Here is a 57,671-nt window from a genome sequence, read left to right on the forward strand (position 1 = left end):
GCGTGGGGGTGGCGGTGTGGGCGGCGGGGGGCGTGTGGGCCTGGGGGCCGGTGGACATACCAGCGCTGACACCCGGACCCGCGCCTGTCTCCGGACCCGGACCCGCGCCTGTCTCCGGACTCGCGTCCGAGTCCGGACCGGTGAAGATCCCGGCCTCGGCCTCGAGGGCGGCGACGGTGACGGTGGCTTCCGCGCCGGTGCGGATGCCCGCGTCGGAGGTGGCGGTGCTGTCCGCTCCCGCGCTCGCTCCCGCCTCCGTCGTGTCGTCGGTCGTGGTCGTCGGAAGCGGTTCGGCCGATTCGGCCGGTTCGAGGGTCACCGTCATGCCGCCGGGGAGCGTTCCGTCGGCCCTGGTCCTGAGGCCCATGCCGGGAGGGGGTGTCTCGGCGACCTTGGTCCAGAGGTCGGGACCGGTCGCGGGTGCCCCGGCGGGCTCGGCCCGCCGCGTCCGCGTCGGCGTCGGCGTCAGGGACACCCTGGTCCAGCGGCTGGGCCGGGCCGGGGCATCGGCGTCGGGGGCGCGTCCGCCTGCCGGACGGAGCGATTCGGCCTGCTCCTCGGTGAGACGTACGAGCGGCGGGAGCGTGTCGCCCGGCTCCTGACCGGGGTGCGCGTCCTGCCGCCCGGCCCCGGCGGGTGCGGTCCGGCCGGTGAGGCGCGTGACCGTCGACAGCGGCTCCCGGCTCTCGGGCGCGGGGCCCGGACCGACGGCCGGCGCCCCGGTCGGCCGGACCGCACGGACCGTCTCGTCCCGCGCCGCGCGAGGGGTCCCGGTGGGCCGGGGCCGGAGTGCCCGGGGCGGACCGGCCGGTCCGCCGGTCCGCAGGGGCGCCTGCTGGAGGGGGACCGGACGGGGTGCGGGGAGACCGGGGAGACCCTGATCCCCCGTGTCCGCCGGCTCCGCCCCCTCCGGCGCCTCCAGGAGCGCGACCCCGCACGGAACCGCCCCGGTGACGTACGGCAGCCGGAGCACTCCTTCCGCGCTCCACAGCCCGGTGCCGGGCAGCCAGCCCTCGGGCGCCGGACGATGGTGGATCCGGCGCTCGGACGGGCGCCACACCCCGACCCACGTGCCGCCCGGGCCGTCGATGCGCAGGGCGACCGCGCAGGACTCCGGGGTCAGCACCTGGCCGGGCTGGATCGCGAACGGGCTGATCACACAGCCCGTCGCGCTCAGACAGTCCGGGAAGCGGACCGGCAGGGTGCTGCCGAGCACGCCCCAGCCGAGCCGGTCCCGGCCGGGGGACGGCGCGTCGGAGCGGATGAGCAGCAGTCCGCTGTCCGCGTCCGCGAGGAGCAGCCGGTCGTTGCTGTGCTCGGCGATCTGGAGGAGCGGGGACACCTCGCCGCCGCGTTCCAGGTCGACGACGACGGTCTTGGTGCGGCCGTCGTGGACACGGTCCAGCGCGAGCAGCCGTCCCGTGCCGTCCAGCCACACCCCGCCCGAGCAGTGGCCCGGCACCTCGGCCAGGTGCTCCGGGCCGAACGCGCCGCCGGCCACCAGCCACACCGCCGTCGAGCCCCGGCCCACCGCCAGGGCGTACGCGCGCTCCCCGTCCGGACCGGGCGGCAGCAGTCGCAGCACCGTGCCCGCGTCGGGACACTCCACCGCGCCGAGCGGAAGCTCGCCGGTGCCCGGTCCGGTCGGATACAGGAGGGAGAAGGTGTGGCGTCCGTCGTCCGCGCGGTGGATCAGGACCCTGCCGTCGCTGAGCGGCAGCACCTCGGCGCCGGGCGCCTCGGGCTGGGGACCGGGCAGCGGCACGGTGTACGGCTCGGGGCCGTCCAGCGTCCAGCGCTCCGGGTACCAGCGCTCGCCGTCGCGGGTGAGCCGTGCCCCGTAGGCGCCGTCGGCGGTGATCACACAGCCGGGAGGAGCGGCCCACCGGCCCATGGCGTCGCCGTACTCGGCACCGTTCACACGCTCGCTCCGCACCAGGGGTTCTCTCGCACCGGCCGTCATCGTTCGGTCACCTCCGGCGACGAAGGTAGTTTTCGCACGCACAGGCGGGGGAGCGACGGGCTGCTGCTTCACACATAAGGGTGGCCGTGTTCGGATTCGCCTGAGGGAACGGGACGGATGTGCTGAGGATGGCGGGAAGTCGCGCGCCGGGATGGCGGGAAGTCATACGTTCCTAGGACAGGAAGCCCTGCGCCGGGAATGCGGGAAGCCCTGTGCCGGGAACGGGGGGACGTGGTGCGCCGGGAACGGGGGCGGGCCTTAGGCCGGGAACGGGGGGAAGCCCCGGGGCGGGTACGGCGGGAGCCCCGGGCCGGGGACGGCGGGCAGCTGTGATCCGGGAACGGCGGGAAGCCGCGGGCCGGAGCGCCGGGAGTCCCGTGTCGGGGATGGCGGGCAGCGCCGGGCCGGGTACGGCGGGAGCCCCTGTGCCAGGGGTTCTGGGAACCCCGTAACCCCGTACCGACGGCCCCCTGAGGAGGACCGGCGGATCCGCCACCCCGCGGCCCCCGGACGGACTCCTCGCGTTGTCCGTTCGCTCAGCTCCCGGGCGGAGCCCTCGTGTCCTCCGGTCGCTCAGCCCCCCGGGCACGGGACCCTCGCCCGTGACCGGTCGGGGAGGGACGCGGGGCAGGTAGCCTTTTCCCCGTGCCCCGTCTGTCTGAAGTCATCGCCGCGCTCGACGCCCTGTGGCCCCCGGAGCGGGCCGAGGGGTGGGACGCCGTCGGCACCGTCTGCGGCGACCCGGACCAGGAGGTCACGCGCGTCCTGTTCGCCGTCGACCCGGTCCAGGACATCGTCGACGAGGCGGTGAAGCTGGACGCCGACCTGCTCGTCACCCACCACCCGCTCTATCTGCGCGGTACGACGACCGTGGCGGCCGGCACCTTCAAGGGCCGGGTCGTGCACACGCTGATCAAGAACGACATCGCGCTGCACGTCGCCCACACCAACGCCGACCGTGCCGACCCGGGCGTCAGCGACGCGCTGGCCGGGGCCCTGGACCTCCGGGTCGTACGGCCCCTCGTGCCCGACGCCACCGACCCCGAGGGACGCCGTGGCCTCGGCCGCGTCTGCGAGCTGGACCATCCGCTGACCGTGCGCGAACTCGCCGCCCTCGCCGCCGAGCGGCTGCCCGCCACCGCGCAGGGCATCCGCGTCGCGGGCGACCCCGACGCGCTGGTGCGGACCGTCGCGGTCAGCGGCGGCTCCGGGGACAGCCTGTTCGACGACGTGCGCGCCGCGGGCGTCGACGCCTTCCTCACCGCGGACCTGCGGCACCACCCGGTGTCCGAGGCCCGCGCCCACAGTCCTCTCGCGCTGCTCGACGCGGCGCACTGGGCCACCGAGTGGCCCTGGTGCGAGCTGGCCGCAGCCCAGCTCGACGAGATCTCCGACCGGAAGGGATGGGGACTGCGCGTCCACGTCTCCCGGACGGTCACCGACCCCTGGACCGCCCACGCGGCCTCACACCACGACACCTCAGGAGCCCCCAACTGAACGCCGCGCCCGCCGACCAGATCCGACTTCTCGACGTCCAGGCTCTCGACTCCCGTGTGCAGCAGCTCGCGCACAAGCGGAAGTCGCTGCCCGAGCACGCCGAGATCGAGTCGCTGAACAAGGACCTCACGCAGCTGCGCGACCTGCTCGTCGCCGCGCAGACCGAGGAGAGCGACTGCGCCCGCGAGCAGACCAAGGCCGAGCAGGACGTCGACCAGGTGCGCCAGCGTGCCGTCCGCGACCAGCAGCGGCTGGACTCGGGCGCCGTCACCTCGCCGAAGGACCTGGAGAACCTCCAGCGCGAGATCGTCTCCCTCGCCAAGCGCCAGGGTGACCTGGAGGACGTCGTCCTCGAGGTGATGGAGCGCCGCGAGTCCGCCCAGGAGCGGGTCGCGGAGCTGACCGAGCGGGTCTCCTCCGTGCAGGCGAAGATCGACGACGCGACCTCGCGCCGTGACGCCGCCTTCGAGCAGTTCGACGGCGAGAGCGCCTCGGTCACCAAGGAGCGCGAGGTCATCGCCGCCTCCGTGCCGGCCGACCTGCTCAAGCTGTACGACAAGCTGCGCCTGCAGCAGGGTGGGGTCGGTGCCGCCCGGCTCTACCAGCGCCGCTGCGAGGGCTGCCGTCTGGAGCTCAACATCACCGAGGTCAACGAGGTGAAGGCGGCCGCTCCCGACGCCGTGCTGCGCTGCGAGAACTGCCAGCGCATCCTGGTGCGCACGTCCGAGTCCGGCCTGTAGGGAGACTCGTCCGTGCGGGAGTTCATCGTCGAGGCCGACGGAGGTTCCCGGGGCAACCCGGGGCCCGCGGGCTACGGCTCCGTGGTCATCGACGCGGCGACGGGGGAGACGCTGGCGGAGCGCGCCGAGTACATCGGCGTCGCCACCAACAACGTCGCCGAGTACCGGGGCCTGGTCGCCGGTCTGGAGGCGGCGCGCGACCTCGACGCGTCCGCGACGGTCCGGGTCCGGATGGACTCCAAGCTCGTCGTCGAGCAGATGTCGGGGCGCTGGAAGATCAAGCACCCGGACATGAAGCCGCTCGCGGCGCGGGCGGCCCGGGTCCTTCCGGGCTCCCAGGTCACGTACGAGTGGATCCCGCGCGAGCGGAACAAGCACGCGGACCGGCTGGCCAACGAGGCGATGGACGCGGGCAAGCGGGGCGAGGCGTGGTCGCCGTCGGAGTCGACGGCCGAGCTGAACGCCCGGGCGGCCCGCGCCGCGGCCCCCGCCCCCACGGGCCCACCCGGAGACGCGACAGCAGGCGCAGCCAGAGCCCGAGCAGCCCTGGCCTCCACCCGCCAGGGCGCCGAAGCGCCCGCCGAGCCCGAGGAACTGCGCGCCCAGCCCACGACAACCGTCACCCGGCCGACGGCCACAGGCGCCACCCGCCACCCCGGCGGCGAAGCCGCAGAAGCGACCGGCGGGGGCGGCGAAGCCGCAGAAGCGACCGGTGCGGGGAAGGGGCGCGAGGAACTGCGCGCCCAGCCCACGACAACGGCCGGTCGGCCGACGGCCACAGGCGCCACCCCCCAGCCCGGCGGCGAAGCCGCAGAAGCGACCGGCGGGGGCAAGGGGCGCGAGGAACTGCGCGCCCAGCCCACGACAACCGCCAGTCGGCCCCCGGCCAGAACCGGTCCCGCACAGCCCGGCGGCGAAGCCGCAGAGACCCCTGCCGCCGCGAGGCCGGGCGACGACGTGCGGGCCGCGAAGAACGTGGCCGCCGCGCAGACCACCCCGGCGTCCGGCTGGACCGCGCCCCCCGACATGGGCGCCCCCGCCACCTTCGTCCTGCTGCGGCACGGCGAGACCCCCCTGACCCCGCAGAAGCGGTTCTCGGGCAGCGGCGGCAGCGACCCGTCGCTGTCCGCCGTCGGCCGGGAGCAGGCCGAGCGGGTGGCCGCCGCGCTGGCGGCACGCGGCACGATCCAGGCGATCGTGGCCTCCCCGCTGGCCCGGACCCGCCAGACCGCCGCGGCCGTCGCCGCCCGGCTCGGCCTCGACGTGCTCGTCGAGGACGGCCTGCGCGAGACGGACTTCGGCGCCTGGGAGGGGCTGACGTTCGGCGAGGTGCGCGAACGCCACCCCGAGGACCTGAACGCCTGGCTCGCCTCGCCGGAGGCCGAACCGACCGGCGGCGGCGAGAGCTTCGCGGCGACGGCACAGCGCATGGCGGCCACCCGCGACAAGCTGATCGCCGCCTACGCCGGCCGTACGGTCCTGCTCGTCACGCACGTCACCCCGATCAAGACCCTCGTCCGGCTGGCCCTCGGCGCCCCGCCGGAGTCCCTGTTCCGGATGGAACTGTCGGCGGCGTCGCTCTCGGCGGTGGCCTACTACGGGGACGGCAACGCGAGCGTCCGGCTGTTCAACGACACCTCCCACCTGCGCTGACCTCGGGCCACCCCGGCCCCGGGTCGTCCAAGGCGCCGCAGGCACCGGTGCCGAGGCCCGCGGCGGGACTCACCCCCGCCGGGCCGCCCGGTCCCGGAGGACGGCGGCGGTCTCCCGGTCCGCCGGGAGGAACGCCTCCAGATGGAGCTCGGCGAGCGTGACGTCCACCGCGGTGGCGAACGACGTGAGCGTGGTGAGCAGCCTCAACTCGCCCTCCGGGCACCGCAGTCGCAGCGGGACGGCGAAGCCGAGGTAGTCCGCCCCGGGCTCGCTCGCCGGAACGTACCCCGCCAGCTCCTCGACCAGCGCGTCGAGGCGGGGATCGGGGCTGCGCAGCGAACGGGCCCGCAGGTTCTCCACGATGTGCCGGCCCCAGGCGTCCAGGTTGACCACCCGGGACGCCATGCCGCGCGGATGCAGGGCCAACCGCAGGACGTTCACCGGCGGTTCCAGCAGTTCGGGAGCCGCCCCCTCGGTCAGGACGTCGAAGGCGGCGTTGGCGGCGACGAGTTCACCGCACGGCCCGGCCACCACCGCCGGACAGGGCAGATGCCCTTCGAGGATGCCGTCCAGCGCCTCGCGCACGGGCTTCAGCGCGGCGGAGTCGAGTGACGACTCGACGAACGCGGGGGCGTAACCCGCCGCCAGGAGCAGCGCGTTGCGCTCCCGCAGGGTCAGGTCCAGTGACTCGGCGAGCCGGATCACGATCTCCCTGCCGGGCACCGAGCGCCCGCGCTCGATGAAGCTGACGTACCGCTGGGTCGTGCCCGCGCGGGAGGCGAGCTCCAGCTGGCTCACCCGGCGGGCGTGCCGCCAGCGCAGCAACTCCCGTGCGAAGGGAGGGGGTTCGGCGGAGATACCGGTCGTCATGCGACCAGTTGTACGTCACGCCCCCGACACCGGGACGACGGAGCGGGTCCCACCCCGCCCGGCACCGGCACGACGGCGCTGGTCTCACTCGGCCGGAGCCCGCCCGGAGCCGGGCCCAGGGCCGGCAGAGGCCCGCGGCTACCGGCGCAGCGCCGACGCCGCCCGTGCCAGGTCCTCGACCCTGCGCCAGTCGCGGGCGGCGACCGCGTCCGCCGGGAGCATCCAACTTCCGCCCACACAGCCCACGTTGGACAGTGCGAGATAGTCGGGCGCGCAGTCGGGGCCGATACCGCCCGTCGGGCAGAACCGCGCCTGCGGGAGCGGTCCCGCCAGGGACTTCAGATAGGCCGTACCGCCCGCCGCCTGCGCGGGGAAGAACTTCATCTCGCGCACCCCCCGCTCCAGCAGCGCCACCACCTCGGAGGCGGTGGACACCCCCGGCAGGAACGGCACCCCGGACCCCCGCATGGCCTCCAGCAGCGCGTCCGTCCAGCCGGGGCTGACCAGGAAGCGGGCGCCCGCCCGGAGCGCGTCGCCCACGTGCTCCGGAGTCAGGACCGTGCCCGCGCCCACCACCGCCTCGGGCACCTCGGCCGCGACGGCCCGGATCGCGTCGAGCGCCGCCGGGGTCCGCAGGGTCACCTCGATCGCGGGCAGCCCCCCGGCGACGAGCGCCCGCGCGAGCGGCACCGCGTCAAGGGCGTCGTCGATCACGACCACGGGGACGACGGGTGCCAGATCCAGGACGGAGGCAGGCGGAGCCGGGGGCGGTGACGACGTCATGCCCCTCATCCTGCCCGGGGTGTGCAGCCTGCGCAAAGGTCGTTGCACATGCTGCAACGGCGGGGTGGATCAGTGGATCTCGCGCACCACCACGTCGAGAGCCCACGGCCTGCCCGCCCCGGCGGGGGCCTCGGCCTCGACCGTGTGGCCGAGGTCCCGCAGCGCCTCCACCAGCTCGGCCGGGTTCTTCGGCGCGGCGTTCGCGGTGAGCAGGCTGCGTACGATCCTGCCCTTGGTCGCCTTGTTGAAATGGCTCACGACGGACCGCTTCTCGACCCCGTTCACCAGCTGTGCGTGCAGGACCCGTACGGTCGCCGTCCGGGTCGCCACCTCGCCCTTGGGCTTCCATGCGGCGGTGTAGGCGGAGGAGCGCAGGTCCAGGACGAGTCCGTCGCCCGCGGCCTCGGGGAGCGCGTCGGCCATCGGCGCCCGCCAGTGCGCGCCCAGCGCTCCGAGGCCCGGCAGCTTCACTCCCATCGAGCAGCGGTAGGAGGGGATCCGGTCGGTCACCCGCACCGCGCCCCACAGCCCGGAGAAGACGAGCAGCGAACGGCCCGCGCGGCGCTTGGCGGCGGTGTCCAGCGAGGCCAGGTCCAGGGCGTCGTAGAGGACGCCCGTGTAGATCTCCCCGGCCGGGCGCGTGCCCGCGGTCCGCAGTTCCGTGTTCTTCGCGATCTCGCCCCGCAGGCCCTCGCTCAGTCCGAGGACCTCGCGGGCCTTCTCCTCGTCGGCCACGCACAGCTCGACCAGCTCGTCGAGGACCGCCCGACGCGCCTCCGCGAGACCCGGCAGGGACAGCGACTCGGGCTTGAGCGCGGTTCCCCGGCCGGAGGGCGCCTTGCCCTCGGAAGGCGGCAGCAGCACGAGCACGGTGGGTTCTCCTCACAACGGATACGGACCTCAGCCAGCGTACGGGGTGACCCCGGCCCCCTTTCCCCGCCCGGAGGGCGCCTCGTTCCGGGTGCTGACCCGTGGCCCCCGGCCTACGCTCGACGCATGCCCCGTCGTCACGTCCGTGTCACCGGTGCCCCGCAGGCCCCGCTGTGCGCCGCTCTGCGCGCGCTGCGGACCGAACTCGGCGTGCCCGGGAGTTTCCCGGCCGACGTCCTCGCGGAGGTCGGGCCCCCGGCCCGGCTGCCCGCCCACGACGCGACAGACATCCCCCTGTTCACCATCGACCCGCCGTCCGCCGAGGACCTCGACCAGGCGATGCACCTCTCCCGCCGTGAGCGGGGCGGGTACCGCGTCCAGTACGCCATCGCCGACGTCGCCGCCTTCGTGACGCCCGGCGGAGCCCTGGACGCCGAGGCGCACCGGCGGGTGACGACCCTCTACTTCCCCGACGGCAAGGTCCCCCTCCACCCGCCCCCGCTCTCCGAGGGCGCCGCGAGCCTGCTGCCGGGCCAGACCTGCCCGGCCGTCCTGTGGACGATCGACCTCGGCCCCGACGGCCGCACGGAGGTCACCGACGTCCGCCGCGCCCTGGTCCGCAGCCGCGCCAAGCTGGACTACGCGACCGCGCAGCACCGGATCGACGACGGCACGGCGGAGGAACCCCTCGCCCTGCTCAAGGAGGTCGGCACCCTGCGTGAGGCACTGGAGGCCGAGCGCGGCGGCATCTCGCTCAACGTGCCCGAGCAGGAGATCGTCGAGAAGGATGGGACGTACGAACTCGCCTACCGGGCCCCGCTGCCCGCCGACGGCTGGAACGCGCAGATCTCCCTGCTCACCGGGATGGCGGCGGCCGACATGATGCTCGACCACGGCACCGGAGTCCTGCGCACCCTGCCCGCCGCGCCCGACGGGGCGGTCGGACGGCTGCGCCGCACCGCCCGGGCCCTGCGCATCGACTGGCCGCACCACGTCTCGTACGCGGCGCTCGTCCGCTCGCTCGACCCGCGCCTGCCGTACCACGCCGCGTTCCTCCAGGAGTGCACGACCCTGCTGCGCGGCGCCGGGTACACCGTCTTCCGCGACGGAGTGCTCCCCGAGGTCACCGCGCACGCCGCCGTCGCCGCGCCCTACGCCCACTGCACGGCCCCGCTGCGCCGGCTCGTCGACCGCTACGCCACGGAGATCTGTCTCGCCGCCGCCGCGGGACTGCCGACGCCCGAGTGGGTCCTCGCCGCGCTCGACGCCCTGCCCAAGGAGATGGCCGAGGGCAGCCGGCGCGCGGCCACCGTCGAGCGCGAGTGCGTCGACATCGTGGAGGCCGCCCTCCTCAAGGGCCGGATCGGCGACCTGTTCGAGGCCTGCGTGGTGGACGTGACGGAACACGACCCCACGGTCGGCACCGTGCAGCTGGAGTTCCCGGCGGTCTTCGCCCGGGTCTCCGGCGGCACCACACCACTGCCCCTGGGCGAACGCCTGCGGGTACGGCTCACCCGGGCGGACCCCGGCACGGCGAAGGCGCAGTTCGAACCCGCCTGACCCGGCGGACGGCCCCGCGGCCCGGAAACGATCCGGCGGGCGGCCCCGCGGCATGGAAACGGGGGACGCGGGTGTTGCCCCCGTAGGGCGGACGCGGCGGACGGGTGCGGCCGCGGCGGGCGGGGGGAGAGGCGGCCATGACCGGCGGGACACGGGCGACGACGGGATCGGGCACCGGGACGGCGCCCCGGACCGCCGCGGGTTCCTCGAAGCACACCGGGACCGCGGAGGGTTCGTCGGGGCACACCGGGACCGCGGAGGGTTCGTCGGGGCACGCCGGGAGAGCCGAGGGTTCCGAGCGGCGCACCGCGACCGCGGAAGGCTCCTCGGGGCGTACCGGGAGAGCCGGGAGGGAAGAGGCCCGCTGGACCCGGGCCGTCCTCGGTCCCGGCGGCCGGCCCCTCGACCTGCTGACCGCCCGCTTCGACCGGCACCGCTACGCCCCGCACACCCACGACGAGTTCACCATCGGCGTCAGCGTCGGCGGCTCGGAACTCATCGGCTACCGCGGCGGCCAGCTCCGCACCGGCCCCGGCTCCATCGTCGTGCTGGCCCCCGGCGAGATCCACACCGGCGGTCCCGCCGCCCCCGAGGGCTACGCCTACCGGGCCCTGTACGTGGAGCCGTCCCTGCTCGCGGAGGGCACCGCCGGCGGCCTCCCGCACTTCAGGGAAGGGCTGCTGGACGACCCCGAACTCGCCGCCGCGCTGCGTGCCGCGCACACCGAACTGAGCCTCTGCCCCGACCCGCTGGAGGCCGAGTCCCGACTGCCGTGGCTGCTCGCCGCGCTGACCCGGCGGCACTCCACGGCCCGCCCCGACCGCGACCACGTCCCCGGCGCCCCGCACATAGCCGACGCCGTACGCGACCGCCTGTCCGGCGAACTCCAGGCCCCGCCCTCCCTCGCCTCCCTCGCCGCGGACCTGGGCCTGTCCCGCTACCAGCTCCTGCGCGCCTTCCGGTCGACGACGGGGATACCGCCGTACGCCTGGCTGGCCCAGTACCGGGTGCACCGGGCCCGCGGTCTCCTGGAGTCCGGGCTCCGTCCCGCCGAGGCCGCGGCGCTCGTGGGCTTCGCCGACCAGGCGCACCTGACCCGCTGGTTCCGCCGGGTCCTGGGCGTCACCCCGGCGGCGTACCGCGCGAGCGTGCTGCCGCCCGGGACCTGAGCGCAACAGCGTTCAAGACCCCGGGTGGGCCGGTGGCCGAGACTGCGTCCATGACTGCACGCGGCTGGTTTCTGTTCTCCCTGATGGGAGTGATCTGGGGCATCCCCTATCTGATGATCAAAGTGGCGGTGGACGAGGTGTCCCCGTCGGTGGTGGTGTTCACCCGCTGCGCGATCGGCGCCGCGCTGCTGCTCCCCTTCGCGGTGCGCCAAGGCGGACTGGCGGAGACCGTACGGGCCCACTGGCGGCCGATGCTGGCCTTCGCGGTCATCGAGATCATGGTCCCCTGGTGGACCCTCACGGACGCCGAACGGCATCTGTCCAGCTCCACCGCGGGCCTGCTGATCGCCGGGGTCCCGATCGTCGGCGTCGTCGCGGCCCGCTTCCTCGGCGACGCCGAACGGCTCGGCGCCCGGCGCGTCACCGGCCTCGCCCTCGGCCTGACCGGGGTCGGGGTCCTCACGGCGCCGCACCTGACCGGCGGAGACGCCCGCTCGCTGGCCGAGGTGCTGCTCACCGTCGTCGGCTACGCCACCGCCCCCCTCATCGTCGCCCGCCGCCTCAAGGACGTGCCCTCGCTCCATCTGACCGCCCCCTGCCTGGCCCTGGCGGCCCTGGTCTACGCCCCCGCGGCGGCCTTCACCCGGCCCGCCGAGGTCCCCTCGGGCCAGGTCCTGGCCGCCCTCGCGGGCCTCGGTGTGGTCTGCACGGCCGTCGCCTTCGTGGCCTTCCTGGAGCTGATCAAGGAGGCGGGCCCGACCCGGGCGACGGTGATCACGTACGTCAACCCGGCCGTCGCGGTCGCGGCGGGCGCCCTCTTCCTGGACGAACACCTGACCCCCGGGATCCTCGCCGCGTTCGCCCTCATCCTGGCGGGCTCGGTCCTGGCCACGGCCACCGCCGGTCCCCGGCGTCCCGCCCGGCCGGTACCATGGTCGGCACGGCAGACGAGCCGGGCGGACGGCCGCGTGGAGGTTCTTGTGGACCTTCCCGAGGAACGTCCGGACTCCATAGGGCAGGGTGGTGGCTAACGGCCACCCGGGGTGACCCGCGGGACAGTGCCACAGAAAGCAGACCGCCACGAACTCCGGTTCGCGGTAAGGGTGAAACGGTGGTGTAAGAGACCACCAGTGCCCAGGGTGACCTGGGCAGCTAGGTAAACCCCACCCGGAGCAAGGTCAAGAGGAGCCGTCCTCTCGCGAGGGAAGGCGGCTCTGCGCGGACGTTAGAGGGCTGCTCGCCCGAGTTCGCGGGTAGACCGCACGAGGCCGGCGGCAACGCCGGCCCTAGATGGATGGCCGTCTCCCCGGCCGCCGCGAGGCGACCGGGTGACAAAATCCGGCGTACAGCCCGACTCGTCTGCCACCACGGCGATGGCGCAGGAAAGGGCCTCCGACCCACGTCGGAGGCCCTTTCCCGTGTTCGCGTGTTTCCCGTGTTCCCGGACCCGGAGTCCGGGCGGCGCGGCGGCGCCCGGGGTCACATGCGCTGAGCGGGCAGCGCCGTGTAGTGGAACTCGATGCCGCACAGCAGGACGGTCTGGCCCGGGGGGCAGACGATCTCCCGTTCCGGCCGGCCCGCCGTACGGCAGCGCAGCCGGATCGGAGGCTGCTCCCGCAGCGGTCCCGGAACGCTCTTGATCCTGACGGTGCCCGAGCCGTCCAGCAGCGGGGAGAGGTCGGCGGTGACCTCGCGCCGTCCCTGCAACGGGATCTGCAACGGCACACGGGCGTCGACCGCCTCGGCGGACACCGTTCCCTGGACGGGACGGTGACGGCGCAGCAGCCAGAGGCCGCACGGGAGCAGGAGCACCAGGAGCAGGCCCACCAGGACGGTCCAGCGCACCGGATCCGTCGTCGTGCGCACGGTGCCCGCCACGGCCAGGGGCCCGCCCGCCGGAGCGTCGGCGAGCCGGACGTCCTTGCCGACGTAGCGCCGGGCCGCCGACGCCAGCGGCGTACTCACCTTGCCTGTCACCGAGAGCTTCCACGTCTGCGGGTCCGAGCCGCCGCTCCAGCCCTCACCATGGGCCGTGGTGGAGCGCAGCGACAGGTCGAGGTCCGTGGACTCGCCCGGCTTGAGGTCGACCGAACGGGGCAGGGCCGAGGCGAGGGCGACCCCCTCGGGAAGGCCGTCGATCCCCAGGCCGGTGAGCCGGACGGGCAGCGCCTTCGTGGTCGCCGTGAGCCTCACCCTGATGTCCGACGCGGCGGGCACGGACCCGCCCTTGCGGACGCCGGGCCAGGAGACGGCGATCCCCCTGCCCCGGTCGCCGTCCACGGACAGGGCCGCCTGCCGCAGCCGGGTGTCGTCCTGGGCCTGCGTCATGGCCTCGCTGATCCGGGTCCCCGAGGTGTCCAGCATCCGGTAGCTCGGGAACACCTTGGCCAGCACGTTCTTCACGTCGGTGCCGGGCCTCAACGAGATGCCGTAGCCCGTCAGGCTGCGGTCCGAGGGCAGGCCGGAGGCCTGTCTGCGCAGCGCGGACCAGCCCTTCGCCTTGAAGTCGCGGTAGCGGGGATCGTCGGGCGCCACCAGCTCCGCGTCGGACAGCAGCAGCACCCCGCAGGCGTCGGTGTCCGTGCGCTGGAGGCCGTCCAGGGCCTGCTCGAAGGCGCGCCCGAAGTTGGAGGCGGTTCCGTCCGGGCTGGCCGGCAGGGTGTCGTCGAGCTTCTGGAGCGCCTCGTCGGGGGAGACCATCTCGCAGGCGGAGGCGCCGTCGCTGAAGGGGATCAGGCAGACGCGGTCCTCGGCGCGGAGCGACTTCAGGAACGTCGGCAGGACCGCGCGGACCTTGTCGTAGGAACCGTCGTCGGCCATGGACCCCGAGGTGTCGACGGCCACCGCGTAGCTCGCTCCCCGGGGGCTCGCGACCGTGTCCAGGAAGGACTCCAGGCCGGGGGAGTCGTCCGCGCCGGCGGACGCGCAGGGCCCCAGTGCGAGAAGTCCCGTGGCCAGCAGGGCCGTCAGGACGCGCCGGGCGGGTGCGAGCCGGTTGTCTGATGTCATTGGCTGCTTCCTTTTTTCCACTGCTTCTTGTGTCTGCGCGGCCTTCCCGAGGACAGGTTGAAGGCGGACAGCACCCGTACCCAGCGCAGTTCACGCACCCGGGAACGCTGCCGCCTCAGGTCCCTCCTGCTCTGCTTGAGGATCGTCTTGGCCCGCCACCCGCCACCGCCGTGACCGGAGGCCCGGCCGGCCACGATCAGCCGCCGGATGTCGTGCAGCACCTCCGCGGTCTCGCGGGCCGTGCACCGGTACGTGGTCAGGAGCCCGCGCTCCAGGTGTTCGAAGAGCGCCTCCCGGTTCTCGTTCAGGGCCTTCTCCCACCAGCGGCCCGCCAGTTCCAGGGCCTGCCGCCCGTCCGAGGACTCGGGCTGGAGTGCGAAGGGCGCCCACATCGTCGCGATCTCATGGGCCGGGAGGGACTGGCGGACGGCGATACCGAGCCGCTCCAGCGGCGTGTTCGCGTCCTGCTCCGCTTCGCCGTGCCGCCTGCCGTCCAGGGAGTTCGGGGCCGGAGCTCCGCCGCGACCGCGTCCCGTCGTGCCGCCGGCCGGGCGCGCACCCCCTTGGCGGGGGGCCGTGCCGGGGCGGGGCGGGGCGACGAACGGCCGCTGCGACCGGACGGCCGCCGGCTGTTCCTCCCTGCGCCGGGCGGCGGTGGCCCGGGCGGCGGCCGCCTTCTCGGCCTCCAGCCGTTCGTGCCACGCGCGGTCCCGCTCCGCCACCCGCCGGTGCAGTTCCGCCACGGCCTTGGGGTCCGGCGCCCGTTCGAGGGCCGCAAGCACCAGCGCCTCGCCGTCCTTGCCCCAGGGCTCGGTGAGCACGGGCCGGACGAGTTCCTCCAGCAACAGGTCCATGGACGAACGCAGCCACTTGTCCTTCAGCAGGAAGCCCAGGCTCTTCGCGTACGAGATGCAGGCCTCCCTGCGCCACTGCGGGCCGACCACCGGCATCCCCACGAGACAGCGCAGGACGTCGGACCACGCCCGGCAGTCCGCCCACGCGTCCTCGCCGAGGAGCTCCGCGAGCAGCTCCGCGCCCCGCTCCTCCGCCTCGTCCGGCGAGGACGCGTTCCGTGTCCCCCCGCGGTTCATGAAGGGCAGGGTGAAGCCGTCCCGGCCGTTGCCGGCGGCCCGGTGACGCGATCCGAGGGCCAGGGTGCGCAGCGCGCCCCACAGACCCCGGACGGTCTCCGCGGTCAGGTCGGGCTGCCCGGCGCCCACCGTCGCGGAGAGGACGTACAGGGCCTCCAACGGTGCCGGAAACGGCTCCCGGTAGGCCGAGCACTCCCCCGTGCCGTGGACCAGGACCGACCAGGCCCGCAACCAGGCGGGTGCCACGGGGCTGTTCGCGGCGACGGCCTCCAGCCACTGCCGCAGCCTGACCGGGTCGGAGCATTCCCTGGCGAGGACTCCCTGGGTGAGCAGGGGCGCCTCCCACAGCGCCTGCGCGACGGCGGGACTGTCCCCGATCACCTTGGCCGGTCCCAGGGTGCGCAGACAGTCGACCACGTACGGGAGTTGCTGCTCCGCCCCGGCGCCCTCGTCGTCGGCGAGCAGCCGCAGGACGTCGGCCTCCTTGCCGCAGTCCTCCACCATCTGCCACAGCCGGCTCAGCCGCGTACGGCAGGACGAACTGTCGGTGCCCGAGGCGGCGACGCTCAGGGCCACGCTCAGCAGGTTCTCCGCCACGGCGATGGACACCAGCGGTCCGTTGTCCTCGTCCACCCACAGACGGCGCATCACGTCGTCCATCTCCCGGGCGGTGTCCTCGACCACGTAGTCGATCCCGCGCTGGACGAGCCGCTGCACGGCGGCGGAGTCGGGATCGGCGTTGCCCGTCAGGCTGTTGAGTCCTTCGGCGACGACGTGGACCGACTCGTGGCCGGCCTCCACCGCGTTCACCGCCACCTGGAAGGGGTCCAGCCGGTCGAGGCAGCTCAGGACGGCCTCGTGGTCGGACAGGGGGACCGGGGCGTCGTAGGACAGCAGGGTGTGGGCGACCGCCAGGAACCCCTGGTCCTTGATCAGATGGGTCAGCCGGCGCCGGTACTGCTCGGGCCGGCCATCGGGCACCTGGGGAAGGGTGCCCAGCCGGACGGTGGTGGCCTCCGGGGTGTGCCCCGGTCCGAAGGCCAGATGAGTGGGCGGTTGGTCCCCGCCGTCGACGCAGCTCCCCACGGCCAGTCCGCTGCGCACCCCGTACGGCAGGAATCCGGCGACGGCGTCGAGGACGGCCAGCCGGGTCCTCGGCTCCAGCGTGCCCGCGCCGGTGATGACGACTTTGCGGCCGCCGAGGAGGAGGGCCGCCACGGCGGCCGCCCACAGCGCGGCCGCGGTGCGCCGCAGCTCCTCCTCCATGTCGGACGCGAGGCCGGGCACGTGGTCGGCGACGGTGTCCAGCCCGGTGAGCAGTCCGTGGCCCGGTTGCCCGGCGATCGCCAGCGGGATGCGCTCCTCGTGGTCCTGCGGCAGCGGCACGTCCGCCACGGCGTCCCACAGGGCCACGTACTCCACGCGGTGGGGCGCCAGTTCGGGAGTGTTCAGAAGGAAGTAGCGGGTCGGGGTGACGTCCCGGTTCGCGCCGTCGCGCAGTTCCGAGGACTCCATCACGGAGATGCCGGTCCAATCGCCCTCCGGGAAGCGCAGCCCGAACACGGAGACCCACGGCAGCCGGTCGTGCAGGGCGTTGGCAGGCGGCGGGTTGCCGAGGCCCGCGGCGGCGACGTACTGGGCGAACACGTTGCGGCGCTGGGCTCCTCCGGCGCAGTGCAGCACGTCGTACTCGCCCAGGGAGCCGGGTCTCTTGCTGTACCAGGCCCACCACGCCCTCGGGGCGAACACGTCGTTCATGCGCGGACCCCGTCCCGCATGCCGAGCAGCAGTGCCACGAGCGGGTCCATCACGTTGTACGGGCTCAGCGGGCCGACGATGCGGTAATTGCCGTCGACGACGTTGACGTTGCCGAACCGCTTGAGGTCGATCGAGCCGCCCGGCATGGTGCCGAACCCGATCGCGGAGGTGGTGAAGTAGTGGATGCGCGAGGGGTGGAAGTTGGCGCGCAGGGTCTGTCCCACCAGCCGCATGGTGCTGCCGTGCAGGTCGTCGGCCAGCCAGTCGAAGAAGCCGGCCGGGTCGGTCACCACGGGCACGCCGTTGCGGCCGAGGTCGGTCCAGCCGCCGCGCCGGGCCCGGTCGAACACCTCCGGGTCGTCGAACTTCGTCAGACAGACGGCGATGTGGTGCGGCAGATAGGGGCCGTCCAGCCGGTTCTCCTCCATGCAGATGCGGGTGATCCGGGTGAGCGTTCCGTTGAGATAGGCGAAGGAGTCGCTGTCCTGGGCTTCGCGCAGCGGGTCGAAGAGATAGACGAGGCCCTGGGCCTGGGCCAGGTGCTCGATGCTGCGGCCGGCGATGGCACCGCCCCTGAGGTCCTCGTACGCGCCACCGGGCACGTCCAGCACGCTCAGGTCGAACTCCATGCGCTGCGAGGGCCGTGAGCGCCAGAGCCTGCGTCTGCCGAAGGAGGTGCCGCTGACGTCCCCGCGGAACCGCCACGCGTAGGACCGGACCTGCTGGGTGGCCTGCGGGAAGACCCGGTCGATGGCCAGCTGCCGGGAGGTCTCCACCAGGAACGCCTCCGACGCGTCGTCCGAGGGCACCACCTGCCAGCGTCCGAACGGTCCGTCCGGGTCGAGCGCCGCGAGCCGCAGGGCGCCCAGGAACGTGGTCTTGCCCGAGGCCGGGGAGCCCCACACACCGATCCGGGTCGTGCCGTCCTGGTGCCGGGCGGGCGCGGGATCGCCGGGGGAGTCCGAGGCGTCGTCGCCCCCGCGCTCGCCCGTGCCGGGAACGGCCTCGACGGGCCAGCCCTGTTCCGGGTCGTCCTCCGCGGCGGGCTCCCCGAAGAGGTTCGGCGGCAGCAGCGCCGGGGGGAAGCGGGTCTTGTCCGACTCGTCTTCAGTCATCGTGCTCACTGTCCTTCAGGCTGAGTCGTGCCGGAGCGGGGCCGAAGCCGTACGGCACGGCGGAACGTCCGAGGGCGGGATCGGTCAGCAGTCCCGGCGCCTCGGCGGGGCGGCCCAGGGCGCCGCTGACGCACAGGGCGACGTCCTCCGGCGTGTGGGTCCCGAGGGCGAAGAGGTGGTCGCGGCCGAGGCCGTCCCACGCCTTCCGCTGTCGTTCGAGGGTCTTGGGGCGCCAGTGCCGGGTCCCGGCGGTGGCCGGGTGGCGTACGCCGACGACGGTCAGGCCGGGGCAGGTCTGCGACCGCAGCCGGTCCAGGGACCGCTCGTAGTCGCGGCCGTCGGGGCAGGGCAGGCAGAGGTCGGCCTGCTGGCGCACCGGGTGGGGCGGCCGCCGCGCCAGGACCAGCAGGACCTGCCGGGCACCCTCCCGCCAGTGCTGCCAGCGCGCCGCCGCGTCCAGGGCGTCCTCCAGCGGGGCCGCGTAGTCGTGCCGTACGGGCTTCGGGGTGAGCCTGCGGACGGCCTCGGCCGCGGCCGCCGCCGGGCCGGGGCCCCAGGGCCGGAGCACGTCGGCGGGCGTCCTGGCGCGCGCGGGCACGAAGGTGTGGTCCTCGTAGCCGATGAGACCGACCCTCAGTCCCCGGGGCGTTCCCCCGCCCGGCGCTTCGCCCGCGCGGGACCGCCGCCAGGCGCTGTCGACCTGCTGGAGCAGCGCGTGCAGGAACCCCGCGCGGGCCTCGAACTCGGTCCGTTCTCCGCCGAGTTCGAGCAGAGCCAGCAGATCGGCCGCGCCGGCCGGCGGCGGGGCGGGGGTGTCCGGGTACGGCAGGGTGTGTCCGCCGCGCTCCTCGGTGAACAACTCCGGCTCGGTGAACCGCAGTCGGCCGTCCCGGTCGAGCGCCACGGTGACGGTGGTCCGTCCGCCGGGGCGCACCCGGGCGCGTCCGGTCCGCAGGACGGGCCAGTCCTCGGTGCGGGCCCCCCAGGCGGTGACGAGGGGCAGGGCGTACACCCCGGAGGTCTGCCCGGGTTCCGCCAACAGCTCGACGGAGGACAGCAGTTCACCTTCCTGGGGCAGGGTGGTGCCGCCGGGGAAGAGGATGCGGCCCGCGGCTTCCCTCCGGTCCGGCGCATCGGTGGGGGCGGGGCGGGTGAGCAGGGCGTAGCCGTGGCGCAGCGGCACCCGGCGGCAGGCCTCGGTCACGATCTCGTCGAGGGTGCGGGGGTCGTCGGCGTCGGCCAGCACCCGGGCCGCCGCGGGCGCGCGGGCCGCCAGGGCCTCGGCCGCGCGGCCCGGCCAGCGCCAGCCGGCCGCCTGCCAGACGAGGATCAGCGGCACCAGGCGGCCCCGGGCGCGTGCGGCGCGCAGGGAGGCCAGCGCGGTGGCCAGGGCCTGGTCGACGACGGGCTCCCAGGCGCGGTCGGCGGCCCGCTGGAGGCCCCGGGTGCCGTAGGGGGGTGCCGTGCCGATGCCTCCCGCCAGGACGAAGGCGCGTTCCGCCGGGGAGGAGGGCAGCCAGGGCGCGGCCTGAGTCCAGTCGGTCCCGCCGTCGACGGGGGTGCGGGTCCAGCCGGTGCCGGCCGGGTCCCGCCCCAACTCCCGTACGGCCAGGCCGGTCACGGAGACGCCGAGGACGTGCACCGCGTCGCACTCGCCGGCCGCGAGCCCGGTGAGGACGGACACGGCTCCCGCGAGGGCGCCGCGCGGCACCCCGTCGCTCTGCCCGCCGTCGAGGACCCGGAGGTCGCGGACCGGGCGGTGGGGGGCGCGCCGGACCAGCGACCGGATACGGACGTCGACGGTGGCACCCGGCGGCATGCCGCGTGCTTCGCCGACGGCCGCCAGGTGGCCCGAGGCGAGGACGGCGGCGGAGGTGTCCCAGGACCAGCAGGCGGCGATCTCCGCCTCGCGCGCCTCGGGGCCGGTGGCGGCGTCCGGCTGCCGGCCGCAGGTGGCGCAGCGGCCGGGGCCGGTCTCCGACCAGCAGACCGGGCACGGTCCGGTCCGCCCGGCGCCCGGGGGCCACGGCTCGAAGGACCCGGATCCGTCCCGGCGGGTGCTCGTCACCGGCGGCGTCCGCGGGCCGGACGCTGCCGGCAGGGCTCGGGTGTCGGGCGCCTGCGCGCCCCGGTAACGCTGTGCACGGTTTCCCCCTCGGACCGGCGTCCCCGCGGCCGCACCGGGGCGATGAACTCACGGTGCGGGACTGGCAGCTGAGGATCGCCAGCGATCGTAGTGGGCTCTCTGACCGATGTCTGATGAAATGACATACTTCGTCAAAATTTGCCATATTGAGAACGCATATGTCAGTGGATGCGATGGAGATCGACTGCTCGGGTCGTCGCCGACGCGTCCGCGCCGCCCAGCGACATCCGGCGCACCGCGCCGTCCAGCCCGACCGCGACCAGGCCGCCCTCGACCGGGCGCAGCGCCGACACGGCGGGCAGGTCCCAGTGCCGCCGCTCCCGGCCGTCGGCGAGGTCCAGCAGCCGGATCCCGTCCTCGTCGGCGAGGCACACCGCCGAGCCGTCCGCGAGGACGTCCAGGGCCCGGGGACCCCGGCCGGCGGCGGCCCTCGCCGTCCATCTCGCCCTGCCGTCCCCGGCGTCCAGGGCGGTCACCGTCCCCTCGACGGTGGCCAGCACCACCACCCCCGCCCGCCCGGCCATCGGCACGTGCACCGTGCCGCCCGCCGACGCGCTCCACAGCCGGCGGCCCGAGTCCCGGTGCAGCGCCTCGACCCGTCCGTCCGCGCCCGCGACCACCACGGCGTCGCCGAGCGCCGTCGGACCGGCCGGACAGACGGCACCGAGCTCCACCTCCCACAGCCCCTCCCCGTCGCCCGTCCGCAGGGCGCGCACCGAGCCGCGGTCGGTGCAGCAGACCACCGCCGTGCCGGTCGGCAGGATCCGTCCCGTCACCGCCCCCACGTCCTCCACCGCCCAACGCCGGTTCCAGGTCCCGGCGTCCACCGCCCGCAGCCCCCTACCCGCCGCGACGACGAGCCGGCCGGAGCCTCCGTCCCCCGCCCAGCCCACCGCGTGCACCGGCGCCGGGAACCGGTGCCGCGTGTGCGCGAGGCCGTCCGCCCCGGGCCGGACGTGATGGACCGTTCCGTCGGCGGTGCCCACGGCCACCGCGTCGTCCGCCGCCACCATCCCGCCCCGCACCGGCGCCCCGAGGTCCAGACATCGCAGTGGCTTCCCGCTCCGGTAGTCCATCGCGTAGAGGAACCCGGACGCCGTGACGGTCAGGAGCACGTTCCCGCACAGCCGGGGGGGAACACGGATCCAGTCGTGGAACGGCCACACCCACTGCTCGCCGACAGCGGCCGGCGGCACTTCCGGCGGATCGTGGCGCGGCCGGCCGCGGCGCCGCTCCCGCCCCGGCGCCTCCTCCCGCTCCAGGCGGTCGGCCCGCGGCCCGAGGAGGGCGCGCAGCGCGTCCCGGTGCCGCTCGAACACACGCAGCGCGGACGCCGGATAGGGAACCGGGACGGGCTCCGCCCCCCGGGTCAGGACGGCCCGCACCTCGTCCATCGACGGGCGCTCGGTGTCCGTGAACCGCAGGCAGGCGGTGATGAGTTCGAGGAGCGGACCCTCCGGCACACCGCTGATGTCCGGTGGTTCGGTGAGCGCCCGCAGCCGGATGTCGAACTGGTTGCGGCCGCTGTAGGGCGGGTGCCCGGTGGCGGCGAACAGCAGGGTCGCGGCGAACGCGAACACGTCGGCGGGCCCCTGCGCCCGGCCCAGCCCGCTCGCCTGCTCGGGCGCGGCGTACTGGAAGCTGCCCATGGCGTCCGCGGTGACGGTCAGACTGGGGTCGGCGGCCAGGCGCACCAGGCTGAAGTCGATGATCCAGGGCCGGGCCCGGGTGACCAGGACGTTGCTGGGCTTCATGTCCCGGTGGTAGAGCCCGGAGCCGTGCAGTTCGGCCAGGGTGCCCGCCAGGTGGTGGCCGAGGGCGAGCACGGTGTCCTGCGGCAGCGGACCGGCCTCGTCGACCAGCCGTTGCAGCGAGGGGCCCGGCACATAGCGCGTGGCCAGCCAGGGCCTGCCGGCCGCCGGGTCGGCGTCCAGGAGCTCGGGAATGCCCTCGCCGCCCGCCCGGTCCACCGCCTCGATCTCGCTGCGGAACCGCGGCCGCAACCGCTCCGACTCGGCGACGTCGGCCCGGATGAGCTTGATCGCCGCGAACCGGCCCGAGGGCGGCTCCTCCTGCCCGAGGAACACCTCGCCGAAGCCGCCCGCGCCGATGCGGCACAGCAGCCCGAAGCGTCCGAGCCGCCGGGGGTCGTCACTGCGCAGCGGATCCATCGATCAGTCCTTGGGGTACGAGTCGAGGGGCCGCGCCCGCGGCGGGGCGCCGGCGGCGCCGGGGAACGACGCGGGGTCGGTCCGCTCGGCCAGCGACCGCAGCAGGCCGAGGGTGCCGAGCTCCCCGTGCAGCAGCCGAAGCCTGGCCAGATGGGCTCGGGCCGGGGCGGATACGGGGGTCGGCGCTTCGCCCTCGGACACCGGGAGCCGCGTCGGCGAGGACCCCCGCGTGTAGCAGATCCACGGATCGGCCGCCGTGGCGTCCGGGGCCCAGGTCGAGGCGGTCAGCGCGGCCCGGTAGCCGAAGGGCAGCAGGGCGGCGATCGCGTCGATCGTGCCGATCCGCACCAGGGCGAACCGGTCGCCCGGGGCGGACAGGGCCAGCGGCGACTCCAGCGCCGCCGCCGCGGTGGCGGCCACCCAGTGGAAGCCGAGCTCGTCCACCGTCCGCGCGGTCCGCTCCAGGTGGTCGGACTGCGCCTCGAGCAGCACCGGGGCCACGTCCTCCCTCGCCTCGGACGGCAGTTGCACGGGCCGCACCGCGTTCCACAGCGAGACCAGCCCCACGCGCTGCCGGGCCACCTCCGCGTACGGCACCAGGAAGCAGCGCGTGGTGGCGGAGCGCCGTCCGCTGGAGTCCCAGGTCGCCTGCACGGGGCTGTTCCAGTCCGTCACGGAGACGCTCACCCACCGGCCGCCCCCGGCCGCCGGCCGGGCGTCGCACGCCCCGAACGAGATCCACGGCAGGGTCTCGCCGGGCCGTCCCGCGGTGGACCACGGCGGCGGGGTCCCGAACAGCGTGTCGCGGACGACGTGTTCGAACCAGGACACCGCCGAGGGGCCGTCACTGCACACCAGGACGCGGTAGTCGCTGCTGTCCGCCTGGGGCTTCGACAGCACGGCCCACCGCGCTCGCAGGGTGAGGGAAGGTTTCACGTCAGATGCCTCCCGACGCCCGGCCGAGAGCGATCAGCGGCTCCAGCACGTTCAGCGGCCGGGCCGGACCCCGCAGCGCCCTCAGACCGTTCTCGTCGTACGTCTGGTTCGAGCAGTCGTCCAGGTTCAGGAAACCCTCGCGGGTGCGGTGGAAGCCGATCGCCGACACCGCGTACCAGCGCACCCGCTGCTCCAGGAAGTGCGCCGCCACCAGGTGCCGTGCCCCGGCCACCTCCACCGAACGCCGGCTCAGCCAGGCCACGTAGTCCCGGGCGTCGTCGGCGGGCACGCACGGGTCGCCCTGCTCGGTCTGGCCGACCCAGTTGCCGCGCCGCGCCTCCTGGAACACGGCCGGGTCGTCGAACTTCGTGACGCAGAAGGCGACATGGTGCGGCAGGCGCCCGTCGACCAGCCGTCCGCCCTCGTGGAACTCCTGCGTCAGCCGCTGGAGATGGGGGATCAGCAGCTCGGCCTGACCGCCGTGGTTCAGCGGGTCGAGCAGGATCACCAGGTGCCCGGCGCGTCCCAGATGCGCGTCGAGGACCGGATTACGGCCGTAGTTCTCCCGATTGAACTCGCCGCCCCCGACATCGCAGAAGTCCAGCGCGAAGTCGACCCGTTCGGCGCGCCGCCGCCCGCCCACCTCGGCCCGGAAGACGTACGAGAACGCCGTCGGGCCCATCGTCGCCTCGGGGAAACGGCGCACCACCGTCAGGGCGTTGGTCTGCTGCACCAGGAAGTTCTCGGCCTGCTCGCTCTCGGCGACGATGTTCCAGCGGCCCAGTCCCTCCGGGGCCGTCGTGGCGGCGAGCGAGGCCGCGGCCAGGAAGGTGGTCTTGCCGCTGTTCGCCGCGCCGAGGACGGCGATCGTCCGCCGCGGCTGCCGTGCGGCGGCCCGGTGCGGTGCGTCCTCCGACGTGGCCGGGTCCGCCGGGATCGGCGGCGGGAACACGACCGGGGGGAGAAGGTCCCCGGGCGTGGGAAGGGGCTCGACGGAGCGCGCGGAGACGAGCACCCTGTCGTCGCCGCGGATGCCGCGGGTCCGGTCCCCCTCGGGCGCGCCCGTGTCGGGCGGTTCGGTTCGGGGCGTGCCTGGTCTGCCGGTCACGGGGGAGTCGGGGGTGCCTGTCGCGTCGGGCGTGCCCCTGTCGGGCGGTTCGGTGCCGGTCACGGGGGTCTCGCGGGTGACGGTGCCGAGTGTGGTGCCGTGGGTGGCGGACTCCCCCGTGTCCGGGGGGCCGGGCGCGTCGGTGGTCTCGGTGAAACCGGCGACGGCCGCCTCGATCCGGCGCACCGCCTCGCCGTAGGCGGGCCCGAGCCCCCTCAGGATCCGGGCCGCGACCTCCGCGAACGGGCGCGTCTCCGGGTCGATCTGCTGGACGAGCCCGGCGTCGCGCGGCGAGGCCAGCAGCGCGGGAAAGGCGAGCGCGGCCCGGCCCATCGTCGAGGACACGTACGCGGAGACGGTCTGGAACGTCCGTACCGCCTCGACGCGGTCCATGCCTTCCAGGAGCGTCTGCCGGACGTCCCCGACGAACTCGTACGCCGGCGCCCCGTCGTGCCCCCCGCCGCCCGGCGCGGGCCGGGGACGCAGCAGGCCGCTGAAGAGGACCTCGGCCAGCGGCGCCGGGTCGTAGGGCTCCCGGCGCCACCGGCTGGTGGCCATATGGGTGAGCCACATGGTGGACAGGTTCAGCGGCACCGCCGCCAGACTGCGCAGCAGCCGCCGGGCCCTCGGAGTGGCGGTGGCGTCGAAGTCGTCGAGCAACTCGTCCTCGCCAAGGGTGAGTTCCTCCGCGATGTCCGGGGCGGGTACGGGGGCGACCGTCCCGTTCGCCGGCCCGGGAGCCACCACCCAGGCCAGCGCGGACACGGCGCGGGCGCGCGGCCCGGTCACGAACGAGGCCCACCGGCTCAGGGACTCCGGCTCCAGCGGCACCACCGGCACCGCGTGCGGGTGTCCGCCGCCCGACGGACGGCCCGCGGGCCACAGGTCCCGCAGCGACCAGCCGGCCGGGCTGAAGCGCCGGGCCTCCGGCGCCGACCACCCGCTCCCCGCGCCCTCCGCCCGCGGGGGGAAGGAGACCGGCAGCGGGGCGACACCCGTGCGGTCCCACAGATGGCGGGGGAGGAGATGGACGATCACCACCGGCCCGTACGACGCCAGCAGATGGACCTGCGCGGCCAGCCGCCCGTCGTGCCAGCCCCGGCCGACGCCGTCGGTGACGAAGGCGATCACGCGTCTGCCGCCGGGCGCGAGCAGGGTGCGCAGACCGGCGCGGCCGCCCCCGGCGGAGGTCGGCGTGGTCAGGGCGGTGTCGGAGTCCAGCCGGCGCACGGTGACCGACCGGAAGGCGCCGAAGCGGGCGGCGGCCCGGCTCATCTCCCGCATCAGCGGCGACCACAACTCCATGGAGGGCGTGGTGTCGCACACGAGCGCGAGGTCGTAGTACGGCTCCTCGGCGGGCTTGACCATGGGCACGACCATGCCCGTCGCCGCCGCCCACTCGGCGGTCCGCTCCTCGTCCACCACCGTCCGCACCGGCGAGGGGCCGGTGCGCCGCAGCGGGCGCAGCGCGCCGCCCAGCTCGGAACGGCGCGGCAGCCACTGGGCGGGGAGGGGCGCCACGACGTGACCGGCGACCCCGCCCATCTCGGTGATCGCGGGTTCGGCGTTCCGCGCCCACACCCCGAGGTCCGGGCCCGGGGCCCCGGGCGCCCGGACGGTGTCCTCGGCGGCCCGGCCTCCCTGCCCGCCCGCGCCGTCGCGCCCCGGATCCGCCCGGCCGTCCCCCGCGTCGCCCGCGGCCGGCTCCGACCGGGGCAGCCGTGCGGCCAGCCAGGCGACGTCGAGGACCTCCTCCATGCCGATCCCGGGGTCGCAGTCCAGCAGCACCCTCGCGAACTCGGGGCCCACCGCGTCACGCCCCGGACAGCGGGTGGAACACCGCGTTCGCGATGGTCTCCAGGTCGTCCGGCCCCAAGCGGGCCGTGAGCCGCAGGCGTACGGCGTTGATCAGCTGGTCGGGCGACAGCTGGCGGCCGTCGGTCGTCAGCCGGTCGTAGCACTTCAGGACGTCCTCGACCTGGGACAGGTCCCGCATCTGGGGCACATGGGCCCGCAGGATCTCGTGCAGGCGGTCCCCCTCGGGGCGCTTGAGCACCAGGAACAGACAGCGGCGGCGGAAGGCCGGCGAGAACTCCCGGTCACCGTTGCTGGTGAGGATGACGACGGGGAACTGGGCGCACTGCACCCGCCCGTTGTGCACGGGAGCCGGTTCGTCGCCGTCCCAGCCGAGCACCCGCACCGGGGACTCGGGGATCCGGCGCAGCTCGGGGATCTCGTAGCCCCCCGTCTCGAAGACGTGCAGCAGGTCGTTGGGCAGGTCCACGTCGCTCTTGTCGATCTCGTCGATCAGGAGGACCCGGGGCCGGCGCCGGGGCAGCAGGGCGTCTCCCAGCGCCCCGAGCCTGATGTACTGCCCGATGTTCTCGTGCTCGCCCCTGACCTTGACCCCCTTGCGGTTCGGGGCCGAGCCGTTGCGCAGGTTCATGTCGTGCAGGCGGCCCAGCACGTCGTAGTCGTAGAGCCCCTCGCGCAGGGTCGAGCGGCTGGTGATGCCCCATCGCAGCACCGGGCCCAGACCGAGTTCCCGGGCCACGGAGGAGGCCAGGGTGGTCTTTCCGGTGCCGGGCGGTCCCGTCACCAGCAGAGGGCGGCGCAACTGGATGGCGGCGTTCACCAGGTCGTGCACCTCGCTGTCGCCGCGGTAGGAGACCGCGACCCGGTCGTCCCAGGGCTTCTCGCCCGCGGCCGCGGGCGGCGGCACGGGCAGGCGGATGTCGTCCGGGTCCTGCTTCCGCAGGCGCACCTCGTCGGCGGGGTCGACCAGTGAGGACAGGCCGAAGGAACGCCAGGGCGGGGGCTCGGGAAGGGCGGGCGGCCCGGACTCCGGGTCCCGGGGAGAGCCCCAATGCCCGCGGTAGACCCACCAGTCGGGGGCCTTCGAGGCGTCGCTCGGGACTTCCGTCATCGCTGTTCCCTTCTGCTCGCCGGACCGCTGCCCGGTCACGGCATGGCCACCGGGGTCCGCACCAAAGGAGAACGACGTGGATCGTCGAAGAGCACGACCATGTCGCGGAACACCTCGGCCTCGTCGCCGCCCTTGCAGCGCAGACCGAAGACGATCTCGGGCACGTCGCGCAGCGGACGGCCCTCCAGCTGGCGGAGCAGGCTCTCGCGCACCAGCGCGCCGTCGCAGAGCGCGCCGCCGTCCCCGCCGCGCACACAGCCGCCGGAGGCGGACCGGTCGGGCCAGATGGCCAGGACGGCGCCGTTGTTGAGGGCCGTGCCGACGATGTCGGAGGACGCGCTGTCGCGCAGGGGACGGGAGAGCACGATCCCGGCGCACACGTCCTGCGCCTCCGGGGCGGTGAAGACGTACTCCATGGCCCCGCCGCGGTCCGCGGACGGCGCTCCTTCGGGCGCGCACGGCACGGTGCAGTCCAGCCACTTCAGCCGTGCCGCGGGGACGGAGTCCAGCATCGCGCCCAGGCGGGCCCAGTTGAGCGTCTGCGGGCCCCGGCGGTGCCGCCAGCGGTCGCGCAGCACCACCGGGGCCTTGTCCCCGAGCCGCGGCGCCTTCCCGCTGGGCACGGTGAAACTGGGGATCGTGTCGAAACGATGGCCGAAGAGGTCCCGGTCGACGATGAACTCCACCCAGGCGTTCTGCAGTTCGGAGCGGACCTTGGCGTGGGCCCGGTCGTAGATCTCCTCGACGAGGGTGGCGAACTCGTCCTTGCGCCAGGTCCGTTGCGGTACGGCGATGCGGCGGGGCCTGGGCCCGGTGTAGAACCACGCCTGGGCGCGGTAGCCCGGGTCCCGGGGGTCCTCCGGTGAACCGGCGGCGCCGCCGTGGGTGATCTCGTCCTGCCGCTCCAGGTCGATGACCAGGTGGGCCGGCGGCCGGGGCGGCGGCAGGTCCGGGTGCTCCCGGGGCAGTGGCGCCAGCCTCTTGTCGGCGGCCACGGAGCCGTACCAGGCGTGGATGCCGTCCCGCAGCCGCTCGACCCGGGCCAGGACGGCGCAGAACCCGGTGATGCCGTGACCGCCGTCCGCCTGGTGCGGCAGCCGCGTCAGATGCACCGCGAACTCCGCGAGGGTCAGATCGTCGTCCTGTACACGGGGGCCCAGGGTGTGCGCCCAGTCCCACACCTCGCCCTCCTCCTGGGCGGTCAGGCGGGCCTCGTCGATCAGGGCGCGCAGGCGCTGCGCCTGGCGGGGAGTCACCGCCATGCCGGGCCGGAAGTCCCTGTCCACGAGCGGCACGCCCCGCTGGGAGAACCAGTAGTGCGTGGGTATCTGGCCGTAGTCGGGATCTTCCTGCTCGTAGGCCGCCCGGAACCGTGCGGCCAGGTCGACGGCGGTCCGCTCCATGAGGGTGAGGTCGAGCCGGGTGACGCGAGGCAGCGTCCCCAGGGCGTCGAGCAGCCGGCGGGTGAAGATGCCGCCCTGTTCGTCGAAGAGGGCCTGCTCGCCGTGGCGGGCGCCGTAGAGCACGAGGCCGTTCCAGTCCGGGTGCGGCAGAACGCCCTTGGCGACTTCCAGCTTCGGGCCGCCGGCGTCGGGGCCGGCTCCCGGGTCGCCCTCCCGGCAGGCGTCGACCACGAAGAGCAGCCGTCTGGGTCCGCCGGGGCCGGCCATGCGGGCCTCCAGGTCCTCCAGCTCGACGTACCCCTTGTGGGACAGGTACAGGCGGTGGCGGTAGTTCTCCCGGCCGATCGCACCGTGGCCCAGCCAGTACAGGACGAAGGCGTCCTCCTCCCCGAGCTCGTCCAGGGGGCTCTGCCGCAGGAAGAGGTCGGACAGGGAGGCGAGTTCGGCCCGCCGCACGGACACGCCGGCGGTGCGCAACTCGTCGGGCAGCCGGGGGGCGTTGGTCAGGACGGTGACGGAAAGGGGCTCGTCGACGTGCCGTGACAGCCAGGCGACGAAGCGGGCACCGGCGGCCGCGGAACCGGGCAGTTCGCGCAGCGACGAGCCCTCGTACGTCTCCGGACACACCACGAGGGCGTGTATCGCCACCTCAGCGCTCCTCGACGGCCGCGCGGACCGCCTCGTAGACGTGTGGGGTGGTCCAGTAGGCGCCGTGCGCCCGGGGGAAGGGCTCCCGGGTGTCGACCTCGACGTCCGTGACCCGGCCGGGGAAGGCGTCCCCCGCCGTGAAGGCCAGCAGGTCCTCCGGGTCGACCACGTTGACCCACCGGGCCCGGAAGTGCTCCGGCAGGGGCGCGCCGAGGCGGTGGGTGGCCAGCGCGTCGAGGCCGTACAGGTACGGCACCTGGCTGCCGACGGTCACCAGGAGCCGTACGCCGGGCAGGTCGTGGGCCACCAGGCTCTCGAAGCAGGCCACTCCGCCGAGGCTGTGCCCCAGCAGGACGACGGGCCCGTCGGCCTCGCGGACCCGTTCGGCCAGGAGGGTCCGCAGCGGCTTCCCGCGGGCCTGGTAGAGCAGGATGTCGCCGAGGGCGGGCGTCGCCCCGGTGAGCAGCCGGTCGCGATGGCGCCGGACGACCGGACGTGCCATGTGCTGCGCGGTCGACCAGGCCACCGCGCGGGCCTTGTCGCCGAGGCCCAGGGGCGCGGCGCCCAGGCACTTCTCCAGCACGTGCCACAGCGCGTCGCGTTCCGCGGCGGAGACGACCACGGTGGCGCCGTCCTGTTCGCGGACCCGGATGTGCACGGCCGTCAGACAACGGGCGACGAGGTCGTGGGATTTCCTGGCGGCGAGAAAAGGGAGGGCCGCGGTGAATTCCGCGTTCCGCAGCAGTTCCTCCGCCGCTTCACGGAGTTGGTCGCGCGATTCGCCGGGCGGGACGGACGCCTGGACCACGGGGTCGTCGGAGGCGTTGCGGACGCGCGACACGAGCCGGTCCAGAACGCGCGGTGCGCCGGCGGACGCGTCGCCGGGCTCCGCAGACACCGCCAGCCGGATCTCGAACAGCGGGTCGTCGTAGAGCCGGGCCCACACGGCCCGTTCGGCGTCCGACCAGGTCACCCGTAAGCCGCCCGCGGGTGCCGGGTCGTCCCCGCCGTCCTCGTCCGCGGACCGGCCCGCCGGGGTGACGCCCAGCGCGTCCCCCCAGGAGCAGGTCTCCACCGTGACGTCCGGCAGGGCGCGCCGGAAACCGCCCTCGATACGGTCGAGCGCTTCCTTTTCCCGTCTCGACCGGACGCCCGTCCCGTGAACGAACAGAATTGTCGTCACTTTCCCCCCAACCCCCGTGTCACGGCAAGGATCACCGTGACGGAGGTCAAACGGTAGCGGCTCGCGGTAGTCCATGAACCGCGCTCCGCACATTCAGCCGCGATATCAAAGGAACGGGCATTTCGTAAACATACTCGAATTCGAATCGATCAAAAATGGTCGCGCCCTGTCCCGTGACGCGTTCAGCGGTCCGTCCCGCGGCCCGTCAGAGGGGGGACGGTCCGTCGGGGGAGGGGCCCGCTGCGGACCCCGGAGCGGGCGGTCCGCCGAGCGACCGGCCGGCGACCGACGCCAGCCGGTCCGCGAAGACCTCGCGCGCGTCCGGCGCGAGCTCGCGCAGCGCCACCATCGCCGTGATCACGACGTCGCACAGCTCCGAGCGGACGTCGTCCCAACTGTGGCTGACGCCCTTGCGCGGGTTCTGGCCCGTCGCGCCGATCACCGCCTGGGCGACCTCGCCGACCTCCTCCGACAGTTTGAGGATCCGCAGCAGCAGCCCCTCCCGGCCGCCGTGCGCCCGCCCGGCGTCCAGCCAGGCGTGCAGCAGGTCGATCGTCGGCCAGGGGTCCCCACCGTCGGCGGTGTGCCCGGCAGGGGTGTCGTTCGGGGCGTGATCGGTCATGGGGTGAGCCTTTCCGGCGGGCGCCGGGCCGACTCCTACTCGTCGAACAGGGCTTCCTGCTTGCCCTCCCGGGCCCTGCGCACCCGGTTGTTCCGCAGGCCCACGACGACCGCGGTGACCGCCGCCGTCGTGCCCAGCGCGATCGGCACCATCCAGCCCCGGTTCACCGCGTGGCCCATCAGATGGTCCACGGACAGCCGCCCCGGACCCGTCACCGCGAGGCCCGCCGCCGCCAGCCCGAGCGAGGCCGTGTACTCGTAGCCCCCGCTCTGCGCGAAGAAGCCGTTCGGTACGTGCACCGCCGCCGCGCCCGCCATCGCGCCGGCCGCCGCGGCGCCGGCCGCGGGGGTGGCCAGGCCCAGCGCCAGCAGGGTGCCGCCGCCCGCCTCCGCCAGACCGGCGGCGGTGGCGCTGGCCCTGCCGGGCGCGTACCCCATCGCCTCCATGGCCTGTCCGGTGCCCTCGATGCCGCCGCCGCCGAACCAGCCGAACAGCTTCTGCGCTCCGTGCGCGGCCAGGACACCGCCGGTGCTCAGACGGAGCAGCAGCAGTCCCAGATCACGCCGGTCGATACAGGTCACGGTGACTCCCAGTCCAGTCGGCGGCAGCGGATTCCTCCCGGGTCTCCACCGTCGCACCGATCGAACGGGTCCGGCGGGCACGCGCAGCCGTTCGGGTGGCGGGCGCGCGGGGCCGGTGTGAGGGTGACTCGCATGACCATTCAGGTAACGCGACTCAGCGACCCGGCCGTCCGCGCCTTCGTCGCCGCGGTGAACACCCACGACCGGTCCGCCTTCGACGCGCTCCTCGCGCCCGGCGCCACCATGGCCGACGACGGCTCCGACCGGGACCTCGCCGACTGGACCGACCGGGAGATCTTCTCCTCGCGCGGCCACATGGACGTCGACAGCGAGTCCGCGGGCGGGCGCACCCTGCTCGTGCGGTACCGCAACGACACCTGGGGCGAGATGAAGACCCGGTGGAGCTTCACCGTCGACGACGGCGGCAGGATCAGCCGCTTCGAGACCGGCCAGGCCTGAAGGCCGCCGGTTCCCGGGGTCTTGCCTTCGAGCGGGCTCCAACTCCTAGTGTCCCCAGGCATGGAGACCACCGGGAACAGGACCCTGGGCGACAGCGGGATCGAGGTGAGCGCCCTCGGCTTCGGCTGCTGGGCCATCGGCGGCGAGTGGGCGGCGGCCGACGGGCAGCCGCTGGGCTGGGGCGCGGTCGACGACGAGGAGTCCGTACGGGCCGTGCGGCGCGCCCTCGACCTCGGCGTGACGTTCTTCGACACGGCGGACGCCTACGGCGCCGGACACAGCGAGCGGGTGCTCGCGCGGGCCCTCGGCAAGCGGCGGGCCGACGTGGTCGTCGCCACCAAATGGGGCAACACCGTCGACGAGGAGCGGCGGCTGCTCACCGGCAGCGACGACTCCCCGGCGTACGCCCGCCGCGCCCTCACCGCCTCGCTGCGACGGCTGGACACCGACTGGATCGACCTCTACCAGCTGCACCTGTCCGACGCCGACCCGCGGCGTGCGGCCGAACTCCGCGACACCTGCGAGGAGTTCGTACGGGAAGGGCTGATCCGGGCGTACGCGTGGAGTACGGACGACCCCGCGCGGGCCGAGGTCTTCGCGGCGGGCGAGCACTGCGCGGCCGTCCAGCACCGGCTCAACGTCCTCCAGGACGCGCCCGAACTCCTCGCCCTGTGCGAGCGGTTCGGCCTCGCGAGCGTCAACCGCAGCCCGCTGGCGATGGGGTTGCTCACCGGCCGGCGCCCGGCGGGGCGCGCCCTCGCGGCGGGCGACATCCGCAGCGCCCCGCCCTCCTGGCTGGAGGGATTCACCGAGGGCGGCGGCGCGGACCCCGAGTGGCTCGCGCGGGTGGACGCCCTCAAGGAGATCCTGACCAGCGGCGGGCGCACCCTCGCGCAGGGCGCCCTCGCCTGGCTGTGGGCCCGCAGCCCGCGCACCGTGCCGATCCCGGGCTTCCGTTCCGTCGCCCAGGCCGAGGAGAACGCGGGCGCGATCGCCAAGGGGCCGCTCACCGCCGCGCAGTCGGCCGAGGTCGACGGCGTGCTGGGACGGTGAGCGGCCCGGGAGGCGCGTGGCCCGGCAGGCGTGGCCCGGGAGGCACGCGGCGGCGGCGCGGTGGAACGTTCGGCGGGACCGCTCGGCGGGGCGTTCGGCGGGACGGTCCGGTGCGGGAGGCCGGGTGCCGGGCCCGCCGGGGGCTCAGTAGCCCTGGGCCGCGCCGTAGTGCTCCTGCGTGAACTGCTCGGGCGCGTAACCCTGTTGCGCGTACTGCCCCTGTCCGGGCAGCGGAGCGGGGGCGGCCCGGCGGGCGCCCGCCTGCTCGGTCAGGGTGATCTGCCCGGCCTTGATGGTCGCCAGACGCGGGGCGCGGCGGGCGATGGACGAGTCGTGGGTGACCATGACGAACGTCAGCCCGTACTCGTGCCACAACCCTTCGAGCAGGCCCATGATGTCGTCGCGGGTGCCTTCGTCGAGGTTGCCGGTCGGCTCGTCGGCGAGCAGCACCTTCGGCTTCTTGACCAGGGCGCGGGCGATCGCGACGCGCTGCTGCTGGCCGCCGGACAGCTCGGTCGGCACGTGGGTGAGCCGCTCGCCGAGACCCACCGAGCGCAGCGCCTCGGCGGCCCGCTCGCGCCGCTCGGCGGGCTTGACCCCGAGGGGGACCAGCGCGGTCTCGACGTTCTCCTGCGCGGTCAGCGTCGGGATGAGGTTGAACGACTGGAAGATGATGCCGATCTTCTCGGCGCGCAGCCGGGTCAGCTTGGCCTCGCTGATGGCGGCGAGGTCCACGCCGTCCAGCTCGACGCCGCCGGAGGTCGGTCGGTCGAGACCGCCGATCATCTGCAGCAGGGTCGACTTGCCGCCGCCGGTGGGGCCCTGGATGACGAGTTGGTCGCCGTCCTCGATCGTGAGGTCGATGCCGCGCAGCGCCTCGACCGTCTCCTTGCCCCGCGTGTAGCGCTTGGTGACGCCGGTGAGCTTGTACATGAGGTTTCTCCGAGGATGAAGGGGGTGGGGGCGCCGCGGCCCGGGGGGAGTGGTCGCGGCGCCCCCGCTCAGGGGGTGGCCCGGGGAGGGCCTAGGAGACGCTGCGGAGCGCGTCCGCCGGGCGCATCCGGGAGGCACGCCAGCCGCCCATCGCGCCAGCGATCAGACCGCCGGTGATGGCCAGGCCCGCGGCGAGCGCGATGGTGGTCACCGAGACCGGCGCGGTGAGGGCGATGTCGACGGTGTTCTTGGCCGCCGAGGCCGCCTGGCCGGGACCGCCGCCGCCGGGGCCGCCCATGCCGCCTCCGCCGGTGGAGCCGAGCTCCGCCGTCAGTTTCGGGCTGATCGCGGTGACGGTGTAGGCCGCGGCCAGTCCGAGGGCGATGCCGAGGGCGCCGCCGAGCAGACCGTTGACGATCGACTCGCCGACGACCTGCCGGGTGACCTTGCGGGACGGCCAGCCGAGCGCCTTCAGGGTGCCGAACTCGCGCACCCGGCGGGAGACCGCCGAGGAGGTGAGCAGGGCCGCGACCAGGAACGCGGCGATCAGGACCGCGACGGACAGCCACTTGCCGACGCTGGTGGCGAGGTTCGAGGCGGTGGACAGCGAACCGGAGACGGTGTCGGCGAGGTCCGCGGAGGTGGTGACGGTCGTCCCGGAGATGTTCTTCTGGATGGTGGCCTTGACCGTGGCGATCTGCTTCGAGTCGGTCGCCTTGACGTAGATCGTGGTGACCTTGTTCTTGGCGTCACCGAGCTTCTGGGCCTGCTTGAGCGGCAGATAGACGTCGGTGGTCGAGTCGCTGCTGTCGGGCGTCGCGATGCCGATGACCGTGTACTTCGTACCGGAGATCTTGAGGGTCTTGCCGACCTTGTACTTGTTCGTCTTGGCGTACGACTTGCTGAGCACCGCGACCTTCGCGGAGGTCTGCGAGGCCGTGAACGTCTTGCCGGTGGTGATCTTCGAGGTGGCCAGCGGACCGAGGTCCTGGTGGGTCACGTCGACGCCGGCGACCGAGTAGGAGTTCACGTCGAAGGACGCGCCGCCGCCCTGGACCTGGGGAGCGCCGGTCCCGCCGCCCTGCCCGCCGGGGCCGCCCTGGCCGGAGTTCGACGTCGAGGACTTCGCCTTGCCCTGGGTGAAGGAGCCGTCGACCTTGACGACGTTCAGGCTCAGCGCGCCCACCGCGCTCGCCACGCCCTTCTGCGCGGCGACCTCGGTGACGAGCGAGGACTTCAGCGACTGTCCGCCCTGCGTCATGACCCGGTCCGAGCTCTGGGTCTTGCCGCTGTCGGACTTGGCGTCGAAGTCGAACTTCGGGCGGCTGGAGGAACCGCTCTTCGGCGCGGTCTGGGCCTTGGTGACGGTCATGTCCGTGCCGAGCCCGTACAGCGACTTCAGGACCTTGCCCTGGGCCTGCTGCATGCCGGCCGACACCGAGTTGACGGTAATCACCAGCGCGATACCGAGCGCCAGACCGAGGGCGATCACCAGCGCAGCCTTCTTGCGCCGGCTCAGTTCACGCTTGAGATAGATGCCAAACATCCCGTTCCTCAAAGGTTCTTGGCGCCCCGGTGGGCGCGGCCAAAAACTATGGAGAAACCTTTGAGCCGGGCTGAGTAAGAGATGTGTGAGGGCTGAGAATCCGGACCCCGGAATCAATATTGGGTCAGACAGCCCATTCTCAGCCTTTCGAGGGCCCTTTGCCAGGAAACCCCTGTTGAGTGACCGCGCGACCCGACGAGCGGGCCCGGCGCAAGGGCATTTCCGGCGGATCCCCGGCCGTCGCCGGCGGGCGTGCCCGCTTCCGCGCGCCCTGTTTTGCCCCCGCTTTGGGATCGGCGTTCCTTCTCTTTGTCACCCCGCTGTCAGGCGTGCCGGACGGACTTTGTACGGTCCCGGGATGCGTGATTCTTCCGGGCTCTCCCGCCGTGCCGCTCTGGGCCTCGCCGCCGCCCTGCCCCTCGCCGCCGCGACGGCCACGACCGCCGACGCCACGTCGACGATCGGAGGGGAGAGACTGGCCCGCGCCGGGATCCAGGTGAGCGGAGCGTCGGGGCTGCCCAAGCACCTCACGGCCCGGTCCTGGCTGGTCGCGGATCTCACCAGCGGCGAGGTGCTCGCCTCCTACAACGCGCATCTGCGGCTGCCGCCCGCCTCCACGCTGAAGATGCTGTTCGCGGACGCCGTGCTGAAGAAGTTCGAGCGCACCGAGACCTACAAGGTGGTCGACGCCGACCTCGCCGACGTCCCCGCGGGCTCCAGCCTCGTCGGCGTCAAGCCGGGCATCACCTACACCGTCCACCAGCTGTGGCAGGGCGTCTTCCTGCGCTCCGGCAACGACGCGGTGCACGTGCTGAGCCACATGAACGGCGGGTTGCCTGCCACCGTCGCCGAGATGCAGGCGCTCGCGAAGGACCTCCAGGCCCTGGACACCCATGTGGTCAGCCCCGACGGCTTCGACCACAAGGGCCAGCTCTCCTCCGCCTACGACCTGACCCTCTTCGCCCGGCACGGTCTCGCGGACGCCGACTTCCGCGGCTACTGCTCGACGAAGACGGCGGACTTCCCGGCCGGCGGCAAGAAGACCTTCCAGATCCAGAACACCGACCGTCTGCTGACCGGCGCCTGGGGCGTGAAGCCGTACGAGGGTCTGATCGGGGTCAAGAACGGCTACACCAGCCACGCGGGCAACACCTTCACCGGCGCCGCGACCCGCGACGGACGGACCCTGCTCGTCACCGTGATGCACCCCAAGAGCGGCGGCAGCGGCGTCTACGAGGAGACGGCCCAGCTGCTCGACTGGGGATTCGGCAAGGGCGCGCAGGCCCAGCCGGTCGGCACGCTGGTCGGTCCGCTCAGCGAGCAGGGCGCGAGCAAGGCCCCCACCAGCGCGGCGAAGGCCGCCGCCGGAGCGCCGGCCTCGGCCGGAGCGGCGAAGTCGGACGGCGCGCCGTGGGGACTGGTCGGCGGGGCGGGAGCGGCGGTGGCGCTCCTCGCGGGCGGCGCGCTCGCGCTGCGCCGCAGGCGCCGGGCCGCCGGTGAGGCGTCCGAACCGGTGGATGCGGTGGAAGAGGGGGCGGCGGAGCCGTCCGAGGCGAAGGGGCGTCGCCGGCGCCGATGACGGGACAGCCGCACCGCGGCCCGGTGCACACCTCGCGGTCGCGCGCGAGGTCCGCCCCCACCCGGGCCGCGGAGCGGCTGTCACCTCCCCCATCGGTGTGGACCGTGGCCGTGCCGAAGCGGTGGCCGGAGCGAAGTCGGGTGCTCCGCCTGTGAAGCTCTGGAGGGGGAGTTCCCGAGCATAAGCGCACCAACGGCTTATATGGTCCGGAGATTCAGCTTCCGTATGTGAGGGTTGAGGCGTTGACCGTTCCGTGGTGAACCGCCGGAGCCCGGGGTCCGTGGAAGTCGGCCGCCCCGACGCGGGGCACGGCGGTGGCCGGGACGGTCGCGAACCGGGCGTTCGCCTTCAGAGGCGGCCCGGCCAGGGGCCCGGTCGCTACGCCGTCGTCTCGCCCGGGTAGCGGACGCCGATGCGCTCGCGGATGGTGTCGAGCGTCCGCATGACGGCGAGGGTGCCGTCGAGCGGGACGAGCGGGGACTCGGTCTCGCCGGCACGCAGGGCCCGCATCACCTCGGCCGCCTCGTGCCGCAGGCTGGTGCGGGGGCCGGAGGCGGGGTCGGCGCGGAAGGTCTCCGGCTCGCGTCCGTCGCGGTGCAGGACGAAGTACTCCGGGAAGAAGAAGCCGTCCGGTACGTCGATACGGCCCGCGGAGCCGGTGACGGAGGCGGCGACGGGCGTGCCGCCGTTGATGGAGCAGTGCACCGAAGCCAGAGCGCCGCTCTCGAAGGAGAGCACCGCACCCGTCTGGAGATCGACGCCCTCGTCGGAGAGCACCGCTCTCGCCACGATGTCGGAGGGCTCCCCGAGCAGCAGCTGCGCGAACGACACCGGGTAGACACCGAGATCGAGCAGGGCGCCGCCGCCCTGCGCCGGGTCCCGCAGCCGGTGCGAGGGCGGGAACGGCCCCGCGAGACCGAAGTCGGCCTGCACCGTGCGCACTTCACCGATGACCCCGTCGTCCACCAGCGCCTTCAGCCGCCCGACCAGCGGATTGCAGTACATCCACATGGCCTCCATCAGGAAGCGGCCGCGGTCACGGGCCAGCGCGACCAGTTCCCCGGCCTCCCGCGCGTTCAGCGTGAACGCCTTCTCGCACAGCACATGACGCCCCGCCTCCAGACACATCCCGGCGGCCACCCGGTGCGCCGCGTGCGGTGTCGCGACGTACACGACGTCGACGTCCTCGTCCGCGGCCAGCGACGCCCAGTCCCCGTACGCCCGGGGGATGCCGAAGCGCTCCGCGAACGCCGTCGCCGAGGACTGCGACCGCGAGGCCACCGCCACCACCTCGGCGTCCGGCATGTCCACCAGGTCCGCGGTGAACGCCGCGGCGATCCCGCCGGTCGCCAGAATCCCCCACCGCACGCGTTCACGCTCGCCCGTCATGCCCGCCCCTCGATCCGTGACTCCGAACCCGCTGTTCGAACTGAGAGCATAGGGGCCGGATCTTTCGGAGAGGGGGGCACATGCCCGAGCGTGGCCGCACCGCGCGGGACCAGGAGGACCCGCGCGGGCACATACCGGAGGCAACCACCACGGGCACGGCACCGGCGGTCGTCGAGGCGTCCGCCGGCGCCGTACCCGCGGGCGGGGCACGGTCCGCCGCGGCGCGGGCGGGCGATGGCCCCGGCGCGCGCGGCCGCACCGGGCTGCTCGTCACGTTCGTGCTGGGCGGCCTCACCGCCACGCCCCCGCTCGCGATGGACATGTACCTCCCCTCGCTGCCCGAGGTCACCGGCTCGCTGCACGCCCCCGCGGCCACGGTGCAGCTCACGCTCACCGCGTGCCTCCTGGGCATGGCGCTCGGCCAGCTCGTCGTCGGACCCATGAGCGACCGGTGGGGCCGGCGCCGCCCGCTGCTCGCCGGTCTCGCGGTCTACGTCGTCGCCACCGCCCTGTGCGCCCTCGCGCCCGGCATCGGCCTCCTCGTCGCCTTCCGCCTCGTCCAGGGCCTGGCCGGCGCGGCCGGGATCGTGATCGCCCGCGCCGTCGTCCGCGACCTGTACGACGGCGTGGCGATGGCCCGCTTCTTCTCCACCCTCATGCTGATCTCCGGCGTCGCCCCCGTCGTCGCCCCGCTCGTCGGCGGGCAGATCCTGCGCTTCACCGACTGGCGGGGCGTGTTCGTCGTCCTCACCGCCGTCGGCCTCGCGCTCACCGCCCTCGTCTGGACGAAGCTGCCCGAGACCCTCGCGCCCGAGGACCGGCACGCCGGCGGTGTCGGCGAGGCCCTGCGCGCCATGCGCCGGCTGCTCGCCGACCGCGCCTTCACCGGGTACACGCTCGCGGGCGGCTTCACCTTCGCGGCCCTCTTCGCCTACATCGCGGCCTCCCCGTTCGTGATCCAGGACCTTTACGGCGCCTCCCCGCAGACCTTCAGCCTCCTCTTCGGCGCCAACTCCGTCGGCCTCGTGATCGCCGGGCAGGTCAACGGCAAGCTGCTCGCCGGCCGGGTCGCCCTGGAGAAGGTCCTCGCCACCGGCCTCGCCCTGGTCACCCTCGCCGCGGCCGCGCTGCTGCTCATGTCCACCGGCGCCCTCGGCCAGGTCGGGCTCGCCCCGGTCGCCGTCGCGCTGTTCGTGCTGATGTCCGCCATGGGCCTCGCCCTGCCCAACACCCAGGCGCTCGCCCTGACCCGGGTGCGGCACACGGCCGGCTCCGCCTCCGCGCTGCTCGGCACCACCTCCTTCCTCATAGGGGCGGTCGCCTCGCCGCTCGTCGGCGTCGCCGGGGAGCACACCGCCGTCCCGATGGCCCTTGTCCAGCTGGTGGCCGCACTGGTGGCCGTCGCCTGCTTCGTGGGACTGTGCCGTCCCCGGCGTACGGGACGCACTGCGAACGGAAAAGGGGCGGAGAGCTGAGCGCGCCAAGACTGCGGACCGGTACGCCGGAACGGGCCGGACTCGACCCCGGTGAACTGCGGCGGCTGGTCCACGAGGTCCGTGCCCTCACCCGGGGGGACGACCCGTGGGCCGCGGGCGTCGTGGTGGTCGCGGGACGGGGTCCCGTCGTCGCCGTGGCGGACGCGGCGGGCTGGGCCGTGCGCTACGCGGCCCACGACGAGGACAAGGACATCGGTGTCGAACTGCCCGCCCGGGCACGCGTGCCGATGACCGTGAACACGCCCTTCGACCTGGCCTCCCTCACCAAGCTGTTCACCGCGGTCGCGGCGGTGCAGCAGTTGGAGCGCGGCACGCTGGGCATCGACGCGCGTGTCGGCGCGTACCTGCCGGAGTTCCGGGCGGCCCGCGAACACGGCGTCACCGTACGGCAGCTGCTCACCCACACCTCCGGGCTGCGCCCCGAGCTGCCGCTGTACGACTGCCCGGACGACACGGCCCGGCTGGCCCTGCTGCGGGCCGAGGCCCCCTCGTCGCCGCCGGGCGAGTACCGCTACTCCGACGTCAACCTGCTCCTGCTCCAGTACGTGCTGGAGCGCATCACCGGCCGGGGGCTCGACGTCCTCGTGCGGGACGGCATCACCCGCCCGCTCGGGATGAACGCCACCGGCTTCGGGCCCTGCCCCGGCGCCGCGGCCACGGAGGACCAGCGGCGCCCCTGGGCCAAGGCGGACCGGGGCATGCTGCGGGGTGTCGTGCACGACGAGAACGCCTGGGCGCTCGGCGGGGTGGCCGGTCACGCCGGCCTGTTCTCCACCGCGGGCGACCTGGCCGTCTTCTGCCGCACCCTGCTCGCGGGCGGCTCCTACGGCCCGGCCCGCATCCTCGGCCCCGACTTCGTCGAGCTCCTGCTCACCCCGCCCGGCCTCGGGTTCGCCCTCGACCAGCCCTGGTTCATGGGCACCCTCGCGGGCCACGGCGCGGCCGGCCACACCGGGTTCACCGGCACCTCCCTGGTGCTGGACCCGGCGACGGACACGTTCCTCGTCCTGCTCGCCAACACGGTCCACCCCCGGCGCCGCCCGGCGGACAACGCGCCCCGGGCGGCGGCGGCCACACGGCTGCGCCGGGCGGTGCGCGGCACCTGAGAGAATCGGGCCGTGAACGCCCCCGTACCCACCGCCGACACCCTGCGCAGCGCCCTCGCCGGACTGCTCGACGGCCTGCCGCCGAAGGCCGCCGCACAGGCGGTCGAGCGGCTGATCGCGAACTACCGGGGGACCACCCCGACCCACACCCCGGTCCTGCGGGACCGCTCGGACGTCGCCGCGTACGCCGCGTACCGGATGCCCGCGACCTTCGAGGCGGTGTGCGCGGCGCTGGAGGCGTTCGCGGACGCGGTGCCCGGCTGGAGGCCGGGGAGCCATGTGGACGTCGGCGGCGGCACCGGCGCGGCCACCTGGGCGGTGAACGCCACCTGGGCCGGGGCCCGCCCGGTGACCGTGCTCGACTGGGCCGAGCCGGCCCTCGCGCTGGGGCGGGAGATCGCCGCCGCCAACCCGGAGCTGGACGGCGCCGCGTGGCAGCGCTCTCGTATCGGAGCGGCGCTCACCCTCGAGAGCACTGATCTCGTCACCGTCTCCTACGTCCTCGGCGAGCTCACCGAGGCGGACCGCGCCTCGGTCGTGGACGCCGCCGCGGGCGCCGCCCAGGCCGTCGTGGTCATCGAGCCCGGCACCCCCGACGGCTACAGCCGGGTCCTCGCCGCCCGTGAGCGTCTGACCGGCGCCGGATTCCACGTCGCCGCCCCCTGCCCGCACAGCGCCGCCTGCCCGATCGTCCCCGGCCAGGACTGGTGCCACTTCTCCGCCCGGGTCGCCCGCTCCTCCCTGCACCGCCAGGTCAAGGGCGGCTCCCTGCCCTACGAGGACGAGAAGTTCAGCTACGTGGCCGCGACCCGCTTCCCGCCGGCTCCCGCGGCCTCGCGCGTCGTGCGCCGGCCGCAGATCCGCAAGGGCCAGGTCCTGCTCGACCTGTGTGGGCGGGACGAGGCGCTGCGCCGGGAGACCGTGACCAAGCGCCACGGACCGCTGTACAAGGCGGCCCGCGACGCCGAGTGGGGCGACGCCTGGCCGCCGCCCGGGGACGATGCCTAGGACCCGCCCAAGTCCCCGCCCGCAGCGGCGACGCCGGACGGGCCCGGGTTCCGCCCGGCGCTCCCGTCCGGCCCGAGAAGCGCGGTCGTGATCCCGCCCTCGTCGAATGCGCCCGGCAAATCACCCCACATCATGCAATAACGCCTGATCAGAGCCTGGTGAACGCATCGCCCCACCTACCCCGGTTGTCGGCTCCGGCCCCCCGGAGCGCAGGATGGTGGGACGATGGGGCGAGGACGAGGTGCACGACGGTGAGGCGAGGGGATAGATGAGCGCAGAGTTCGGCCGCCGCTCCGGCACGTGGGACAGGATCTCGAAGTGGTTCGGCGGACGCCGGCCCAAAGCCCCGGCGGAGACCTCCGCCGACGGCCGTGAGGCCCTGCTGCTGGCCGCCGCCGCCGCCGGGCTGCCGCTCGCGCAGGCCGCGTATCCCTCCGGCTACCGCTGCTCCTGTGACCGCGTCGGCTGCCCGACGCCCGCGCGTCACCCCGTCTCCTTCGCCTGGCAGACCCAGTCGACCACCGACCGCGCCCAGATCGAGCGCTGGGCCCGGCACCAGCCCAAGGCGAACTTCATCACCGCGACCGGCATGGTCCACGACGTCCTGGACGTCCCGCTGGACGCCGGCCGCCTGGCACTGGAGCGGCTGCTCGCCTCCGGTATCGAGGTCGGACCCGTCGCCGAGACCGGCGACGGACGCATGCTCTTCTTCACCCTCACCCGCGGCACGCCCGAGGACGAGGACGAGTGGTGGCCCTGCGAGCTGGACTGCCACCCCGAGACGATGGACGAACACCCCGGCTTCCGCTGGCACTGCCGCGGTTCGTACGTCCTCGTGCCGCCGGCCCGGCTGCCCGGCGGTCTGGGCGTGGACTGGGTGCGCGGCCCCGAGCACGCGCTGCCGGACCCGCTCACGCTGCTGGAGACCCTCACCGACGAATGCGCCCGCCACGCCGGCCGTGACGACGCCGACCAGCTCGCCGCCTGGCCGCACCGGGGCTGAGCCCCGCGGGGGCGCCGGCCGGGCTACTCGCCCTTGGCGCCCGTCAGCCCCTCGACCCGGCCGAGCACGGCCACCCGCCCGTCGCCCGAGCCCTTCGGCGGATCCAGGGCGGCCTGGTTGGAGACGAACTCCAGGGTCAGGGACTGGTTGATCTCGCCGGTCGTCAGGGCCTGCACGTCCGCGCCGGGAGCGGGGATCTCGGTGCCCGCGGCGGCCGTCTCCTTCTCGAAGCGGCGCGTGGTGAAGAACACCAGCGCCCCGCCGTCCGCCGTGCGCAGCCCCACCGGCGCGTAGGAGCCCGAGGACAGCGGCTCGTCGATGTACTGGCGGGCGAGACCGGGCCGGCTGGCGTACTTCTCGCGCTGGGCCCGCCACTGGGAGGTGTGGATCCCCGCGGCGAAGGAGTCGCCGCCGGACCTCAGATACGTCGCGTACGACCGGCCGAGCTTGCCCGGCTCGACGGCGAGCGCCGGGTCGTCGGCCGCGACGGGCTGCGCCCAGCCGTCCGCGTCCGTCGCGAACCGCGGCACGTCACCGGCGCCGAGGACCGTCAGATACGAGGCCTGCCAGGGCTCGCGGAGATCGTCCCGGGTGAAGACGAGCAGCCACCGGCTGCCCGCCACGCCCTTGTTGGCGGTCGCGTCCGCGACGAACCAGCGCGGCCAGCCCGCCTTCGCGGGGATCGAGAACCGGGCGTCGTCGAACGCCAGCGGCGAGTGCGCGGGATTGCCGCCCGGGTGGCCGGCCCGGCCGGCCTTCAGCCGGGCGGCGTCGATGGCGGCGAGCGGACCGGTCACCCGGTCCGCGTCCTTCGAGCGGTCGTACGTCGCGTCCGCCTTGTTGTACGCGGCGGTGAAGTCCGCGAGCGCGCGGGCGGCGTCGGCGCGGGTCGTGGCCGGCACGACCTCCCGCTCGCCGTGCACCACCACGCAGCCGCTCGCCGCCGCCCACAGCGCGGTCACCGTCGTCGCCACGCGGGCGAGACGGCCGAGACGGCCGGGACTACGAGGCCTTCGAGGGCTGCGATCCGTGCGATCCCTGCGCATCAGGTGCCTTCACCTTCTTCTTCCCGGAGGCGAACCCTACCGGGGCGAAGAAGATCGTGAGCGTCGGGACCAAGTACAGCGCCCACACCGTGACCTGAAGGACCGTGGGGTCGGGCTGGAAGTTGAAGACGCCCTTCAGCAGGGTGCCGTACCAGCTCGTCGGGTCGATCGTGGAGCTGATGTCGAAGGCCAGGTTCGTCAGGCCCGGGACGAAGTCGGCCTCCTGCAGGTCGTGGACGCCGTACGCGAGGACGCCCGCGGCGACGACGACCAGCATGCCGCCGGTCCAGGTGAAGAACTTGGCGAGGTTGATCCTCAGCGCGCCGCGGTAGAACAGCCAGCCGAGCAGGACCGCGGTGGCCAGGCCCAGCGCCACGCCGATCAGCGGGCGGGGGGTGCCGTCGCTGGCCGCGTGCACCGAGGCCCACACGAACAGGGCCGTCTCCAGGCCCTCGCGGCCGACCGCCAGGAACGCGGTCGCCACCAGCGCGCCCGTGCCCATGGCGAGGGCCGCGTCCAGCTTGCCGTGCAGCTCGGACTTCAGGTGCCGGGCGGTGCGCCGCATCCAGAAGACCATCCAGGTGACCAGGCCCACGGCGAGGATCGACAGCGAACCGCCGAGCGCCTCCTGGGCCTGGAACGTCATCTCCTGCGAGCCGAACTCCAGCGCGCAGCCGAAGCCGAGGGCCACGGTGATGGCCACGCCGATGCCGGCCCAGATCGGCTTCAGGGCGTCCGTGCGCTCCGTCTTCACCAGGTAGGCGATGAGGATGCAGACGACGAGGCTGGCCTCCAGGCCCTCGCGGAGTCCGATCAGGTAGTTGCTGAACACGGCTACGCCTCCTTGGAGAACAGTGCCCGGCCCCACCAGTCGTCCTTGTCCCGGACGCCGGGCGGAACGGCGAAGACAGCCGAACTCACGTGCTGGATGTACTCGTTGAGCGCGTCGGAGCGCGACAGGCTGCGCTGCAGGGGGATGAAGCCCTTGCGCACGTCCCGCTGGTAGGCGAGGAAGAACAGGCCCGCCTCCAGCCGGCCGAGGCCGTCCGTGCCGTCCGTGAAGGAGTAGCCGCGGCGCAGGATCGTGATCCCGTCGTTGGAGTCGGGGTGCGCGAGCCGGACGTGCGCGTCGGGCTTCATCGCCTTCAGGAACGGCTTGTCGTGCTCCTTGGCCTTGCCGACGGGGGCGCCCTCGCCCTTGTCGCGGCCGAAGACGTCCTCCTGCTCCTGGAGCGAGGTGCGGTCCCAGGTCTCGATGTTCATGCGGATGCGCCGGGCGACGAGGTAGGAACCGCCGGTCATCCAGGCGGCCTTCCCCGCATTGTCCTTCGCGTCGGCCCACACGAACTTCTTCAGCCGATCGGTCTCGGTGCCCGCGATGTTGCGGGTGCCGTCCTTGAAGCCCATCAGGTTGCGCGGGGTCTGCGCGTCCGGGGTCGTCGACGACGTCTTGCCGAAGCCGAGCTGCGACCAGCGGATGGCGACCTTGCCGAAGCCGATGCGGGCCAGGTTGCGGATGGCGTGCACCGCCACCTGCGGGTCGTCCGCACAGGCCTGGACGCACAGGTCGCCGTCGCTGCGGGCCTTGTCCAGGTTGTCGCCCGAGAACGCCGGCAGATCGACGAGCGCCTCGGGGCGCCGGTCGGCCAGACCGAACTTCGCGAACAGCGACGGACCGAAGCCGATGGTCAGCGTCAGCCGGGACGGCTTGAGCCCCAGGGCCTCGCCGGTGTCGTCCGGCGGCGCCTCGGCGAGCCCGCCGTACGCGCCCTCGCCGACCGCGTGTCCGGCGGTCATCCGGGCGGCGGCCTCGGTCCAGTCCTTGAGGAGCTGGACGAACTCGGCGCGGTCCTCCGTCTTCACGTCGAACGCGGCGAAGTGCAGCCGGTCCTGCACCGCGGTCGCGATACCGGCCTGGTGCGGGCCGTGGAAGGGGACGGCGGCACCGGTGTCGGCACCGGCCGGATCGACGTCGTTGCCGGCGCGGGTCATCGCGACGGCGCCGCCGGCCGCGGCGGCGCCGAGCGCGAGCCCGGCACCGCCCCAGCCGATCAGGGAGCGCCGGGTGGGCGCGGAACCGGCGGGCGCGGGCTCTGCGGCGTCCGCGGCCTGCGTGCTGTCCTGGGTGTCCGTCATGGCGCTGGCTCCTACTTCACGACGGCGGCGGCGAGCTTGGACAGGGGCTCGGCGAGCGCGTTGACCGCGTCCGAGAGCTTCTTGCGGTCCGCCTCGCCGACCTTGTCGTACGAGACGAAGCCGTCCGAGGTCTTGTCCGTGCGGTACGTGTCGAGCAGCTTGTTCAGCGCGGCGAACTGCTTGTCGAGTTCCGCGGTCAGCGCCGCGTCGTTCTCCGAGGCGACCGGCTTGAGCAGCTCGTACGCCTTCTGCGCGCCGTCGACGTTGCCCTTGAAGTCGCTGAGGTCCGTGTGCGAGTAGCGGTCCTCCTCGCCGGTGACCTTGCCGGTGGCGACCTCGTCCAGCAGCTCCTTGGCGCCGTTGGCCATGGAGGTCGGGGTGATCTCGGCCTTGCCGACGCGCTTCTGCCAGTCGGTCAGGTCGGTGACGAGCTGGTCGGCGAGGGCCTTCTGCTCATCGCCGATCTTCTTGTCCGCCCACAGGGCCTTCTCCAGCGCGTGCCAGCCGGTCCACTTCTGGCCCTTCTCCAGGCCGTCGGCGCGGGTGTCCGTCTTGGGGTCGATGTCACCGAACGACTCGGCGATCGGCTCGGTGCTCTCCCAGCCCACGCGCGAGGGGGCGTACGCCTTCTTGGCGGCCTCCAGGTCGCCGGCCTTGATCGCGTCGGTGAACGTCTTCACCCGCGGGATCGTGGCGTCGGCCTCCGACTGGGCCCACTCGCGGTAGGAGGCGACGGCCTTGTCCAGACGCGGGTCGCGCTTGGCGACCTTGCCGCCCGTGACGGTGAGCTTCTGGCGGACGCCGTGGCCCTTCATCCCCGGGCGGCAGGCGATCTCGTACGAACCGGCCTTCACCTCGGCGGTCAGCGTGTACTTGGTGCCGGGGCCGATGTTCTCCTTCTCGGAGACGATCCGGTCGTCGGGGAAGACGATCTCGACCTCGGTGGCCTGGGACCCCTTGTTCTCGATCTTCAGGGTGACCTGGCCGGCCGGCACGGTCTTGGCGGAGGTCTGGCACTTGGAGTCGGCGGCGGTGACCTGGATCGCGTCGCCGTTCTTGGCGTCGCTCTTCTGGGTGCAACCCGTGACGGCGGCCAGGGCGGCCGCGGTGGCGGCAGCGGTGACGACGGACAGTCGGACGGCTCGCATGCAGGCTCCAAGAGAAGTCGGACAAGCCGCACGGCTGGGCCCGTTCGGCATGGTGAGGCTGGCCTAACTTATCTGAGCCTTGCCTCACTGATACCCACCCATGCGGTGATTCACCTCTCACAGATGCCGTACAGGAACGGCTTGATCACGGCGACTCAAAACGAACCCCATGAAAGGGTCAAGGGAGGGTCAAGGGGATTGGTTCGTCGCGTTTCGGGGTGATGAGGGCCGCGCCGGTACGGGGGTGCGGGACCACCTCGACCGGCTGCCGGTACACCTCCGTCAGCAGAGGGTCGGTGAAGACCTCCGACGGCCGGCCGCGGGCCGCGACACGACCGGCGCACAGGATCACGACCCGGTGCGCGTAGGCCGCCGCCAGCCCCAGATCGTGCAGCACCACGACCACCGCGTCACCCGCGCCCGCCCTTGCGCGGCAGAGCCGCAGCACCAACTCCTGGTGCCGCAGGTCGAGTGCGGCGGTCGGCTCGTCGAGCAGCAGCAGCGGTGCGCGCTGGGCCAGTACCCGGGCGAGCGCCACCCGCGCGCGCTCGCCGCCGCTGAGGGCGCCGAACGTGCGTGCCGCGAACGCGGTGACCTCGGTGGCCGCCATGGCCGCGGCGACCGCCGCGTCGTCGTCCTGCCGTGCGTGGGCCCAGGGCGCCCGTCCCATGCGGACGACCTCCTCCACGGTGAACGGGAAGGAGAGCGTCGCGGACTGGGGGAGCACCGCCCGCCGCAGGGCGAGTTCGGCGGCGGACCAGTCCCGGGCGGGACGCCCGTGGAGCCGTACGACTCCTTCCGCGGCCGGCAGATCGGCCGCCAGCGCGGCCAACAGCGTCGACTTCCCGGCCCCGTTGGGCCCGACCAGCGCGAGCACCTCGCCCGCGCGGGCCCTGACGTCGACACCGCGCAGCACCTCCCGCCCGCCCAGCCGGACCCGGAGGCCCTCGGTCTCGGCGAGGACGTCGCCGGGGGCGGGTGCCGGCGGAGGCAGGGGCCGCACCGGACGCGGGAGCCGCAGGCGCCCGACGCCGGCGCTCCCGGCGCGTCCCGCGAACGGACGCACGGCGGATCGCTCGGAGGGTGGCACGGCGGATCGCCCAGAGGGTGGCACGGCCGGTGGCACGACGGGTCGCGCGGGGTTCTCGGCGGGTCTCATGCCCAGCCTCCTTGCTTGCGGCGGGTCCTGCGCAGCAGCCAGAGGAAGAACGGACTGCCGAGCAGGGCGGTGAGGACGCCGAGGGGGAGTTCGGCGGGATGGGCGACCGTGCGCGCGGTGAGGTCGGCGGCGAGCAGCACGGCGGCGCCGCCGAGGGCGCTGCCCGGGACGAGGAAGCGGTGTCCGGGCCCGGCCGCCATGCGGAGCAGATGCGGTACGACCAGACCGATGAAGCCGATGATCCCCGAGACACTGACGGCCGCCGCGGTGAGCAGCGCGATGACCAGCACGAGGACGAGCCGCAGCCGTTCGACGTCCACGCCCAGGTGCCGGGCCGGGCGTTCGCCGAGCGACAGCAGGTCGAGCCGGCGGGCGTACAGCGGTGCCACCGTCAGTCCGATCGCGGCGCAGGGAAGGATCGCGAGGACCTTCGGCCAGGTCGCCTGGGCCAGCGATCCGAGCTGCCAGAAGGTGATCTGGCTGACGGCGGCGGAGTCCGCGAAGAACAGGAACAGACCGATGAGGGCGCCGGTGAAGGCGTTCAGCGCGATGCCCGTGAGGATCAGTGTGACGACCTCGGTGCGGCCGCCGGAGCGGGACAGGGCGTAGACGAGCAGCACGGTGGCCAGACCCGTGACGAACGCGACGGCCGGGACGGTGAAGGTGCCGAGGAAGTCGAGGCCGAGCGCGATGGCGGCGACCGCGCCGACCGCCGCGCCCGACGAGACGCCGATGACCCCGGGTTCGGCCAGCGGGTTGCCGAACACGCCCTGCATGAGGGCGCCGGCGCAGCCCAGCGAGCCGCCGACGAGCAGCGCGAGCACGATCCGCGGGAAGCGCACGTCCCACAGCACCGACTCGGGGACCCGGTCCAGGGCGGCGCCCCCGAGACCGGCGCGGTGGGCGAGGGAGGCGAGCACGTCGCCGGTGGGGATCGGGTAGGCGCCGAGCCCGGCGGCCACCGGGACCAGGACGAACAGGGCGGCGACCAGCCCCGCCGCGAGGAGCCAGGAGGCACCGCGTCCGCGTTCCCCGGCGTGAGGCACGGGGGCGGCGCCGGCGGCCGGTTCGGAGCGCGGCTCGGTTACGGGTCCGGTGTCGGGTCCGGCGTCGGGTGTGCGGCCAGGTTCGGTGTCCGATGCGCGGTCCGCCCCGGTGTCGGGGTCGGTGTCGGGTGCGCGGTCCGGCCCCGCGTCCGGTGCGCGGCCCGGTCCGGTGTCCCGTCGGGGGTTCGGTGCGCGGCCTGGTCCGGCGTCCCGGTCGGTGGCCGCTGCGTGGCCCGGTCCGGTGTCCGTCCGGGCGGTGTGCTCGACAGCCGGTCCGGCGTCCGGTCCGGTGGGTGTCTTCGGTGCCGGCCGGCCGAGTGCGGTCATCGGGTGTCCCCGTACAACTGCCGTACCAGCGACTTGAGTACCCGGTCCGTGCGCGGCCCGTAGTTGAGGAGCACCCCGTCCTCGACGGACACCACCCGCCGGTTCGCGCCGGCCGGCGTCTGCGCCACTCCGGGGATCCTGACCAGCCCGTCGGTTCCGCCGACCGACGCGAGTCCCTTGGACATCACGAGGATCGCGTCGGGCGCGGCCCGGACGAGCGCCTCGGTGGTGATGGCGGTGAAGTCCTTGTCCAGACCCGATTCGACGCCCGCGTCGCGGGCTCCCGCCGCCTCCAGCAGCGAGGTCGCTCCCGAGCCGCGACCGCCGATGAGATAGACGGAGGCGGACCCCCTCAGGTAGAGGAAGGCGACGCGCGGGCGGTCCGCGTGGGCCGGGATCGCCCCGCGCACAGCGGCGATCCGCTGCTCGGACCGCTCGGCCAGCCGCCGTCCCGCCGCCGGCACGCCGAGCGCGTCGGCCACCGCCCGGATGCGGGTGCCCACATCGGCGAGGCCGTGCGCCGGGGCGACGACGAGGACGGGCACACCGGCGTCGCGGATCTGCCGCAGGGCCTCGTCCGGCCCCGTCGTCGACTCGGCGAGTACGAGGTCGGGGTGCAGGGAGAGCACGCTCTCGGCGGAGACGTCGTGGTTGCGGGTGACCAGGGGCAGTTTCCTCGCCTGGTCGAAGGTCGCGGTGATGTCGCGGGCCACGACCCGGTCACCGAGCCCGAGCGTGAAGACGATCTCGTTGAGGCCGCCGGACAGCGGAACGATCCGGTCGGCCTTCTCGACGGTCGTCCTCTTTCCGCCGAACGACCGCACGGTGACGGGGAGTCGGGGTGTCCCCGGGGACCTCAGGGGTTCGACGCGGTCGGTGCCGCCCGATCCGTCCGCCCCGGCCGTTCCGGTCGCCGCCGGGGTCGCGGGGCCGTCGGGGCCCCCGCATCCGGTCAGGGCGAGGGTGAGGGCGAGCGCCGACAGCAGCGCCCCCGCCAGTCGTGTGCGCAAGCGTTGCACTGTCCCGTCGTTCCTCTCGGTTCTCTTCCAGCACTCCGGTTCGTAGTTTAGGTTAGCCTTACCTAAGTCGCCAGGGGTTCCCGAGCCCCGGAAACCGGAGGACAGCCATGCCCGCGCGTTCGAGGGCCCTGGCGGCCGCCGTGGTCTGCGTCACCGTGCTGGGAGCACTGCTCACCGCCACGGCCGCCCACGCGACGAGCCGCACCGTGCGGGGCGGCCGGCTCGACTGGGGCATCAAGTCGTCCTTCCAGAGCTATGTCACCGGGCCCATCGCGAAGGGGAGTTACTCCCTCACCGGGGGCGCGGCCACGATCGGCGCGAGCCGGTTCCGCTTCCACTCCGCCACCGGCTCCTACGACGGCGGCACGGGCGCCTTCACCGCCGCCTACTCCGGCGGGGTCCGCTTCGTCGGGCACCGCCGAAGCGGCGGCTACGAACTCGACCTCACGATCAGCCGCCCCACCGTCCGCGTCCTCGGCGGTGGCGGCACCCTCTACGTCGACATCACCAGCAAGGCGAAGGGCACCGGGACGGTCACGACGTCCAGGCAGGTGCCCTTCGCCTCCCTCTCCCTCGGCGGCATCGACATGAAGGGCGGCGGAACCGCCGTCCGGCTCGACAACCTCCCGGCCACGCTCACCTCACAGGGCGCCAGGTCCTTCGCCGGCTACTACACGGCGGGCACGGCACTCGATCCGGTGAGCCTGGAGGCGGACGTGCCGGCCCCGGCCCGGCCGTCGACCGCACCCACCGCCACGCCCTCCGCGTCCCCGGCGCGGAAGGCAGGGAAGGCGACCGCGGGCGCGATCGAGGACGGGGCCGTCGACTGGGGTGTGCGCCGCACCTTCCGCGAGTACGTCACCGGACCCGTCGCCGACGGCCGGTGGACGCTCACCTCCGGGGCCCGGGACGGCGGCGCGCTCTTCCGCTTCCCCTCGGGCGAGGGCACGTACGACAGGAAGAAGCACACCCTGAAGGCCGGCTTCGAGGGAACGCTGCGCTTCACCGGACACCAGGGGCTCGACCTCCGGCTCGGCGGACTGCGCGTCACCGTCGGCGACGGCGAGGGAACGCTCTACGCCGACGTGAGGAGCCCGGGCCTCACCGGGAAGCGGGTCCCGCTCGTGACCTTCGCGGCCAAGCACCTGACGTCGAAAAGCGGACTGATCCAACTCACCGAAGTGCCGGCCGAGTTGACCGCACGGGGAGCCAAGGCGTTCGGCGGGATGTACCGGGCCGGCACGGCGATGGACCCCGTGACCCTCTCCATCGCCCTCACCGACGACGTGAAGCTCCCCGCCCTGCCCGACCTCGGCGAGTCCGCGGTCCCCTCGCCCACGCCGAGCGCGTCGCGGGCAACCGGTGCGAAGACCGTCACCGCGCCGCGCACCGAGAACACCGCGAGCGGTGGACCGGCAGGCGGGGCGGTCCTGCCGGTCGGCCTCGCCGCCGGGGCGCTGCTCACGGCCGCGGCCGTCCTCGGACTGGTCCGCAGGCGCCGCACCCGCTGACCCCGACGCCCCGCCCCCGGCCCTCACCCCAGCCCTCACCCCCGACTGCGGTCATCCGCACCCCTGTGGCCGCTCATCCCGGACCTCGTCGACCGGACCGATCCCCGAATCTCAGAGGAGACCCACGATCATGGCCGCCCACCGCCGCCGCCCCCTCGCACTCGCCGCCGCCGTCGCGGTCGCCCTGGGGGCCGGAGCCCTCGCCGTCACCAGCGCCTCGGCCGCCGAAGCGCCGCTCAAGGACTACGAGTTGACCTGGGGCATCAAGCAGTCCTACCGCTCGTACGTGACCGGCATGGCGGCCGGTTCCTTCACCCCGGCCGACGGGGCGACGCAGGCGGCGGGCAACGGCGCGTTCACCTTCACCGCGGGCAGCGGGACGTACGACTCCGACACCCACGCCGTACGGCTCGGCTTCGAGGGCAGTCTGAAGATCGCCTCCAAGCTGCACGGCTTCGAACTCACCCTGTCGGACGTGAGATTCGACAGCGGTGCCGCCGAGATCACCGCAGACGTGACGAGCGGCGGTACGACGCAGAACGACGTGCCGCTCGCCGATGTCACCGTGACCCGCTCGATGACGGACATGGAGACCAGGCTGACGAAGGAGGCGGCGACCGTGCTCGGCAGCGCGGGCTACGAGGGCGCCGCGGGCGACCCCCTCACCGTGACGCAGAAGCCGGCCGCGACGCCGACCGCCACCGCGACGGCGACGGATTCCACGTCCCCGAAGCCGACGTCCTCGGAGCCGACGTCGTCCGCGTCCGCGTCCACTTCCGCCTCGCCTTCGACCTCCGTCTCGTCCTCGTCGTCCGCTTCGTCCTCCGCGTCGCCCTCCGATCCCGCCTCCCAGAGCCCGAGCCCGAGTGCCTCGGAGTCCGGGACCGGCGCCGCACCGCGCGGCGAGATAGCGGACGGCACCCTCGGCTGGGGCGTGAAGCAGTCCTTCCGTACGTACGTCGTGGACGGCGCCGCGCAGGGGAGGATCACCGCGTCGGGCGGGGCGACGCAGGCGGCCGGCAACGGCGCCTTCACCTTCCCGGACGCCACCGGCACCTATGACACCGACGCCGACACCCTCTCGGCCTCCTTCAAGGGAGCCGTCAACTTCAAGGGCCACGAGGCGAACGGCGAGTACGGCCTCGACCTCACCCTCAGCGACCTCAGGGTGGAGCTCGACGGGGGCTCCGGCGAGCTGACCGCCGACGTCGACAGCCTCGGCGAGACCTCCGACGACGTCGTCCTGGCCGAACTGAGCGCGGACACCGCCGACCTGACGGCGACGGACGATGTGATCACCCTGAAGGGCGTGACTGCCACGCTCACCGAGGCGGGTGCCGAGGCGTTCGGCGGCTTCTACCCGAAGGGCACCGAACTCGACCCGGTCGGTCTGTCGGTGGCCCTGAGCGAGGACGCCCAGCTCCCGGACGGGGACGGCGGCTCGGACTCCGGCTCGGGCTCCGGCTCCGGGTCGGGCTCGGGCGGCTCCGGTACGTCGTCGGGCGGCACCACGGGCGGCGCGGGGACGACCGGCTCCACCACGGGCGGTGTCGGCGGTGCGCTGGCCTCCACCGGGTCGGAGGTCCCGGCCGGGGCGCTCGGGGCGGCGGCGGCCGTGACCGTCGCCGCGGGCGCCGGTGTCGTGGTCGCCATGCGCAGGCGGCGGACCGTCTGATCCGCCGGACCGGTCGGTGCGCCCGCCGACCGGTTCCGCCGGACCAGGTCCGCCCTCCTCCGGAACGGTTCCCCGCTGGCCGGGGGCCCTCGGAGGAGGGCGGTCCGGTTGTGTGGGTAACCGATCGCGCGGATGAATGTTTGAATGCCGGAGTGACTGACTACGACGTGCTGCGGGTCTTCTGCGGACCAGGCGGCGGGTATGGCAATGAGCTCGGTGTCGTGCGCGAGGGTTCGGTGATGCCGGACCGCGCGGAACGGCAGGAGTTCGCCGCGAAGCTCGGCTTCAGCGAGACCGTGTTCGTCGACGACCCCGAGCGCGGGGTCATCGACATCTACACCCCGTCGTCGCGGCTGCCGTTCGCGGGACATCCGTGCGTCGGGGTGGGCTGGCTGCTCGACGTGCCCGAACTGGTCACGCCCGCCGGTGTGGTGGGGGTCCGGCTGGACGGCGAGTTCAGCTGGATCGAGGCGCGGGCCGAATGGGCGCCGCCGCGGACGCTGCGGCGGCACGGGAGCGCGGCCGAGGTGAACGCGCTGGCGGTGCCGCCGTCGGGGGAGTGGATCTACGCCTGGGCCTGGGAGGACGAGGCCGCCGGACGGGTACGGGCCCGCGCCTTCCCCGGCCGTAACGACGGCGTCGACGAGGACGAGGCCACCGGTGCGGCGGCGCTGCTGCTGACCCAGCAGCTCGGGCGCGCCCTCAACATCACCCAGGGCGTGGGCTCCCAGATCCTCACCGCCCCCCAGCCGGGCGACTGGGTGGAGATAGGCGGCCGAGTCCGCCTGGAACGCTGAGCCGAAGCCGAAGCCGAAGCCGAAGCCGAAGCCGAAGCCGAAGCCGAAGCCGAAGCCGAAGCCGAAGCCGAAGCCGAAGCCGAAGCCGAAGCCCCCGGGTCCCGCTTCGCGCCCGTCGGGGGCCCGCTGGATTCTCCGGTGGGCGCCGGTGCCGTCAAGGGGCGCGGGGAACCGCGCGACCAGCCCCCACCGGCCCGCAGTGACCAGGACCGCTCAGCCGCCCCGGGACCCGAACCCGAGCCAGGGGCGCCCCCTCAGGCGGAGAGCGGAAACTCCTCCCCGAGGGCCCCGAACACCCCGGTGTTCAGGGCGAACGCCCGCTTGCACTCCGCCACGATCCGCTGCTTCTCCAGGTCGTCCGCCCGCACCCCGTCCAGCAGCTCGCGGTAACCCCGCTTGAACGCGGCCGGGTTGGCGATGTCCTCGAAGACATAGAAGCGGACGCCGTCGCCCTTGCGGCCGAACCCCCAGGCCCGTTCCGCCCGGTCGCGGATGATCTGGCCGCCGGACAGGTCGCCGAGGTACCGCGTGTAGTGGTGGGCGACATAGCCGCCCGGCCACGTGCGCGCGCACTCCGCGACCCGCTCCGCGTACGCGAGGGTCGCCGGCAGCGCGGTGAGCGAGTCCCGCCAGCCGGGGCCGCGCAGATGGGCGAGGTCGCGCTCCAGCGCCGTGCGGCGCAGCAGCTCGGGCCGCACGAAGGGCCCGGCCACCGGATCGGCGGCCAGCCGCCCGGCGTCCGCCTCCAGCGCCTCGTACACGAACCACAGCTGCTCGGTGTAGCGCGCGTACGCCTCGATCCCGAGCCGCCCGCCGAGCAGGTCGCCCATGAACGTCGAGGACTCCGCCTCGGTGTGCGCCTCGTGCGACGCGGTGCGGATGAGTGCCGAGAACGGCGTGACCGCCGGACCCGAGGTGTCCGGGGTGTCCGGGGTGCTCGTCGTGTCCGAGGTGTCCGACGTTTCCGACGCGTTCATGGGGCCTCCGGAGCCGATGGCGCAGGGCGCGAGCCGTTGCTGGATCACTCGAATCTTCTATGGTTAGGCTTACCTAAGTCAAGGGATTTCCCGACGCCCTGTCGGTAAAACCGTACCCCGATCGACGGCCCGCCCACCTGCGAGAAGCCCACGAAAAGACCCGCCCTGGGGACAGGGCGGGTCTCGGTGGTGCCTGGAAGGGGGCTGCTACGGAAGCGTGAGGATCTCCGCACCGCTCGCGGTGACGACAAGGGTGTGCTCGAACTGCGCCGTGCGCTTGCGGTCCTTCGTCACGACGGTCCACCCGTCGTCCCACATGTCGTAGTCGTGCGTGCCGAGCGTGAGCATGGGCTCGATCGTGAACGTCATCCCGGGCTGCATGACGGTCGTCGCGTGCGGGTTGTCGTAGTGCGGGACGATCAGCCCGGAGTGGAACGAGGAGTTGATCCCGTGCCCGGTGAAGTCGCGGACGACCCCATACCCGAAGCGCTTCGCGTACGACTCGATGACGCGCCCGATGATGTTGATCTGGCGTCCCGGCCTGACCGCCTTGATCGCGCGGTCCAGCGACTCCCGGGTGCGCTCGACGAGAAGCCGCGACTCCTCGTCGACGTCGCCGACCAGGTAGGTCGCGTTGTTGTCGCCGTGCACGCCGCCGATGTACGCCGTGACGTCGAGGTTCACGATGTCCCCGTCGCGCAGCACCGTGGAGTCGGGGATGCCGTGGCAGATGACCTCGTTGACCGAGGTGCACAGCGACTTGGGGAAGCCGCGGTAGCCGAGGGTCGACGGGTAGGCCCCGTGGTCGCACATGTAGGCGTGCGCCACCCGGTCCAGCTCGTCCGTCGTCACGCCCGGCGCGATGAGTTTCGCGGCCTCGGCCATCGCCTGCGCGGCGATCCGGCCGGCGACACGCATCGCCTCGATCGTCTCGGGCGTCTGCACCTCCGGTCCGGTGTACGGCGTGGGCGCGGGCTTTCCGACGTACTCGGGACGCCTGATGTTTCCCGGCACGGAGCGGGTGGGAGAGAGCTCCCCTGGTACGAGCAGCGACTGGCCAGACATGGCAGCGAGTCTAACCAGCGGGCATGGGGGAACATGTCCTAGGCGAAAGGAGCTGGTGATGGCCCTGTTCAAGAAGCGGACGGTCGGCAAGCCCGGCGAGTGGTTCTACTGCCTGGAGCACAAGAAGGTCGAGGAGGGCCCCGACTGCCCGGGCAAGGACCGCTTCGGCCCGTACGCCACCCGTGGGGAGGCCGAACGCGCGATGGATCTCGCGCGCGAGCGGAACCTCGAATGGGAGACGGACCCGAAGTGGCACGACGCGTCGGGCAAGGCGCCGGGCACCGAGGACGACTGACCCCGGCGGCCCCTCGGCGGACCGCGAGCCTCTGCCGACCGGGGCGGCGGCGCAACCGCGCTACCGCCCCCGGCGCGTCCGCCGGCCGCGCGTCCC

43 protein-coding genes, 1 other RNA gene and 2 pseudogenes are annotated in these 57,671 nt (G+C 73.9%); 18 read left to right on the forward strand and 28 right to left on the reverse strand.

What is annotated here, in order from left to right; translation table 11 throughout:
• Positions 1–823: 823 nt before the first annotated feature.
• Positions 824–1,963: pseudogene (locus tag IO36_RS28150) on the reverse strand (hypothetical protein); the annotation flags it as partial.
• Between the two features lie 645 nt (positions 1,964–2,608).
• Here IO36_RS28150 and IO36_RS28155 point away from each other — a divergent pair.
• Genes IO36_RS28155 through IO36_RS28165 form a run of 3 tightly spaced genes read left to right on the forward strand, consistent with a single transcriptional unit; the run spans position 2,609 to position 5,853 of the window.
• Complete coding sequence (locus IO36_RS28155) at positions 2,609–3,460, forward strand: Nif3-like dinuclear metal center hexameric protein (RefSeq protein ID WP_037623857.1); 852 nt, start codon at positions 2,609–2,611, stop codon at positions 3,458–3,460.
• On the forward strand, positions 3,457–4,200 hold the full coding sequence (locus IO36_RS28160; protein ID WP_037624020.1) for a zinc ribbon domain-containing protein: 744 nt from the start codon (positions 3,457–3,459) through the stop codon (positions 4,198–4,200). Before IO36_RS28155 ends, IO36_RS28160 begins: the two co-directional genes overlap by 4 nt.
• Before the next feature lie 12 nt (positions 4,201–4,212).
• Entirely contained in the window at positions 4,213–5,853 is a 1,641-nt protein-coding gene (locus tag IO36_RS28165; protein WP_037623858.1) for a bifunctional RNase H/acid phosphatase, read from the forward strand.
• 69 nt (positions 5,854–5,922) lie between these two features.
• Here the strand turns inward: IO36_RS28165 and IO36_RS28170 are convergent, their stop codons facing one another.
• The 3 genes from IO36_RS28170 to yaaA all read right to left on the reverse strand — a co-directional run bounded on the left by IO36_RS28170 (position 5,923) and on the right by yaaA (position 8,376).
• Positions 5,923–6,723 (reverse strand): helix-turn-helix domain-containing protein, encoded by an 801-nt coding sequence (locus IO36_RS28170; protein WP_037623859.1) that lies wholly within the window; start codon positions 6,721–6,723, stop codon positions 5,923–5,925.
• A gap of 138 nt (positions 6,724–6,861) precedes the next feature.
• Positions 6,862–7,506, reverse strand: a complete 645-nt coding sequence (eda, locus tag IO36_RS28175) for a bifunctional 4-hydroxy-2-oxoglutarate aldolase/2-dehydro-3-deoxy-phosphogluconate aldolase (protein ID WP_037623860.1) — start codon at positions 7,504–7,506, stop codon at positions 6,862–6,864.
• Between the two features lie 69 nt (positions 7,507–7,575).
• A complete protein-coding gene (yaaA, locus tag IO36_RS28180; protein ID WP_037623861.1) occupies positions 7,576–8,376 on the reverse strand; it encodes a peroxide stress protein YaaA in 801 nt (266 codons plus the stop codon).
• A gap of 126 nt (positions 8,377–8,502) precedes the next feature.
• Here yaaA and IO36_RS28185 point away from each other — a divergent pair, with 126 nt between their 5' ends.
• The 4 genes and pseudogenes from IO36_RS28185 to rnpB all read left to right on the forward strand — a co-directional run bounded on the left by IO36_RS28185 (position 8,503) and on the right by rnpB (position 12,467).
• The gene (locus IO36_RS28185) at positions 8,503–9,936 is read left to right on the forward strand and encodes an RNB domain-containing ribonuclease (RefSeq protein WP_037623863.1); all 1,434 of its coding nucleotides are present in this window, start codon (positions 8,503–8,505) and stop codon (positions 9,934–9,936) included.
• A 137-nt stretch (positions 9,937–10,073) separates the two neighbouring features.
• On the forward strand, positions 10,074–11,105 hold the full coding sequence (locus tag IO36_RS28190) for an AraC family transcriptional regulator (protein WP_245173519.1): 1,032 nt from the start codon (positions 10,074–10,076) through the stop codon (positions 11,103–11,105).
• 113 nt (positions 11,106–11,218) lie between these two features.
• Positions 11,219–11,983: pseudogene (locus tag IO36_RS49400) on the forward strand (DMT family transporter); the annotation flags it as partial.
• 70 nt (positions 11,984–12,053) lie between these two features.
• Positions 12,054–12,467: RNase P RNA component class A (gene rnpB, locus IO36_RS43390), an RNA gene on the forward strand.
• A gap of 117 nt (positions 12,468–12,584) precedes the next feature.
• Here rnpB and IO36_RS28200 read toward each other — a convergent pair.
• From IO36_RS28200 to IO36_RS28255, 12 genes are all read right to left on the reverse strand, one after another.
• Positions 12,585–14,114, reverse strand: a complete 1,530-nt coding sequence (locus tag IO36_RS28200) for a vWA domain-containing protein (protein WP_037623867.1) — start codon at positions 14,112–14,114, stop codon at positions 12,585–12,587.
• Positions 14,111–16,963: a hypothetical protein gene (locus tag IO36_RS28205; RefSeq protein WP_037623869.1), complete on the reverse strand. Its 2,853-nt coding sequence runs from the start codon at positions 16,961–16,963 to the stop codon at positions 14,111–14,113. The genes IO36_RS28200 and IO36_RS28205 overlap by 4 nt, the downstream gene beginning before the upstream one ends.
• Positions 16,960–18,078: a hypothetical protein gene (locus tag IO36_RS28210; RefSeq protein ID WP_037623870.1), complete on the reverse strand. Its 1,119-nt coding sequence runs from the start codon at positions 18,076–18,078 to the stop codon at positions 16,960–16,962. The genes IO36_RS28205 and IO36_RS28210 overlap by 4 nt, the downstream gene beginning before the upstream one ends.
• Entirely contained in the window at positions 18,071–20,146 is a 2,076-nt protein-coding gene (locus tag IO36_RS28215) for a hypothetical protein (protein WP_037623871.1), read from the reverse strand. Before IO36_RS28215 ends, IO36_RS28210 begins: the two co-directional genes overlap by 8 nt.
• 239 nt (positions 20,147–20,385) lie before the next feature.
• Entirely contained in the window at positions 20,386–22,395 is a 2,010-nt protein-coding gene (locus IO36_RS28220) for a protein kinase domain-containing protein (protein ID WP_037623872.1), read from the reverse strand.
• 3 nt (positions 22,396–22,398) lie between these two features.
• Positions 22,399–23,331, reverse strand: a complete 933-nt coding sequence (locus tag IO36_RS28225) for a hypothetical protein (RefSeq protein ID WP_037623873.1) — start codon at positions 23,329–23,331, stop codon at positions 22,399–22,401.
• Between the two features lies 1 nt (position 23,332).
• The gene (locus IO36_RS28230; protein WP_037623874.1) at positions 23,333–26,248 is read right to left on the reverse strand and encodes an SAV_2336 N-terminal domain-related protein; all 2,916 of its coding nucleotides are present in this window, start codon (positions 26,246–26,248) and stop codon (positions 23,333–23,335) included.
• Positions 26,249–26,252: 4 nt separating this feature from the next.
• Positions 26,253–27,365, reverse strand: a complete 1,113-nt coding sequence (locus IO36_RS28235) for an AAA family ATPase (protein WP_037623876.1) — start codon at positions 27,363–27,365, stop codon at positions 26,253–26,255.
• A 35-nt stretch (positions 27,366–27,400) separates the two neighbouring features.
• On the reverse strand, positions 27,401–29,416 hold the full coding sequence (locus IO36_RS28240) for a caspase family protein (protein WP_037623877.1): 2,016 nt from the start codon (positions 29,414–29,416) through the stop codon (positions 27,401–27,403).
• A gap of 1 nt (position 29,417) precedes the next feature.
• On the reverse strand, positions 29,418–30,599 hold the full coding sequence (locus IO36_RS28245; protein WP_051901013.1) for a hypothetical protein: 1,182 nt from the start codon (positions 30,597–30,599) through the stop codon (positions 29,418–29,420).
• A 205-nt stretch (positions 30,600–30,804) separates the two neighbouring features.
• Positions 30,805–31,221, reverse strand: a complete 417-nt coding sequence (locus tag IO36_RS28250; RefSeq protein ID WP_051901014.1) for a MazG-like family protein — start codon at positions 31,219–31,221, stop codon at positions 30,805–30,807.
• A 35-nt stretch (positions 31,222–31,256) separates the two neighbouring features.
• Positions 31,257–31,802, reverse strand: coding sequence for a DoxX family protein (locus tag IO36_RS28255; protein ID WP_037623878.1), 546 nt, complete (start codon positions 31,800–31,802; stop codon positions 31,257–31,259).
• Between the two features lie 132 nt (positions 31,803–31,934).
• Here IO36_RS28255 and IO36_RS28260 point away from each other — a divergent pair, with 132 nt between their 5' ends.
• Entirely contained in the window at positions 31,935–32,261 is a 327-nt protein-coding gene (locus tag IO36_RS28260) for a hypothetical protein (protein WP_037623879.1), read from the forward strand.
• A 60-nt stretch (positions 32,262–32,321) separates the two neighbouring features.
• On the forward strand, positions 32,322–33,314 hold the full coding sequence (locus IO36_RS28265) for an aldo/keto reductase (RefSeq protein ID WP_037623880.1): 993 nt from the start codon (positions 32,322–32,324) through the stop codon (positions 33,312–33,314).
• A 144-nt stretch (positions 33,315–33,458) separates the two neighbouring features.
• Here the strand turns inward: IO36_RS28265 and IO36_RS28270 are convergent, their stop codons facing one another.
• Both IO36_RS28270 and IO36_RS28275 read right to left on the reverse strand, forming a co-directional pair.
• On the reverse strand, positions 33,459–34,247 hold the full coding sequence (locus IO36_RS28270; protein ID WP_051901015.1) for an ABC transporter ATP-binding protein: 789 nt from the start codon (positions 34,245–34,247) through the stop codon (positions 33,459–33,461).
• A 91-nt stretch (positions 34,248–34,338) separates the two neighbouring features.
• Positions 34,339–35,793: an ABC transporter permease gene (locus IO36_RS28275; protein WP_037623881.1), complete on the reverse strand. Its 1,455-nt coding sequence runs from the start codon at positions 35,791–35,793 to the stop codon at positions 34,339–34,341.
• Between the two features lie 358 nt (positions 35,794–36,151).
• On the opposite strand from IO36_RS28275, the gene IO36_RS28280 reads away from it, so the two are divergent.
• A complete protein-coding gene (locus IO36_RS28280; RefSeq protein WP_051901016.1) occupies positions 36,152–37,372 on the forward strand; it encodes a D-alanyl-D-alanine carboxypeptidase family protein in 1,221 nt (406 codons plus the stop codon).
• 378 nt (positions 37,373–37,750) lie between these two features.
• On the opposite strand, the gene IO36_RS28285 is transcribed toward IO36_RS28280, so the two are convergent.
• Positions 37,751–38,761 carry a Gfo/Idh/MocA family protein gene (locus IO36_RS28285; protein ID WP_037623882.1) on the reverse strand — a complete coding sequence of 337 codons (1,011 nt, stop codon included), beginning with the start codon at positions 38,759–38,761 and terminating at the stop codon, positions 37,751–37,753.
• 80 nt (positions 38,762–38,841) lie between these two features.
• Between IO36_RS28285 and IO36_RS28290 the strand changes: the two genes are divergently transcribed.
• The 4 genes from IO36_RS28290 (at position 38,842) to IO36_RS28305 (ending at position 43,374) form a co-directional block, all read left to right on the forward strand.
• The gene (locus tag IO36_RS28290; RefSeq protein WP_037623883.1) at positions 38,842–40,236 is read left to right on the forward strand and encodes a multidrug effflux MFS transporter; all 1,395 of its coding nucleotides are present in this window, start codon (positions 38,842–38,844) and stop codon (positions 40,234–40,236) included.
• Positions 40,182–41,363, forward strand: coding sequence for a serine hydrolase domain-containing protein (locus IO36_RS28295; RefSeq protein ID WP_037623885.1), 1,182 nt, complete (start codon positions 40,182–40,184; stop codon positions 41,361–41,363). The genes IO36_RS28290 and IO36_RS28295 overlap by 55 nt, the downstream gene beginning before the upstream one ends.
• Before the next feature lie 12 nt (positions 41,364–41,375).
• Positions 41,376–42,371 carry a small ribosomal subunit Rsm22 family protein gene (locus IO36_RS28300; protein WP_037623886.1) on the forward strand — a complete coding sequence of 332 codons (996 nt, stop codon included), beginning with the start codon at positions 41,376–41,378 and terminating at the stop codon, positions 42,369–42,371.
• A 268-nt stretch (positions 42,372–42,639) separates the two neighbouring features.
• Entirely contained in the window at positions 42,640–43,374 is a 735-nt protein-coding gene (locus IO36_RS28305; RefSeq protein WP_037623887.1) for a bifunctional DNA primase/polymerase, read from the forward strand.
• Positions 43,375–43,397: 23 nt separating this feature from the next.
• Here IO36_RS28305 and IO36_RS28310 read toward each other — a convergent pair whose 3' ends face one another.
• The 7 genes from IO36_RS28310 to IO36_RS28340 form a co-directional block, all read right to left on the reverse strand.
• Positions 43,398–44,420: an SCO2278 family lipoprotein gene (locus tag IO36_RS28310; protein WP_078943486.1), complete on the reverse strand. Its 1,023-nt coding sequence runs from the start codon at positions 44,418–44,420 to the stop codon at positions 43,398–43,400.
• Entirely contained in the window at positions 44,377–45,252 is an 876-nt protein-coding gene (gene efeU / locus IO36_RS28315) for an iron uptake transporter permease EfeU (RefSeq protein WP_037623889.1), read from the reverse strand. Before efeU ends, IO36_RS28310 begins: the two co-directional genes overlap by 44 nt.
• Positions 45,253–45,254: 2 nt before the next feature.
• Positions 45,255–46,556 (reverse strand): iron uptake transporter deferrochelatase/peroxidase subunit, encoded by a 1,302-nt coding sequence (gene efeB, locus IO36_RS28320; protein WP_037623890.1) that lies wholly within the window; start codon positions 46,554–46,556, stop codon positions 45,255–45,257.
• 11 nt (positions 46,557–46,567) lie between these two features.
• A complete protein-coding gene (gene efeO / locus IO36_RS28325; protein ID WP_037623891.1) occupies positions 46,568–47,704 on the reverse strand; it encodes an iron uptake system protein EfeO in 1,137 nt (378 codons plus the stop codon).
• 178 nt (positions 47,705–47,882) lie between these two features.
• On the reverse strand, positions 47,883–48,725 hold the full coding sequence (locus IO36_RS28330; protein WP_037624027.1) for a heme ABC transporter ATP-binding protein: 843 nt from the start codon (positions 48,723–48,725) through the stop codon (positions 47,883–47,885).
• 134 nt (positions 48,726–48,859) lie between these two features.
• Positions 48,860–49,909 carry a FecCD family ABC transporter permease gene (locus tag IO36_RS28335; protein ID WP_037624028.1) on the reverse strand — a complete coding sequence of 350 codons (1,050 nt, stop codon included), beginning with the start codon at positions 49,907–49,909 and terminating at the stop codon, positions 48,860–48,862.
• Positions 49,910–50,232: 323 nt separating this feature from the next.
• Positions 50,233–51,246: a heme/hemin ABC transporter substrate-binding protein gene (locus IO36_RS28340; RefSeq protein ID WP_425535555.1), complete on the reverse strand. Its 1,014-nt coding sequence runs from the start codon at positions 51,244–51,246 to the stop codon at positions 50,233–50,235.
• A 116-nt stretch (positions 51,247–51,362) separates the two neighbouring features.
• Here IO36_RS28340 and IO36_RS28345 point away from each other — a divergent pair, with 116 nt between their 5' ends.
• From IO36_RS28345 to IO36_RS28355, 3 genes are all read left to right on the forward strand, one after another.
• On the forward strand, positions 51,363–52,766 hold the full coding sequence (locus IO36_RS28345; protein ID WP_037623893.1) for an HtaA domain-containing protein: 1,404 nt from the start codon (positions 51,363–51,365) through the stop codon (positions 52,764–52,766).
• Between the two features lie 130 nt (positions 52,767–52,896).
• On the forward strand, positions 52,897–54,441 hold the full coding sequence (locus IO36_RS28350; protein WP_037623895.1) for an HtaA domain-containing protein: 1,545 nt from the start codon (positions 52,897–52,899) through the stop codon (positions 54,439–54,441).
• A gap of 152 nt (positions 54,442–54,593) precedes the next feature.
• Positions 54,594–55,238: a PhzF family phenazine biosynthesis protein gene (locus IO36_RS28355; protein WP_037623896.1), complete on the forward strand. Its 645-nt coding sequence runs from the start codon at positions 54,594–54,596 to the stop codon at positions 55,236–55,238.
• 254 nt (positions 55,239–55,492) lie between these two features.
• On the opposite strand, the gene IO36_RS28360 is transcribed toward IO36_RS28355, so the two are convergent.
• The gene (locus IO36_RS28360; RefSeq protein WP_078943488.1) at positions 55,493–56,215 is read right to left on the reverse strand and encodes a biliverdin-producing heme oxygenase; all 723 of its coding nucleotides are present in this window, start codon (positions 56,213–56,215) and stop codon (positions 55,493–55,495) included.
• 207 nt (positions 56,216–56,422) lie between these two features.
• Complete coding sequence (gene map, locus IO36_RS28365) at positions 56,423–57,280, reverse strand: type I methionyl aminopeptidase (protein WP_037623897.1); 858 nt, start codon at positions 57,278–57,280, stop codon at positions 56,423–56,425.
• A gap of 58 nt (positions 57,281–57,338) precedes the next feature.
• Between map and IO36_RS28370 the strand changes: the two genes are divergently transcribed.
• Positions 57,339–57,575, forward strand: coding sequence for a hypothetical protein (locus tag IO36_RS28370; protein ID WP_037623898.1), 237 nt, complete (start codon positions 57,339–57,341; stop codon positions 57,573–57,575).
• The last annotated feature ends 96 nt before the right edge of the window (positions 57,576–57,671 follow it).

It is taken from the genome of Streptomyces aureus, assembly GCF_000725495.1.
GTDB classification, from domain to species: domain Bacteria; phylum Actinomycetota; class Actinomycetes; order Streptomycetales; family Streptomycetaceae; genus Streptomyces; species Streptomyces aureus_B.

Bases quoted from the DNA above. Each gene is read 5' to 3' on its own strand.
- IO36_RS28170 (WP_037623859.1), bottom strand. From the start codon at position 6,723: ATGACGACCGGTATCTCCGCCGAACCCCCTCCCTTCGCACGGGAGTTG.
- eda (WP_037623860.1), bottom strand. From the start codon at position 7,506: ATGACGTCGTCACCGCCCCCGGCTCCGCCTGCCTCCGTCCTGGATCTG.
- IO36_RS28185 (WP_037623863.1), top strand. From the start codon at position 8,503: ATGCCCCGTCGTCACGTCCGTGTCACCGGTGCCCCGCAGGCCCCGCTG.
- IO36_RS28190 (WP_245173519.1), top strand. From the start codon at position 10,074: ATGACCGGCGGGACACGGGCGACGACGGGATCGGGCACCGGGACGGCG.
- IO36_RS28200 (WP_037623867.1), bottom strand. From the start codon at position 14,114: ATGACATCAGACAACCGGCTCGCACCCGCCCGGCGCGTCCTGACGGCC.
- IO36_RS28205 (WP_037623869.1), bottom strand. From the start codon at position 16,963: ATGAACGACGTGTTCGCCCCGAGGGCGTGGTGGGCCTGGTACAGCAAG.
- IO36_RS28210 (WP_037623870.1), bottom strand. From the start codon at position 18,078: ATGACTGAAGACGAGTCGGACAAGACCCGCTTCCCCCCGGCGCTGCTG.
- IO36_RS28220 (WP_037623872.1), bottom strand. From the start codon at position 22,395: ATGGATCCGCTGCGCAGTGACGACCCCCGGCGGCTCGGACGCTTCGGG.
- IO36_RS28235 (WP_037623876.1), bottom strand. From the start codon at position 27,365: ATGACGGAAGTCCCGAGCGACGCCTCGAAGGCCCCCGACTGGTGGGTC.
- IO36_RS28250 (WP_051901014.1), bottom strand. From the start codon at position 31,221: ATGACCGATCACGCCCCGAACGACACCCCTGCCGGGCACACCGCCGAC.
- IO36_RS28260 (WP_037623879.1), top strand. From the start codon at position 31,935: ATGACCATTCAGGTAACGCGACTCAGCGACCCGGCCGTCCGCGCCTTC.
- IO36_RS28265 (WP_037623880.1), top strand. From the start codon at position 32,322: ATGGAGACCACCGGGAACAGGACCCTGGGCGACAGCGGGATCGAGGTG.
- IO36_RS28270 (WP_051901015.1), bottom strand. From the start codon at position 34,247: ATGTACAAGCTCACCGGCGTCACCAAGCGCTACACGCGGGGCAAGGAG.
- IO36_RS28275 (WP_037623881.1), bottom strand. From the start codon at position 35,793: ATGTTTGGCATCTATCTCAAGCGTGAACTGAGCCGGCGCAAGAAGGCT.
- IO36_RS28280 (WP_051901016.1), top strand. From the start codon at position 36,152: ATGCGTGATTCTTCCGGGCTCTCCCGCCGTGCCGCTCTGGGCCTCGCC.
- IO36_RS28285 (WP_037623882.1), bottom strand. From the start codon at position 38,761: ATGACGGGCGAGCGTGAACGCGTGCGGTGGGGGATTCTGGCGACCGGC.
- IO36_RS28290 (WP_037623883.1), top strand. From the start codon at position 38,842: ATGCCCGAGCGTGGCCGCACCGCGCGGGACCAGGAGGACCCGCGCGGG.
- IO36_RS28305 (WP_037623887.1), top strand. From the start codon at position 42,640: ATGAGCGCAGAGTTCGGCCGCCGCTCCGGCACGTGGGACAGGATCTCG.
- IO36_RS28310 (WP_078943486.1), bottom strand. From the start codon at position 44,420: ATGCGCAGGGATCGCACGGATCGCAGCCCTCGAAGGCCTCGTAGTCCC.
- efeB (WP_037623890.1), bottom strand. From the start codon at position 46,556: ATGACGGACACCCAGGACAGCACGCAGGCCGCGGACGCCGCAGAGCCC.
- efeO (WP_037623891.1), bottom strand. From the start codon at position 47,704: ATGCGAGCCGTCCGACTGTCCGTCGTCACCGCTGCCGCCACCGCGGCC.
- IO36_RS28345 (WP_037623893.1), top strand. From the start codon at position 51,363: ATGCCCGCGCGTTCGAGGGCCCTGGCGGCCGCCGTGGTCTGCGTCACC.
- IO36_RS28350 (WP_037623895.1), top strand. From the start codon at position 52,897: ATGGCCGCCCACCGCCGCCGCCCCCTCGCACTCGCCGCCGCCGTCGCG.
- IO36_RS28360 (WP_078943488.1), bottom strand. From the start codon at position 56,215: ATGAACGCGTCGGAAACGTCGGACACCTCGGACACGACGAGCACCCCG.
- map (WP_037623897.1), bottom strand. From the start codon at position 57,280: ATGTCTGGCCAGTCGCTGCTCGTACCAGGGGAGCTCTCTCCCACCCGC.
- IO36_RS28370 (WP_037623898.1), top strand. From the start codon at position 57,339: ATGGCCCTGTTCAAGAAGCGGACGGTCGGCAAGCCCGGCGAGTGGTTC.